The organism is Clostridium sp. MSTE9 (assembly GCF_000277625.1).
GTDB lineage: Bacteria > Bacillota > Clostridia > Oscillospirales > Acutalibacteraceae > Faecalispora > Faecalispora jeddahensis.
Map to the genome: position 1 here is coordinate 1 of NZ_AKFU01000022.1, position 57,671 is coordinate 57,671.

At 53.9% G+C, this 57,671-nt stretch carries 47 protein-coding genes and 1 tRNA gene (1 of these 48 running past the window's edge); 37 read left to right on the plus strand and 11 right to left on the minus strand.

From position 1 onward, the window contains the following. From HMPREF1141_RS04810 to HMPREF1141_RS04835, 6 genes are all read right to left on the minus strand, one after another. The coding region (locus HMPREF1141_RS04810) for a glycosyltransferase family 4 protein (protein WP_009061682.1) at nucleotides 1-860 on the minus strand (860 nt) is incomplete at its 3' end. Between the two features lie 12 nt (nucleotides 861-872). After that, nucleotides 873-1,955: a UDP-N-acetylglucosamine 2-epimerase (non-hydrolyzing) gene (gene wecB / locus HMPREF1141_RS04815; protein WP_009061748.1), complete on the minus strand. Its 1,083-nt coding sequence runs from the start codon at nucleotides 1,953-1,955 to the stop codon at nucleotides 873-875. Further along, a complete protein-coding gene (locus HMPREF1141_RS04820) occupies nucleotides 1,952-3,070 on the minus strand; it encodes a Gfo/Idh/MocA family oxidoreductase (RefSeq protein WP_035316574.1) in 1,119 nt (372 codons plus the stop codon). The genes wecB and HMPREF1141_RS04820 overlap by 4 nt, the downstream gene beginning before the upstream one ends. Nucleotides 3,071-3,170: 100 nt before the next feature. Then, on the minus strand, nucleotides 3,171-4,490 hold the full coding sequence (locus tag HMPREF1141_RS04825) for a nucleotide sugar dehydrogenase (RefSeq protein ID WP_009061699.1): 1,320 nt from the start codon (nucleotides 4,488-4,490) through the stop codon (nucleotides 3,171-3,173). A gap of 90 nt (nucleotides 4,491-4,580) precedes the next feature. Further along, entirely contained in the window at nucleotides 4,581-5,714 is a 1,134-nt protein-coding gene (locus HMPREF1141_RS04830) for a DegT/DnrJ/EryC1/StrS family aminotransferase (protein WP_009061655.1), read from the minus strand. After that, complete coding sequence (locus HMPREF1141_RS04835; RefSeq protein ID WP_009061652.1) at nucleotides 5,701-6,291, minus strand: acyltransferase; 591 nt, start codon at nucleotides 6,289-6,291, stop codon at nucleotides 5,701-5,703. The genes HMPREF1141_RS04830 and HMPREF1141_RS04835 overlap by 14 nt, the downstream gene beginning before the upstream one ends. 661 nt (nucleotides 6,292-6,952) lie before the next feature. On the opposite strand from HMPREF1141_RS04835, the gene HMPREF1141_RS04840 reads away from it, so the two are divergent. Together HMPREF1141_RS04840 and HMPREF1141_RS04845 are read left to right on the plus strand one after the other, a co-directional pair. Then, nucleotides 6,953-8,131 carry a DegT/DnrJ/EryC1/StrS family aminotransferase gene (locus tag HMPREF1141_RS04840; RefSeq protein ID WP_009061637.1) on the plus strand — a complete coding sequence of 393 codons (1,179 nt, stop codon included), beginning with the start codon at nucleotides 6,953-6,955 and terminating at the stop codon, nucleotides 8,129-8,131. A gap of 431 nt (nucleotides 8,132-8,562) precedes the next feature. Beyond that, the gene (locus HMPREF1141_RS04845) at nucleotides 8,563-11,052 is read left to right on the plus strand and encodes a methyl-accepting chemotaxis protein (protein WP_009061650.1); all 2,490 of its coding nucleotides are present in this window, start codon (nucleotides 8,563-8,565) and stop codon (nucleotides 11,050-11,052) included. 6 nt (nucleotides 11,053-11,058) lie between these two features. On the opposite strand, the gene HMPREF1141_RS04850 is transcribed toward HMPREF1141_RS04845, so the two are convergent. Continuing rightward, nucleotides 11,059-11,325 carry a hypothetical protein gene (locus HMPREF1141_RS04850; protein WP_009061745.1) on the minus strand — a complete coding sequence of 89 codons (267 nt, stop codon included), beginning with the start codon at nucleotides 11,323-11,325 and terminating at the stop codon, nucleotides 11,059-11,061. A gap of 44 nt (nucleotides 11,326-11,369) precedes the next feature. Beyond that, nucleotides 11,370-11,933, minus strand: a complete 564-nt coding sequence (locus tag HMPREF1141_RS04855; protein ID WP_009061678.1) for a ferritin family protein — start codon at nucleotides 11,931-11,933, stop codon at nucleotides 11,370-11,372. Nucleotides 11,934-12,246: 313 nt separating this feature from the next. On the opposite strand from HMPREF1141_RS04855, the gene HMPREF1141_RS04860 reads away from it, so the two are divergent. Continuing rightward, nucleotides 12,247-12,459 (plus strand): cold-shock protein, encoded by a 213-nt coding sequence (locus HMPREF1141_RS04860; RefSeq protein ID WP_009061697.1) that lies wholly within the window; start codon nucleotides 12,247-12,249, stop codon nucleotides 12,457-12,459. Nucleotides 12,460-12,761: 302 nt separating this feature from the next. Further along, nucleotides 12,762-13,622 (plus strand): NAD(P)-dependent oxidoreductase, encoded by an 861-nt coding sequence (locus HMPREF1141_RS04865; RefSeq protein WP_009061798.1) that lies wholly within the window; start codon nucleotides 12,762-12,764, stop codon nucleotides 13,620-13,622. An 82-nt stretch (nucleotides 13,623-13,704) separates the two neighbouring features. Here HMPREF1141_RS04865 and HMPREF1141_RS04870 read toward each other — a convergent pair whose 3' ends face one another. Further along, nucleotides 13,705-14,619, minus strand: coding sequence for a sensor domain-containing diguanylate cyclase (locus HMPREF1141_RS04870; RefSeq protein WP_009061770.1), 915 nt, complete (start codon nucleotides 14,617-14,619; stop codon nucleotides 13,705-13,707). Nucleotides 14,620-15,058: 439 nt separating this feature from the next. On the opposite strand from HMPREF1141_RS04870, the gene HMPREF1141_RS04875 reads away from it, so the two are divergent. The 9 genes from HMPREF1141_RS04875 to HMPREF1141_RS04920 all read left to right on the plus strand — a co-directional run bounded on the left by HMPREF1141_RS04875 (nucleotide 15,059) and on the right by HMPREF1141_RS04920 (nucleotide 25,775). Further along, nucleotides 15,059-16,657, plus strand: a complete 1,599-nt coding sequence (locus tag HMPREF1141_RS04875) for a penicillin-binding protein 2 (protein ID WP_009061728.1) — start codon at nucleotides 15,059-15,061, stop codon at nucleotides 16,655-16,657. Between the two features lie 453 nt (nucleotides 16,658-17,110). Further along, the gene (alaS, locus tag HMPREF1141_RS04885; RefSeq protein ID WP_009061660.1) at nucleotides 17,111-19,741 is read left to right on the plus strand and encodes an alanine--tRNA ligase; all 2,631 of its coding nucleotides are present in this window, start codon (nucleotides 17,111-17,113) and stop codon (nucleotides 19,739-19,741) included. Nucleotides 19,742-19,989: 248 nt separating this feature from the next. Next, on the plus strand, nucleotides 19,990-20,331 hold the full coding sequence (locus HMPREF1141_RS04890; protein WP_009061664.1) for a histidine triad nucleotide-binding protein: 342 nt from the start codon (nucleotides 19,990-19,992) through the stop codon (nucleotides 20,329-20,331). A 65-nt stretch (nucleotides 20,332-20,396) separates the two neighbouring features. Next, complete coding sequence (locus tag HMPREF1141_RS04895; RefSeq protein WP_242824559.1) at nucleotides 20,397-20,918, plus strand: phosphoribosyltransferase family protein; 522 nt, start codon at nucleotides 20,397-20,399, stop codon at nucleotides 20,916-20,918. A gap of 28 nt (nucleotides 20,919-20,946) precedes the next feature. Beyond that, a complete protein-coding gene (locus HMPREF1141_RS04900) occupies nucleotides 20,947-23,175 on the plus strand; it encodes a ComEC/Rec2 family competence protein (RefSeq protein WP_009061693.1) in 2,229 nt (742 codons plus the stop codon). Then, complete coding sequence (holA, locus tag HMPREF1141_RS04905) at nucleotides 23,175-24,227, plus strand: DNA polymerase III subunit delta (protein WP_009061735.1); 1,053 nt, start codon at nucleotides 23,175-23,177, stop codon at nucleotides 24,225-24,227. Before HMPREF1141_RS04900 ends, holA begins: the two co-directional genes overlap by 1 nt. Next, a complete protein-coding gene (locus HMPREF1141_RS04910; RefSeq protein WP_009061712.1) occupies nucleotides 24,224-24,832 on the plus strand; it encodes a DUF4093 domain-containing protein in 609 nt (202 codons plus the stop codon). Before holA ends, HMPREF1141_RS04910 begins: the two co-directional genes overlap by 4 nt. Before the next feature lie 95 nt (nucleotides 24,833-24,927). Beyond that, a tRNA-Leu gene (locus HMPREF1141_RS04915) sits at nucleotides 24,928-25,012 on the plus strand. 244 nt (nucleotides 25,013-25,256) lie between these two features. Beyond that, on the plus strand, nucleotides 25,257-25,775 hold the full coding sequence (locus HMPREF1141_RS04920) for a nitroreductase family protein (protein ID WP_009061673.1): 519 nt from the start codon (nucleotides 25,257-25,259) through the stop codon (nucleotides 25,773-25,775). Nucleotides 25,776-25,917: 142 nt separating this feature from the next. Here HMPREF1141_RS04920 and HMPREF1141_RS04925 read toward each other — a convergent pair whose 3' ends face one another. Next, nucleotides 25,918-26,979 (minus strand): NAD(P)-dependent alcohol dehydrogenase, encoded by a 1,062-nt coding sequence (locus tag HMPREF1141_RS04925; protein WP_009061708.1) that lies wholly within the window; start codon nucleotides 26,977-26,979, stop codon nucleotides 25,918-25,920. A gap of 667 nt (nucleotides 26,980-27,646) precedes the next feature. Between HMPREF1141_RS04925 and HMPREF1141_RS04930 the strand changes: the two genes are divergently transcribed. The 12 genes from HMPREF1141_RS04930 to HMPREF1141_RS04975 all read left to right on the plus strand — a co-directional run bounded on the left by HMPREF1141_RS04930 (nucleotide 27,647) and on the right by HMPREF1141_RS04975 (nucleotide 35,514). Then, nucleotides 27,647-27,880 carry an AbrB/MazE/SpoVT family DNA-binding domain-containing protein gene (locus HMPREF1141_RS04930; RefSeq protein WP_009061760.1) on the plus strand — a complete coding sequence of 78 codons (234 nt, stop codon included), beginning with the start codon at nucleotides 27,647-27,649 and terminating at the stop codon, nucleotides 27,878-27,880. Beyond that, the gene (locus tag HMPREF1141_RS04935) at nucleotides 27,864-28,493 is read left to right on the plus strand and encodes an L-2-amino-thiazoline-4-carboxylic acid hydrolase (RefSeq protein ID WP_009061753.1); all 630 of its coding nucleotides are present in this window, start codon (nucleotides 27,864-27,866) and stop codon (nucleotides 28,491-28,493) included. The genes HMPREF1141_RS04930 and HMPREF1141_RS04935 overlap by 17 nt, the downstream gene beginning before the upstream one ends. Nucleotides 28,494-28,617: 124 nt before the next feature. Next, nucleotides 28,618-29,562: a hypothetical protein gene (locus HMPREF1141_RS04940; protein ID WP_009061768.1), complete on the plus strand. Its 945-nt coding sequence runs from the start codon at nucleotides 28,618-28,620 to the stop codon at nucleotides 29,560-29,562. Nucleotides 29,563-29,784: 222 nt separating this feature from the next. Continuing rightward, on the plus strand, nucleotides 29,785-29,967 hold the full coding sequence (locus tag HMPREF1141_RS04945; protein WP_009061773.1) for a hypothetical protein: 183 nt from the start codon (nucleotides 29,785-29,787) through the stop codon (nucleotides 29,965-29,967). Between the two features lie 208 nt (nucleotides 29,968-30,175). Next, complete coding sequence (locus HMPREF1141_RS17485) at nucleotides 30,176-30,352, plus strand: hypothetical protein (protein WP_009061761.1); 177 nt, start codon at nucleotides 30,176-30,178, stop codon at nucleotides 30,350-30,352. Nucleotides 30,353-30,480: 128 nt separating this feature from the next. Further along, the gene (locus HMPREF1141_RS17670) at nucleotides 30,481-30,744 is read left to right on the plus strand and encodes a ribbon-helix-helix domain-containing protein (protein WP_242824560.1); all 264 of its coding nucleotides are present in this window, start codon (nucleotides 30,481-30,483) and stop codon (nucleotides 30,742-30,744) included. A 77-nt stretch (nucleotides 30,745-30,821) separates the two neighbouring features. Continuing rightward, the gene (locus HMPREF1141_RS04950; RefSeq protein ID WP_009061775.1) at nucleotides 30,822-31,001 is read left to right on the plus strand and encodes a CopG family transcriptional regulator; all 180 of its coding nucleotides are present in this window, start codon (nucleotides 30,822-30,824) and stop codon (nucleotides 30,999-31,001) included. 147 nt (nucleotides 31,002-31,148) lie between these two features. Continuing rightward, on the plus strand, nucleotides 31,149-31,469 hold the full coding sequence (locus HMPREF1141_RS04955) for a hypothetical protein (RefSeq protein ID WP_009061671.1): 321 nt from the start codon (nucleotides 31,149-31,151) through the stop codon (nucleotides 31,467-31,469). A gap of 30 nt (nucleotides 31,470-31,499) precedes the next feature. Then, a complete protein-coding gene (locus HMPREF1141_RS04960) occupies nucleotides 31,500-32,120 on the plus strand; it encodes a sugar O-acetyltransferase (RefSeq protein WP_009061800.1) in 621 nt (206 codons plus the stop codon). 452 nt (nucleotides 32,121-32,572) lie between these two features. Next, nucleotides 32,573-33,004, plus strand: coding sequence for a hypothetical protein (locus HMPREF1141_RS04965; protein WP_009061750.1), 432 nt, complete (start codon nucleotides 32,573-32,575; stop codon nucleotides 33,002-33,004). After that, nucleotides 32,979-34,652 carry a methyl-accepting chemotaxis protein gene (locus HMPREF1141_RS04970; protein ID WP_009061781.1) on the plus strand — a complete coding sequence of 558 codons (1,674 nt, stop codon included), beginning with the start codon at nucleotides 32,979-32,981 and terminating at the stop codon, nucleotides 34,650-34,652. The genes HMPREF1141_RS04965 and HMPREF1141_RS04970 overlap by 26 nt, the downstream gene beginning before the upstream one ends. A 235-nt stretch (nucleotides 34,653-34,887) precedes the next feature. Beyond that, on the plus strand, nucleotides 34,888-35,514 hold the full coding sequence (locus tag HMPREF1141_RS04975) for a flavodoxin family protein (protein WP_035316578.1): 627 nt from the start codon (nucleotides 34,888-34,890) through the stop codon (nucleotides 35,512-35,514). Between the two features lie 95 nt (nucleotides 35,515-35,609). On the opposite strand, the gene HMPREF1141_RS04980 is transcribed toward HMPREF1141_RS04975, so the two are convergent. Further along, nucleotides 35,610-36,566 (minus strand): LysR family transcriptional regulator, encoded by a 957-nt coding sequence (locus HMPREF1141_RS04980; RefSeq protein WP_009061740.1) that lies wholly within the window; start codon nucleotides 36,564-36,566, stop codon nucleotides 35,610-35,612. A 212-nt stretch (nucleotides 36,567-36,778) separates the two neighbouring features. Between HMPREF1141_RS04980 and HMPREF1141_RS04985 the strand changes: the two genes are divergently transcribed. The 12 genes from HMPREF1141_RS04985 to HMPREF1141_RS05040 all read left to right on the plus strand — a co-directional run. Beyond that, complete coding sequence (locus tag HMPREF1141_RS04985) at nucleotides 36,779-38,218, plus strand: amidohydrolase (protein ID WP_009061737.1); 1,440 nt, start codon at nucleotides 36,779-36,781, stop codon at nucleotides 38,216-38,218. A 155-nt stretch (nucleotides 38,219-38,373) separates the two neighbouring features. Next, nucleotides 38,374-39,672 carry an MFS transporter gene (locus HMPREF1141_RS04990; protein WP_009061782.1) on the plus strand — a complete coding sequence of 433 codons (1,299 nt, stop codon included), beginning with the start codon at nucleotides 38,374-38,376 and terminating at the stop codon, nucleotides 39,670-39,672. A 382-nt stretch (nucleotides 39,673-40,054) separates the two neighbouring features. After that, on the plus strand, nucleotides 40,055-41,890 hold the full coding sequence (locus tag HMPREF1141_RS04995; RefSeq protein ID WP_009061774.1) for an NAD(P)-binding protein: 1,836 nt from the start codon (nucleotides 40,055-40,057) through the stop codon (nucleotides 41,888-41,890). Further along, nucleotides 41,884-43,650, plus strand: coding sequence for a [FeFe] hydrogenase, group A (locus tag HMPREF1141_RS05000; protein ID WP_009061668.1), 1,767 nt, complete (start codon nucleotides 41,884-41,886; stop codon nucleotides 43,648-43,650). Before HMPREF1141_RS04995 ends, HMPREF1141_RS05000 begins: the two co-directional genes overlap by 7 nt. 723 nt (nucleotides 43,651-44,373) lie before the next feature. Continuing rightward, nucleotides 44,374-45,498, plus strand: coding sequence for an iron-containing alcohol dehydrogenase family protein (locus tag HMPREF1141_RS05005; RefSeq protein WP_009061666.1), 1,125 nt, complete (start codon nucleotides 44,374-44,376; stop codon nucleotides 45,496-45,498). A gap of 353 nt (nucleotides 45,499-45,851) precedes the next feature. Continuing rightward, the gene (locus HMPREF1141_RS05010; RefSeq protein ID WP_242824561.1) at nucleotides 45,852-48,992 is read left to right on the plus strand and encodes an EAL domain-containing protein; all 3,141 of its coding nucleotides are present in this window, start codon (nucleotides 45,852-45,854) and stop codon (nucleotides 48,990-48,992) included. Nucleotides 48,993-48,996: 4 nt separating this feature from the next. After that, nucleotides 48,997-52,098, plus strand: a complete 3,102-nt coding sequence (locus HMPREF1141_RS05015; protein WP_009061691.1) for an EAL domain-containing protein — start codon at nucleotides 48,997-48,999, stop codon at nucleotides 52,096-52,098. Nucleotides 52,099-52,707: 609 nt separating this feature from the next. After that, entirely contained in the window at nucleotides 52,708-53,514 is an 807-nt protein-coding gene (locus HMPREF1141_RS05020) for a hypothetical protein (protein ID WP_196795026.1), read from the plus strand. 487 nt (nucleotides 53,515-54,001) lie between these two features. Then, on the plus strand, nucleotides 54,002-55,135 hold the full coding sequence (gene potA, locus HMPREF1141_RS05025; RefSeq protein ID WP_009061639.1) for a spermidine/putrescine ABC transporter ATP-binding protein: 1,134 nt from the start codon (nucleotides 54,002-54,004) through the stop codon (nucleotides 55,133-55,135). Then, nucleotides 55,136-55,960, plus strand: a complete 825-nt coding sequence (locus HMPREF1141_RS05030) for an ABC transporter permease (RefSeq protein ID WP_009061647.1) — start codon at nucleotides 55,136-55,138, stop codon at nucleotides 55,958-55,960. After that, complete coding sequence (locus tag HMPREF1141_RS05035) at nucleotides 55,957-56,769, plus strand: ABC transporter permease (RefSeq protein ID WP_009061662.1); 813 nt, start codon at nucleotides 55,957-55,959, stop codon at nucleotides 56,767-56,769. The genes HMPREF1141_RS05030 and HMPREF1141_RS05035 overlap by 4 nt, the downstream gene beginning before the upstream one ends. A gap of 4 nt (nucleotides 56,770-56,773) precedes the next feature. Further along, nucleotides 56,774-57,671, plus strand: partial view of a spermidine/putrescine ABC transporter substrate-binding protein gene (locus HMPREF1141_RS05040; protein ID WP_009061689.1) — the 5' portion only. Its footprint extends 296 nt past the window's final position; only the first 898 of its 1,194 coding nucleotides appear in the window; its start codon is at nucleotides 56,774-56,776; the stop codon falls past the right edge of the window.

The window sequence follows — 57,671 nt, forward strand, 5'->3', positions numbered from 1 at the left end:
TCGACGACGTCGTTCAGCTCAAGATCGTTGATCTTCTGAATCAGCCGCTCGCGTTCCGGGCCCTGGCCCACCAGCAGCAGCTTGATCTTTTTATCCCGCAGCAGCTCTCCGGCCTCCACGTAGCTGTCCAGCGCGTTGGCAACGCCGTGCGCGCCGGTATAGCCGATCAGGAAATAGCCCTCTTCGTGGTATTGGCTGAGTTTTTCCGCGTACACCGGTGTTCTGGCTTCGGCGGTTTCCCAGTCCTCTTTCACGATCCCGTTCGGGATACACACGAATTTTTCCGGCTTCATGCCGTGTTGGATCATATGCTCCTGCGCGTTCGGCAGAATGGAGACAATGGTGTCGCAGTGCTTGTAGCAGTAGTTTTCCGCCGCCTGCATCAGCATGATATACGGGTGGTATTTGGGGATTCCGCCCAGCTCCATCGGGCTGAGCGGCCACAGGTCGTGCACCTCATAGATCAGCTTTGCGCCGTGCTTATCCGCCATTTTGCGCAGCGGATAAATCTCGAGCGGATAGGTGGAGGACGCGATCACAGCGTCGGGCCGGCCGGTTTCTGTAATGGCGCTTTCAAAGTTCGAAAGCCCCCGGATGAACGACAGCATATTTTTGATGCGTCCCATCCCGTTGCCGTGGTATTCGGGCCCGGCGATCCAGAAATAACGGATGCCGTCGATCATTTCCACCCAGTACGGGCGCCCTTTGGGGTCGGGATTATCGCCGCGCAGATGTGAAAAGGAGGACAAAACGATCGTGACCTGATGTCCCTGCCGCGCCCAGCGCTTGGCCATGAAATACGGGCGGTACTCCATGCTCTTGCCGGTGCCGGCATAGTGATTGGACAAAATGATGTTCATGCCGCCGCCCCCCTAGTTGTTTTGTGAAAGCAGTGCCGCCGCGATTTTCTGGCTGGCAGCGCCGTCGCCGAACGGCATCAGCCCGCGTGCCGCGGGGTCCGGAATGGTATGCAGGGCCTTGTCGAGAATATCTTCTGTCTCGAGCTTCGAGAGAATGTTCCAGTTGCCGACCAGGGTTTCGACCCATTCGGTCTCCTGCCGCAGGGTCACGCAGGGAACCTCCATAAACCAGGCTTCTTTTTGCAGTCCGCCTGAATCGGTCAGCACCTGCTTTGCGCCGCTGGTTAACAGCAGCATTTCAAGGTAGCCCACCGGGTCAATCAGGCGGATGTTGCGAAAGCCCTCTTTCGAGATGGCCTCTTCCGCCAGAGAGCGGGTGCGGGGGTGGATCGGCAGAACCACGGGTTCGGGCAGCTGCTCAAACGCGCGGAAGATGCGCACAACGGCAGGCAGACCGCCGTCGGTGGTCTCTGCCCGGTGGAGCGTTGCCAGCCGGTAGCCCTTCGGGGCAATGCAAAGCTGTTCATAAATTGCTGTTTTTTCCGGGTTGGCCTTGGCCAGCTTCAGAAAATGCAGCACAGAATCGAGCATCACGTCGCCGGTAATGGAAACGCCCGCCTCAATTCCCTCTTTTTTCAGATTGTCCTCCGCTGTCTGCGTGGGGCAGAACAGCCAGGTAGAAATGTGGTCGGTCAGCACGCGGTTTTGTTCCTCGGGCATGCGGCGGTTATACGAGCGCAGGCCCGCCTCCACGTGCGCCACGGGGATGTGCAGCTTCGAGGCCGCGAGCGCCCCGGCCAGCGTGGAGTTCGTGTCGCCGTAGACGAGCAGGATATCCGGACGCTCGCTGAGCAGCACCTCTTCAATGCGCATCAGCATTTCACCGGTCTGTTTGCCGTGTGTGCCGGAGCCAACCCCCAGGTTATACTTGGGGCGGGGGATAGAAAGCTCCTCAAAAAACACGTCGGACATATTGTGGTCGTAGTGCTGCCCGGTGTGTACGATGATCTCGTCGCACGCGGGCGCCAGCGCGGCAGATACCACAGAGGCTTTGATGAACTGCGGTCTTGCGCCGACAATCGTTACGATCTTCACTGGGCGGCCTCCTCTGAATGATAGCGCACGTCGCTGTCGTCCATATCCAGGGTAGAGAATTCCAGATCGTCAAAGCGAACGGCCTGGCCGGTTTTCTGGGATTTGTACGCCGCAAGGATGATCTTAAGCGCCTTGATGCCCTCGGTTCCGCTTACGAGCGGCTGCGTGCCGGTCTGAATCGCGCGGATATAATCCGCGTACAGCGAGTTGTGGCCGTGGCCATATACGTCGGTCGGGTCAGTGCCGGCCAAAGCCGCCACGCGTTCATCCTGTTCGGCGGGCTGAGAGAAATTCCAGGTCTCTACGCGGTTGACCGCAAGGCCGCCGATGACGGCAGCACCGGTCTCGCCGAAGATAGAGAGGGTCTCTTCCAGATTCTTGGGGTATACGCACGCGGTACCCTCTACCATGCCGATGGCGCCGTTCTTGAAGCGAATGAGAATGGCGCCGAAATCCTCGGCCGCTATGTCGCGCAGGTAGTTGCCGGTCATCGCCATGATGGTTTCCGGCTCGCCGCCAAGGTTCCACTGCAGCAGGTCGATGTTGTGGATGCACTGGTTCATCAGTGTGCCGCCGTCCTGCTCCCAGGTTCCGCGCCAGGGAGCCTGCTCGTAGTAAGGCATGGAGCGGTTCCACAGAATGCGGGCGGTGCCGTTTACCAGCTTGCCGAAGCGGTTGTCCTCAATCGCGCGGTGCAGCTCCTGAATCGGGGCGTTAAAGCGGTTCTGGTGGCAGACGCCCAGCTTCAAACCGCGGGAATTTGCCTCCTGAATCATCAGCTGCGCGTCGTGAGTAGAAAGCGCCATGGGTTTTTCCACCAGAACGTGCTTGCCGCGGCGCAGGCAATCGAGCGCGATTTCGGCGTGGTAGCCGCTTTCGGTCGCGATGGAGCAGCAGTCGATTTCAAGCTCCTCCAGCGCTTTTTTGTAGTCGGTGTATACAGCGGGGCGCTTGCCGGTTTTTTCCTGCAGGCTGGCCGCCTTCTCTTCCGCCCGCTCTTCGATCAGGTCGCAGACGGCGACGAGTTCCATCAGTCCGGCGTTTTCCGCAGCGGCGGCAACGTGGTTTTTCGAGATTCTTCCGCAGCCGATCAGTAGGAAATTCAGTTTTTTCATTTCGTTCCCATCCTTCATCTTGCATCCATCATTTTGGTTTTTCACGCAGGAAGGAGCGCTGGCCCGGCCGGCGCTCCTGTACTTGCTTCGTCAAATCACATTACAGAAGCTCAATATTGCTTCTGTCCGCTACATCTTTCATCGCGTTTCTCGTATCGAAAATCGCCTTCGAGAGGGACTGAATTCTGTTGTAGTCAAAGCACTCGTGCGCGGTGCAGATGATGACGATATCGGCATTTTTCAACTCGTCGTCGGTCAGAGCGGTCAGGCCCTTATGCACGTTGCCCTTGTGCTTGTATTCCGGAATATAGGGGTCAAAGAAGACGGCGTCCGCTCCCTGCTCCAGCAGGTGATCGATCACGTTCAGCGCGGGGGACTCGCGGTAGTCGTCGATGTCGTTTTTGTAGGCAACACCCAGTATCAGCACACGCGCGCCGTTCATCGCGGTCTTGTTGCGGTTGAGCACCTTCATCGCGCGGTCTACCACGTATTCGGGCATCGCGGTGTTGATCTCGCCGGAGGTTTCGATCAGCCGGGTGTGGTAATCATACTCGCGGGCCTTCCAGGTCAGGTAGAAGGGGTCGAGCGGAATGCAGTGACCGCCGAGGCCCGGGCCGGGATAAAACGCCTGGAAGCCGTAGGGCTTCGTTTTCGCGGCGTCGATGACGTCCCATACGTTGATGCCCATGCGGTTGCAGATGATCGCCATTTCGTTGGCAAGACCGATGTTGATGTTGCGATAGGTGTTCTCAAGCAGCTTTTCCATTTCCGCCACGGCGGGGGAAGCCACCTCGTATACGCCGCCCTCGAGCACGTTGCGGTATAAAGCCGCGGCGACCTCGGTGCTGTCTTTGCCTACGCCGCCCACGACCTTGGGGGTGTTCTTGGTTTTATACTGCTTGTTGCCGGGATCGACACGTTCGGGGGAGAACGCGAGGAAGAAATCCTCGCCGCAGACAAGACCGCTTTCCTCCAAAATGGGCTTCAAAAGCTCCTCTGTGGTGCCGGGGTATGTGGTGGATTCGAGAATCACCAGCATGCCGGCGTGCAGATATTTCGCAACAGACTCCGTGGAGCCTTTCACATAGCTGATGTCGGGCTGCTGGTATTTGTCCAGCGGAGTGGGCACGCAGATGGCAACGCAGTCTACGCTGCTGATAAAGGAGAAATCGCTGGTGGCGGAAAGCCTGCCGCTTTTTACCACATCCTCCAGGGCGCTGTCCACCACGTCGCCAATGTAATTGTGCGCGCGGTTGACCTGCTCCACCTTCTGCTCCTGAACGTCGAAGCCGATGGTTTTGTAGCCGGCCTTGGCGATTTCCACAGCCAGGGGCAGACCGACATAGCCCAGCCCGATAATGCCTACTGTGGCGGTTTTGCCTTCTATTTTGGAAAGAAGCTCCGTCTTGCGATTTGACATAGTTTGTTACCTACCTTTTTGTTTGCATTTCTTTCACTTTATAGTAACCAGGCGGAACACTCCGCCGAAGCGTACCAGAGTACGGCGGAGTTATTCCGCCAGACCGTTCAGCGCCTCCGCCACATAGGTGACGATCTCGGGGGTGATGTAGCCGTGCATGGGCAGGCTGAACACCCGCTTGCTCAGGCTTTCGCTGACCGGGAAATCACCCTCCTTGTAGCCAAGATCCTTGTAAACCTCCTGCAGGTGCAGGGGCTTCGGATAATACACCATGGTGGGAATGCCTTTTCCTTCCAGACCCTTCATCAGGCGGTCGCGCTCCTCGGAGGACTTGGCCTTAAGGGTATAGTACCCAAAACTGGACTCGAGCTTTTCCGGGGTAACGGGAACGTCGAATTTGTCTTTCAGCAGGGAATTGTACAGTGCTGCCGCTTTGCCGCGGGTCTCGTTTTCTTGATCAAAAGCGTGCAGCTTCGGCAGCAGAATCGCGGCCTGAATGGTGTCGAGTCGGGCGTTAAGGCCGACGCGAACGTTATCGTATTTAAAGTCTCCCTTTCCGTGTACGCGGATGGAAACGAGCAGGTCATACAGCTCTTTATCGTCGGTGAAGATCGCGCCGCCGTCGCCGTAGCAGCCAAGGGCCTTTGCCGGGAAGAAGCTGGTGGCCGAAGCGTCGCCGAACGAGCAGGCCTTGCGGCCGTTGTTGACTCCGCCGAAGCCCTGAGCGGCGTCCTCCATCATGAGCAGCCCGAATTCGCGGCAGATGGGCAAAATCTCGTCGTAGTCGGCGGTCTGTCCGAACAGGTCGACCGGAATCACGGCCTTCGGATTCAGCTTGCCCTCCGCTTTGACGCGCTCGATCTGCTTGCGCAGGGAGGCGGGATCCAGGTTGAAGGTGTCTTCCTTCACATCGCAGAACACGGGGGTAGCACCCACAAGGCTCGCTACTTCGGCGGTTGCCATAAAGGTAAAGGCCGGTACGAACACCGCGTCGCCGGGGCCTACACCCCAGGCCATCAGCGGCATTTGCAGCGCGTCGGTTCCATTCGAGACGGAAACGCAGTATTTGCGGCCTACATACTTGCAGAGCTCCTGCTCCAATTCTTCTACCTGCGGGCCGGAAATAAAGTGGCATTCCTCCAGAACCTTGGCGATTCCCGCGTCGATTTCCGGTTTGAGGTTACGGTACTGGGCCGACAAATCGTTGAATTCAATTTTCTGCATGATTTTTTTCCTCCTTCAGGCCTTCCGGCGTCTGTGTGTACTGCCTGCCGCATTTGTGGCAGTGCAGGGCTTCATCCAGCGTTTCGCCGCATTCGCAGGCCCAGCCGCGCTGGTGCGCGGGGCTTCCCATCATAATAGCGTGCGCGGGTACGTCTTTCGTCACCACGCTGCCTGCGGCAATAAACGCATGTGCACCGATGCTGTGCCCGCACACGATCGTCGCGTTGGCGCCGATGCTGGCGCCCTCACCCACCGGAGTACGGACATAAAACTCAGAGCCCCGCTGGGGATATTTGCAGCGGGGACGCGGTACATTGGTAAACACCATGGAGGGACCGCAGAACACGTAATCGCCGAGTTCCACGCCCTCATAGATGGAAACGTTATTTTGAATTTTGCAGTGATCGCCGATGGTTACACCCGGCGCCACAAAGACATTCTGCCCCAGAGTGCAGCCCTTGCCGATCCGGCAGCCGGAGGAGATATGGCTGAAATGCCAAACCCTGCTTCCCTCGCCGATCTGACAGCCGTCATCTGCGAAAGCGCTTTCGTGTACATAAAAATTTTTCTCGCTCACTGTGAGTAACCGCCATTCTTCGGCAGCAAAATAGGAATAGACCGGTTTTGTTCCGCGCACCGCTGCCGAATCTGGCGCACGGTATCAGTTCCACTGATCTCCGGCATCATATTGGTTTATTCTATCATAGCTCTTGAAATCAGCCTTCTGAAACGCATTGCAGGTGTTGCAGCCATTCGGCCGATGATTCCATGTTCCCTCAGGCGGGGGAAGCTTTGCTTTTGCTTACGCCGCAAGATTTCTGATATCAGAAACCATCCGACCAGCGAACGAAAAATCCGCCCGGATAGCCAAAACTACCAGGCTGATGATCCCGTTCTCTCTTACGCATTGAAAGCTTTGCTTTTGTGAATGCCTTGATATGATATCATGAATCAAAAGCCGGTTTGCAAAGAACGCCCCTGCAATCGGAATCATCCAGCTGATGATTCAATACTGTCTCAGGCACACAATGCCTTACTCCGGTTTATTATATCGCTATTATTTACCAGAGTCAATCGTTTCAATCCGCAATCCGCCGATTCGTATTGACAAGAATTTCCGATCGTATTATCATAAACAGTACTTTCGTACATCAGTATGCCGCATACCGGATGTTTTGCGTAATTCAATCCTGCTCGGCCGATCCGGTCAGTGCCAAAAGCAGGGGAAAGGGATAGTTATGAGCAAGTTTGTTAGCCGCGACACGTTTATTCCCTATAATGTTCCCGACATTACAGAAGCCGAAATTGATGAAGTGGTTGCCACGCTGAAATCCGGCTGGCTTGCCAAAGGCCCCCGCACCATGCAGTTTGAAAAGCAGTTTGCCGAGTATCTGGGCGCAAAATATGCCGTTGCAATGAACTCCTGTACGGCCGCTTTGCATATGGCGCTGGCGGCGCAGGGCATTGGCCCGGGGGATGAGGTCATCACCACCCCGATGACCTATGTGGCCTCTGCGAATACGGTCGTTCACCTGGGTGCGACTCCTGTTCTGGCGGATATCGATTACCGCACAACCTGTATCGACCCGGACGAAATCGAAAAGAAGATCACGCCGAGAACAAAGGCGATTGTACCCGTCCATTACAGCGGCCAGGTATGCGATCTTGACCGCATCTATGAAATTGCGGACAAGCACAATCTGTTCGTTTCCGAAGATGCCGCTCACGCGCTCTGGAGCCGCTACAAGGGCAGGCTGATCGGCAATTCCCTGCAGGGAGCCGCGTCTTACAGCTTTTATGCCACGAAGAACCTGTGCACCGGCGACGGCGGCATGCTGGTTACCGACGACGAGGAAACTGCGGTCAAGGCCCGCATGCTCTCAAACAGCGGCATGAGCCAGAACGCCTGGAACCGTTATGCAAAGGGCGGCACGTGGAAATACGACATCGCTGAATTCGGTTATAAAAATAATATGTTCGACATTCAGGCCGCTTTGGGTCTGGTTCAGCTTCGCCGTCTGGAGGAAATGCAGGAGGCCCGCCTGAAAATCGCTGCCCGTTTCCAGGAGGCGTTCGGTGCGATGGATGCGATCGAGGAGCCGTTTGTTCCCGAGTACACCACCCACTGCTGGCACCTGTATGTGATCCGCATTGTGCCTGAGGTGCTCACGATCGACCGCGATCAGTTTATCACGGAGCTGAACGAGCGCAATGTCGGCACCAGCGTACACTTTATTCCGGTGCACAACATGTCGGCGTATACCAAGCGCTTCGGCTATAAACCCGAGGATTTCCCGGAGACGCAGAAGCATTTTGAGCGCTGCATTTCTCTGCCGCTGTATCCCGGCCTGACGGATGAGCAGGTGCAGTATATCATCGACGCAGTGGCGGATATCGCTGCGAAGTACCACAAATAAGCATTTTAAGGCAGGATTCTGCCGGCGAACGATACAATAGAATCAAACCCCAAAAGGGAGAGGAACCAGAAATGGCTTCTCTCCCTTTTTGCGTTAGTTTTAACACAGTTAACAGAATTCTTATGTTCTTAAAAGCAAATAAAACGCGCCAGAAAATTTGACAAGAGAGCAACTATCCGTTATGACAAAAAATTTCCGGTATCCGGCTGGAATATTTGGTACCCTTTTTGGGATGATTTAATCCCGTTTTAACCCGCGCAGAAATGAAAGCGTTTTTCAACAAGAATGCTTCCTTTTCTTCCCTGTATTTCCTCGATTTTCCGGTTTTTGCCGCACGGGCCCCGCATCGGTTGATTCCTTTTCAGGAATCCGGTACGATGAAGCCGTAAGTTCGGTTTGGCCCTGGGGCCGGTCGGAAAAGGGAGGAAAAGATGCAGAAATTATCGCAGCTGTTTCAAAAAATCAAAGCGCTGATTTTTCAAAAAACAAACCCCAATAACCGTTTTGACGTGCGGAATCTGTTCAGGACCAAGCGGCTGGCCGTGCGTATGCCCTTACAGGCCGTGGCGCTGATTGCGCTGGTGGTGGCGGCGATCATGACGGTGCTGAGCCTGAATCTTTCCGGAATCATGGTAGGCAACACCAAGAAGGACGTCAAATACCTTGCGCAGCAGAACGCCAATCTGGCGGCGGCCTATCTGGACACCATGCAGACCCGTTCCAGCGCGCTGGCGCTCGCGATGTCTGAGATGGGGCAGCTTCACCTGACCAAGGAGCAGCTGCGCCCTTTCCTGAATGATATGCTGACCGGGATTCTGGAGGATGAACGGATTTTTTCCGTTTATGTTGCGTGGGAGCCAGACGTGTATTTTGACAAAACGCCGTACGGGCTTTCGTCCTATGCCTTCCGCAGCGGCAGCGATGTGGCGATGACGGTGAAAAACGATTATGACCAGTATCACGATAAAAGCTATTACGCAACCGTAAAGGAAACGCGCAAGCCTTTTATTACGGAGCCGTATGAGGTAGAGCTTTCCACTGGGATTTCCGCTGGAAAAAAAGCGTGGATCATCAGCATCAGCAACCCGATCCTCGATCCTTCCGGCGTGTTTGTCGGCGTGGCGAACTGCGATGTGCTGCTGGATACGCTGAACCAGATCCCGTTTGATCTGGGCGGCTACCAAACGTCGTACAGCTTTTTGCTGACACGGGAGGGCACCTATATTGCGCACTCCCAAAAAAGTGAGCTGCTCGGCACGCAGTATGGGCAGGCGGACAAGGCCGGGGAAAAAAGCGCCGGCCATGTGCGTGACCTTGCGGCGCAGGGAATGGAAGAATTTTTGTCCGGTACGGATGAATCCACGGGAAAAGATTCCTATCGAATCCAGATTCCGCTCTCCGTAGCCGGCATAGAGCAGCCTCTTTCGAGTGCGTTTGTAGTGCAGACGGGGGAAGCGCTGAGCCAGGCCCGGCAGCTGACGCTGATTATTTTGGGGATCGCATGTATCGGGGTGATCCTGCTCGGGGTTAGTATCGCGTTTCTGCTGCGGCGTGCGCTTGCGCCTCTGCAGAATGTGATGCAGCTTGCGCTGGAAATGAGGAACGGGAACCTGAACGCGGATATTCCGATCAGCGCGCAGGATGAATTCGGCGAGTTGGCGAATACCTTCCGTCAGACCTGCCTTGTGCTGAGTACCTATGTGCAGGAGATTTCCCGCGTTTTGGGGCAGATCAGCGCCGGTGACCTGCGGGTGGAGATTCAGAATGAGTACGCGGGGGATTTTGCTCCCATCCGCCGTGCCCTGCTCGAGATTTCGGAATCCCTGAACCGAACGTTTTACCGCGTGGGCCATTCTGCTGAGCAGGTGGATTCCGGTTCCGCGCAGATTTTCGAGGCCTCTCAGTCGCTCGCGCAGGGGGCGGGGGAGCAGGCCGAGGCGATCGAACGGCTTTCCGCGGCGGTCAGGCAGGTGTCGGCGCAGGCGGAAGAAAACGCGGACGGCGTGCGCAGCGCGGCACAGCACGTTGCGTCGACGGACGAACAGGCCTCCAAGGGGACGGAGCGGATGTCCGAACTGACGGCTGCCATGGGGGAGATCAGCGCTTCTTCGGCGCAAATCAAGCAGATCACCCGCATGATCGAGGAAATCGCGTTCCAGACGAATATTCTGGCGCTGAACGCTTCCATAGAAGCAGCGCACGCGGGAGCGGCCGGCCGGGGCTTTTCCGTTGTGGCGCAGGAGGTTCGCAACCTTGCGGCAAAGTCCGCTGAAGCCGCGCGGGAGGCGGAGGCGCTGATCCAAAAATCCTCCAGCCAGGTGCAAAGGGGCTCTGATATTGCGGGCCAGACGGCGGGAATCTTGAGCGTGATCGAGGAGCAGGCCCGGCAGATGAAGGGGATTATGGATCAGATCGATTCTTCCGCGGCAGAGCAGGCGATTGCCATCGCGCAGATCACCCGCGACCTGGAATCGGTGTCTGTCGGGGTGCAGAGCAGCGCGGCTTCCGCGGAAGAGGGGTCTTCGGCCAGCCAGGCTTTGTCGGGGCAGGCGGCTGCGCTGCACAGGGAGCTTGCCCGGTTCCGTTTTTCCTCTGTGGAGCAGACGCACTGGAAAACAGAAGAAACGTGCCTGCCCTTGATAGACGCGAAAATGCCCGACAATCTCCCTGTACAGGAGATGCCGGGCAAAGAGGAACCGACGGAAGAATACACAGAGGAAAGCGAGATTATTCCCCAAAGTGATGAGCCAAATCTGGAAATAACCTATTCCGATGAGGCAGAAGCCGAAACAGCGGATGCCGAACCCGTAGAAGCGGAGGCTGCATTGGATTGGCAGTCGGAGAATCTAGAAACGGCGGATGAGGAAGCTCTCCCAGAAAAACCGGAGACGGAAGAACCGGAGACAGAAGAGGCTTCTTAACCGCTTTCACAGCACCGTTAAAAACCGGCAGGCAGAAAAAGCGCCGCTTTCCGCCTGCGGATGGTTCAGGCAAGCAGGCTGCGGCGCAGAGCTCTCGTTTTGATCAAAATCTTTTGAAAACTGCCCCACCAGCATGCGGGACGGCAAAGTGTCCATATTCTGTCTGGCCTGTGCGCGCAGCTGATACGCGGCAAAAAAGCACAGCACAGAAATGACGGCCAGCACAACCGCCAGCACACCGAGCAATGTCTCTGTCCTTTTCTTTTGCGGCATGACACCATTCCCTCCGGCGGGAGAAATCCCGCAATGGATATGGATCAAGTGTTGCCGGAATCTGTAAAATCATTCAGCAGGGGCCCGGCTTTACCCGGGTCTGACAAAAAACTGGTCAAAATCTGGATGTGCCGCTGTTCATCGAGTATGATGCGGGCGAACAGACGCTGGATCTGGTCGTTTGTGATCTGGCAGATGAGAAGCTTATAATGCGAAATCGCGTCAAGCTCCCCCTCAATGTCTGATTTTAGGATGGCTTCGAGCGTACACTGGTAATCCGGGAACATGCCGCTCCAGTAGTGGTTTGTCACACACGACTGCAAAAACGGCCGGCCTCCCAGATCAAAAATCAGCTTTCCCAAAAGCTGCAGGTGAATTTGCTCCACTTGCGCTATTTTTTGGTAAGCGAGGTATATTTGCGGATATTTTTCCAAATAATAGCGATGTACCAGGTACTGGTTCACGGCAGTCATTTCAGATCCCCGCCCGGCATAGCCGTCGGAAATCAGCGTGGCATACCGGCGGTTCGGACTCTGTACTTCTACCTGCGGATACGGCAGGTTCACCTGATAAGGAAAAAGCGCCGCCTGAAGAACGTCGTCTGGCATGGTGATCCCCTTCCTGCATTTGGTGGCTTCTTGCTGTTACATGGTATGAGAAGAAGAAGGGTTTTAGAGCAGTCTGAAGAATTTTTTCGGGGCAGAATCCAACCCGAAAGCCGCGTATAAAGAAAAGCGGACGTGGAAAACTGTTTGACAAAGCAGTCACTTCATGTTATACTAATCTTGCATTCTAAATGATGTACGAAAATGAGCTCACATCTTGATGTAAGTCATTGTCCGTTAATGATTTATGCAAGATGTAGGCTTTTTCTTTTTTACAGTTTTGGATACAACATTTTTCTAAGGAGGTGCTTTTCTTATGGAGAAAGGTACAGTCAAATGGTTCAACGCAGAAAAGGGTTATGGTTTTATCGCCAACGACAATGGTGGAGATGACGTGTTCGTTCATTTTTCCGCTATCGCCGGTCAGGGATATAAATCACTGAGTGAAGGTCAGAAGGTCACTTTTGAAGTGGAAACCGACGCTCGCAATGGCAAGCTGAAGGCTGCCAATGTTGAGATCGCTCAGTAATTTTTTCTGAAACGAACGAAAAGCCGTCCCGTGTGGGGCGGCTTTTTCTCATGAACCGGGCCTTTTCTTTTCGGAGACGTCGGTTGATGAAATTTCCAAAATAAAACATTTCTCTATTTCCTCTTGATTTATGCTATAATAACCTCACGCCGCAGACAAAAGCAAAGCTTTTGGCGGCTGAGAGAGCATGGAATCATCTGCAGGGTGGTCACGAGAATGTAGAGCAGACGCTTATAAGCTGGTTTGCTGATTGATGATATCGTTATCTTAATCATTGAATGTGATCGGAAAGAAGGCTGACAATGAAGAAAATCGGATGGATTGGTGTGGGCATTATGGGCAAATCCATGGTCCGCAATTTGATGAAGGCGGGCTTTGAACTGCATATTTATGCCCGTACAAAAGCCAAAGTGGAGGATGTTATTCATGAGGGGGCCATCTTTCACGAAACCATACGGGACTGCGTCGAGGGATGCGAGGCGGTTATCACCATGGTGGGGTTTCCCAGGGATGTTGAGGAAGTCTACTTTGCGGAAAACAATATTTTAAGCAGCGCCGGCGTCGGCGCATATCTGATCGATATGACGACTACCAGCCCTGCTTTGGCAAAAAGACTGAGTGAGGCGGGTACCGCAAGGGGGTATCATATAATAGACGCTCCGGTCACCGGCGGTGACCGCGGCGCCCGCAGCGGAACCCTTTCTATTATGGTTGGCGGCGAACAGAAAGATTATGAAGCGTGCTTGCCGCTGTTTCAGGCGATGGGCGAAAACATCCGCTACCACGGGAAGGCCGGATGCGGCCAGCACGCCAAGCTGGCGAATCAAATTATCATTGCGGGTACGCTTTCTGGTATCTGCGAAGCGCTGGCCTATGCGAAGGCACAGGGGCTTGATTTGCAGACGGTGTTTGATTCTGTTTCCACCGGGTCTGCCGCAAGCAGGCAGCTTAGCTCCCTCGCCCCTAAAATGATGGACGGCGATTATGCTCCCGGGTTCTTTTTAAAGCATTTTGTCAAGGATATGAAGCTTGCTTTGGAAGAAGCTGATGCCGTGGGCCTTGACCTTGCTGTTCTGCGGCAGACTCTTTCCAATTCGAAAGAGCTGGAAGATGCCGGATACGGCGATTTGGGCACGCAGGCTTTGATCAAGCATTATGAATAATAAAAAGAGGCAGGACGGCAATCCGTCCTGCCTCTTTTTATTGACTGGAATTGTATATTGCACTGTGATTTTTAAAGCCGGATCACCCAATCTTCTCTGAAATTTCGCTGCGCACGCAGTTTCGAACCAGCTTTGCCCGGTACAGAAAGTCATCCGCCCTGGCAAGGTAGGCGTCCGTATCCACCCCGAATTCTCTGTGATACACCGCCGCCCCAAAGCTTGCGGTCAGCTCGATCCGCTGAGAGTTGTGGTAAACCTCCAGATATTCCACCTGCCGGCGAAGATGCTCCAAATGCGCCAGAGCATCCTCAAGGTCTGTATTCGGCAGGCAGATGACAAACTCATCCCCGCCGAACCGCCCCAGAAAATCGTGCGGGCGCAGATTTGATGAAAGGCACTCCGTGAACCGCTTGAGTACCACATCGCCGCCGATGTGGCCATAGGTGTCGTTGATGTTTTTAAAATAGTCGATATCCGCAATCACAAGGGTCAGCGGCAGGTTTTCCCACCGGGCCCTGTTCATTTCAGCGCTCAGCAGCTCCACAAAGCTTCTGCGGTTGAGTGCCCCGGTCAGAAAATCGTGCATCGCCAGGAACTCGTTTTCCTCCTGGCTTCTGCGCAGGTTGGCCTCAGCCTGCTTGTAGGTTGTCATGTCGCGGATGGAAAGCACGGCGAGCCGCACACCATCCTTGTCCTGAAAAAGTGCGGAGGTGTAGTCGGCAACGAATTTGCTGCCGTCGCCTTTGATAAAGGTCAGCTCCTTTCGGGTTTTTCCCAGTCTTTCGCGCTCCTGTATCGCAAGCGCCAGCTTGGGGTCGCCCAGGTCAACGATCCCGGCTCGTCCCGCGCGGCACAGCTCTTCCTCTGTTCTCAAAAACAGGCGGCAGGCCGCCGGATTGGCCCGGTAGATTTTTCCCCTTGGGCTTGTGATCAGAATCGCGTCCTGACTGTTTTCGAAAATGAGCCGATAATGATCTTCATTGATTTGAAATCCCATCTTGTTTTCCTCCTTCGAATCCTGAAGGCGTTGGCTGGATCTGCATCAGCATTTCGAAAACCGGCGGCGTTTGTTCCGCTTTGGTCCGAAATTCTGATCTGCACGCAGGGTGGGGTTTCCACGCTTTATGCGAGGTTCTGAAACTGCCATTCAGTTTCTTTTACTATGAATATATATCAATCAATTGACGATGTAAAGCGGTGAATCGCATAGAAAGCCCAAATAACAAAAATAAATTTTATTTTTCTTTTTCTGCAATTCTGGATGTTTTTTCTATCCCGGAAAACAGAGGGATCTGGTTCCCCGGTAGGTTTGCAGTAACTGAAACGTACAAGCTCGAAAAATGGGATTTTAAGCGGGATATGGTGTTTTTCGTACCGCTTTGCGCTGATTAAAGCTTCCTGTTTCTGGATATGCTAAGAAACGGGAGGGATTCGGGATGAGCAAGCGCGTTGCAGCGTTTTTTTCCATTTTTATGGTCTGCATGTTTCTGCTTCTGATGAACCTGTATCACATTGCTACGGGCAGTCAGCTTGCCGAAACCGCCGACCGCCAAAGCAGCTACCGTTTGACGGTAGCATCAGGCCGAGGCACCATTTACGATACAAAACTCAATCCGCTTACAGGAACTGAAAAGGGATATACGGCTGTGATCAACCCTACGCCGGAGTCAGCCTCCGCACTGGCGGAGGTTCTTCCCCGCGCGCGGATGGAAGAAGTTTATACGCTTTTGACAAAAGGAAAGCCGTTTCTGCTGGGGCTGCCAAAAGCCGTTTCGGCAGATGGGATCGACACCTTTGAAACGAACCGCCGCTATGGCACGAGCGAACAGATCGCCGCCAATGTGATTGGCTATCTGGATGGGAGCGGCATGGGCGTAGCGGGAATTGAAAAGGCGTATCAGGAATTTTTGTCCAGCGATCCGGGAGAAGTCGCAGTCAGCTACCGGGTGGATGCGGTCAACCGGATTCTGCCGGGAGAGAATAAAGAGGTGACCGATACCTCAAACAAAAATAAAAAGGGTGTCGTGTTGACGCTGGATGCCGAAATTCAGGCGCTGGCGGAGCAGTCGGCAAAAAAATACCTGAAAAAGGGCGCTGTCGTCGTTACAGAGGTGCCGAGCGGGAAAATCCGCGCGATGGTCAGCCTGCCGGATTTTTCGCCGAACGATCTGCAGTCGGCGCTGGATAATCCGGATTCCCCGCTTTTGAACCGCGCGATTTCCGCTTACAGCGTCGGTTCCGTGTTTAAGGTGGTTTCCGCAGCCGCGGCGCTCGAGAGCGGCGTTTCGCCGAGCACTACCTTTACCTGTACCGGGGGAATTGAAGTAGGCGGGGGCGTGTACCACTGCTATAACGGCAAGGCGCACGGCACGCTGGATATGCAGGGCGCGATCGCGCAGTCGTGCAATACCTACTTTGTAAAGCTGATGCAGCAGGTGCCGAACGAGACCTTTCTCAGCATGGCAAAGTCGCTCGGCTTTGGCCAGAGCCTGACCTTAGCGCCGGGCTATGTCTCTGCGGCGGGGAGCCTGCCGGAGAAAGACGAGCTCCTGGTGCCGCGCGCGCTGGCGAATTTTTCGTTTGGGCAGGGCGTTCTGACCGCGACGCCGGTGCAGATTGCCGGGCTGATGAACGCGGTGGCCTCTGGCGGACTATACACGCCGCCCAGCCTTGTGCAGGGGCTGGTGGATGAAAATCTGCAGTATGTAGAGGCGGCGAAACAGGCGGAATCCGTGCGGGTGATGTCGCAGGACACGGCGGCGCAGCTGCGGCAGTTTATGGGCGTGGCGGTAGAGGACGGCACGGCGAAAAAGGGCAAGCCGGTGCTTGGCGGGGCCGGGGTGAAAACGGGAACAGCCCAGACAGGGCAGTTTGAAGGCAGCAAAGAGATCGTGCAGGGCTGGTATACGGGGTTCTTCCCGCTCGAGAGCCCGCGCTACAGCATTGTGGTGCTTTCCGAGAACGCACAGGGAGCCAGCGACGGAGCCCCGGTTTTTCAGGAAATTGCGAACGCTCTGATCTCAAAAACCAATTGACAACGGCTGGAATTCGGGAGTATAATAAAAACGATTTTGATAGAAAAAAGGCGTATATGGGAAAGAAGCTGTTTTCGTGTTTCGCAGCAGAGAGAGGGTTCCGCCGGCACAGTGCCGGTTTGGCTGAAAGACCCTTGCGAGCAGCGGGCAGCAGGCCCCTCCCGCAGCCGCCGGGTGAAGAATCCGGACGTTTCCCGCGTTAAGGGGCTTGAGTGGCGCGGTTTGCGCAATTTGGGTGGTACCACGGGCTTTCTCCGTCCCATTTCGGGCGGTGGAGGTCTGTTTTTTTGTGCTTCCATGGTTTGCCGCGCACCCATTTTAATTGCAGTCAATTCACTTGAAAGGTGACTTTCTTTATGGAAAAACAGGGACTTCTTCCGCCGCCGTGGGCAGAGGGAAAAAGTCAATGGCTGTTTCAAGTGGAATTACGATCAGACAGGAGAGTTAAGAATCATGCAGTGGACAGGATTGAACGAGATTCGCGAAAAGTATCTGTCTTTTTTTGAATCGAAAGGACATTTGCGGCTGAAGAGCTTTTCTTTGGTGCCGAGCGGAGACAACAGCCTTTTGCTGATCAACTCCGGCATGGCGCCCATGAAAAAGTATTTTACGGGTGAGGTGACGCCCCCCAGAAAACGCGTGACCACCTGCCAGAAGTGCATCCGCACGCCCGATATCGAGCGCGTCGGCATTACCGCGCGCCACGGCACCTATTTTGAGATGCTCGGCAATTTCTCGTTCGGCGATTACTTTAAGCACGAGGCCACGGCCTGGGCGTGGGAGTTCTGTACCAAGGTGATGGCCCTGCCCGAGGACCGCGTATGGGTCACGATTTATCAGGACGACGACGAAGCGTTCGAGATCTGGACGAAAGAGGTCGGCGTTTCTCCCGACCGCATCGTGCGCCTTGGCAAAGAGGATAACTTCTGGGAGCACGGCTCCGGCCCCTGCGGCCCCTGCTCCGAGCTGCATTTTGACCGTGGCGAGCAGTACGGCTGCGGTTCGCCCACCTGCGGCCCCGGCTGCGACTGCGACCGCTATGTGGAGTTCTGGAACCTGGTGTTCACTCAGTTCGACAGCGACGGAAAGGGTACCTACACCCCTCTGGATCACCCGAATATCGATACCGGCATGGGTCTTGAGCGCCTGGCCTGTATCATGCAGGGCGTGGACAACCTGTTCCTGGTAGATACCGTGCAGAATATTATGAAACATGTCAGCCGTATCGCAGACATTCATTACGGCGACGATTCCAAGAACGATATTTCCCTGCGCGTGATCACCGATCACATCCGCAGTACCACCTTCATGATCGGCGACGGCGTGATGCCCTCCAACGAGGGCCGTGGCTATGTGCTGCGCCGCCTGCTGCGCCGTGCGGCGCGTCACGGCAAACTGATCGGCATCAACCGCCCGTTCCTGTTTGAAGTAGCGGAGACCGTGATTGCCGAAAACAAAAATGCATACCCCGAGCTGGCGGAAAAGCGCGACATGATCGTGAAGCTGATTCACGTGGAAGAAGAGAGCTTTGCCCGTACGATTGATCAGGGCCTGCAGCTTTTGAATCACCTGATGCAGGGGATGGAAGGAAAGGTGTTCTCCGGCGAGGACGCATTCCGCCTGAACGATACCTACGGCTTCCCGCTCGATTTGACGAAGGAAATCGTCGCGGAGCAGGGCATGACCGTCGATGAGGAAACCTTCCGCCGCCTGATGACCGAGCAGAAGCAGCGCGCCCGCGCGGCCCGCAAGAACGCGGGTGCAGACGCCTGGGCAGGCGGTGCGAACGGCACGGAAGAGCTTCCCGCCACCGCATTTGTAGGGTACGAAACACTGCTGAGCGAGGCCGAGGTGCTGGCCGTGATCAAAGACGGCGAGCGCGTGGATTCTGCCGAGGTGGGCGACGAGGTCACTCTGGTGCTGAGTCAAAGCCCGTTCTATGCCGAAAGCGGCGGACAGGTGGGCGACACCGGCGTGATCACCGCGGAGGACACCGAATTTGCGGTGACCGACACCACAAAGAACCACAGCGGCATTTTTCTGCACCGCGGCAAAATCACCGCCGGACGCATTTCGGAGGGCGATACCGTCACCGCGAAGGTGGATGGCGAGCGCCGTGCGGCGATCATGCGCAATCATACGGCGGCCCACCTGCTGCAGGCGGCGCTGCGCCGTGTGCTGGGTGCTCACGTGGAGCAGGCCGGTCAGCTCGTCAATGACGAGCATGTGCGCTTTGACTTTACGCATTTCTCCGCGATGACGCCGGAGGAGCTGCAGCAGACCGAAGCGCTGGTCAACCAGGCGATCCTTGAGGGGATTTCTGTGGAGTGCCGCGAAATGCCGATCGAGGAAGCAAAGAAGCTCGGCGCAATGGCGCTGTTCGGCGAAAAGTACGGCGATGTTGTCCGCATGGTCAGCGCCGGGGAGTTCTCCCGTGAGCTGTGCGGCGGCACGCATATCGACAATACCGCGAAGCTTGGGCTGTTCCGCATTGTTTCCGAAAGCTCCGTTGCGGCGGGCGTCCGCCGGATTGAGGGTGTTACCGGAACCGGCGTTCTGGCGCTGCTCTCCCGTCAAACAGAGCTGATGCAGGAGACTGCCGCGGCGCTCAAGGTGAACAATGTATCCGATCTGGTGCAGCGTGCAAAGCAGGTCGCGGTTGAGCTCAAGGAAAAAGACCGCGAGATCGAAAGCCTGACCGGAAAGCTCGCGTCCGTTCGCATCAGCGGCATGCTGGCAAGCGCTCAGCCGGTGGGCGGCGTTCGCGTGATGACCGCGGTTCTGCCCGGCACGGGTGCGGATGCGCTTCGCGCCATGTGCGACCAGATCAAGAGCCAGCAGGCGGATGTTGTCGCGATTCTGGCAGGCGTGACCGACGGCAAGGCGACCATCGCCGCGACGGCGGGAACCGAAGCGCAGAAGCTCGGCGTACACGCAGGCAAGCTCGTTGGCCAGGTGGCAAAGCTGGCAGGCGGCAACGGCGGCGGCAAGCCCGACTTGGCGATGGCTGGCGCGAAGGACCCCTCAAAGCTTGAAGAAGCGCTCTCCGCGGCGAATGAAATCATCGCCGCGATGCTCAAATAAGTCGAACCGTTGAGAAATGGCACAGCCGCAGAATGGGTTTCCAATGTTGTTTTCCACGCTGCTGTGTGCTCGCAGGGTAACAATATGCTGCAAAGTTCAGTATGATACGATAAGGAGGCTCCTTCCTTTGCGGTGCCTGCTGTCTGCAATTTTCGGGCGGCCTGTGTATTTCACTCTTTCCAAAGACGGGAAAAATCAACATCTATTTCAAAATAAGATCGCATATGTTTCAATGTTAGGAGGAATTTTTGGTGGATTGTGTATTCTGCAAAATCGCAAATGGCGAAATTCCCAGCAAAAAAGTGTATGAGGACGATAAGATCCTCGTGTTCCACGACCTGGACCCTCAGGCCCCGGTGCATGTTCTCATTATCCCGAAGCAGCATATTTCCTCCACGTGGGAAATCACGAAGGAGAACAGCGGGATCATCGCCTATGTTTTTGAAAAGGCGCCGCAGCTTGCAAAGCAGCTCGGGCTTGACGGCGGCTTCCGCCTGGTCAACAACTGCGGCAACGACGGCGGCCAGACCGTGCAGCATCTGCATTTTCATCTGCTGGGCGGCCGGTTTATGGCGTGGCCTCCGGGCTGATTCGCATCCCTTTGAATTTATCAGAAGAAAGGTCTGTATCTAGAATTATGGCAGAAACATATCAAATGACAATCGCCGGGTGCGAGAGACAGCTCCCCATTTGCCCGATCGACGAGCATCTCGACATCGCGGGTTTCGTGATGTTCGGCGATGTCGAGATCACCGAGCGTGCGGCAGAAGAGCTGCTGGCCCGCTGCCCCGAGCACGATGTGGTCATCACGGCAGAGACAAAGGGAATCCCCCTGTGCTACGAAATGGCGCGCAGAGGCTGCCGCCGCTATGTGGTGGCGCGCAAAAGCGTAAAGGCGTATATGCGCAACTGCATCCACGTCGAGGTGAAATCCATCACGACAGATCACGTGCAGGACTTGTATCTTTCGGAGGACGATTATAAAGACCTTGCCGGAAAGCGCATTCTGATCGTCGACGACGTGATCAGCACCGGCGAATCTTTGGCCGCGATCGAGAAGCTGGTTCATGAATTCGGCGGCAACGTGGTAGGCCGCGCCTGTGTTCTGGCCGAGGGCGACGCCGCAAAGCGCGACGATATTATCTTCCTCGAGCCGCTTCCCCTGTTCTTGAAGTAATCCAAAAAGCGTATCGGGAGGGGTTTTCATGCGTCCCTTCGCACTCATCGGCTTTAGCTACCTGCTGGCCCAAACGGCGGCGGTGTATTTGGGTGCGGCGGGCGCCCTTCTAATGGGCTGCACGTGCACGCTGGTCTTCTGTGTGCTGGCATGTGTGCGGAAAACCCGATCCCTTCATACCGTTCAGATGGCGCTGCTCTCGGCAGCGGCGGCGTTCGGCTTGTTTTACGCGTATGCTCAGGCAGTGGTGCTGCCCGCTCAGCAGATGAACGGGCGCGACGCTGTACTGACGGGTACGGTCTGCGAGCTGCCCGTCAGCGCCTATGGACGGTATTATTATGTCATCCGGGTGCAGAGCATTTTCGCAGACGGTGCGCCGTATGTGGAAAAAATCCGCCTTTCCACCCAGAACGCATTGAACGTAGAGCCCTACGACACCATTGAGGGCAAAGCGCATTTTTATACGCCCAGGGGTGGGGAGGGGTTCGATTCTCCATCCTACTACGCCTCAAAGGGCATCACGCTGTTTGCATACCTGTACGAGTATGAGCCGGTCAAAATCACTCCCGCACAGCACAGGCCGCCGTACTTTGCGGCGCTTTCGCTGCGGCGCAGTATGACCGGCGCGCTGTACCGCCTGCTGCCCGCGCGGCAGGCCGGGCTTTCCGCCGGGGTGCTGCTGGGCGATACCTCCGGCATCGACGAGCAGGTGAAGTCGGATTTTCAGACGACAGGCGTGACGCATATCCTCTCGGTTTCGGGTCTGCATATGACGACCATGGCGCAGTTTTTTCTTCTGCTGCTCGGGCTTCTGCGGCTCCCGCGCAGGGCCGGTGCCGCGGCCGCGATGGCCGGGGTATTCGGCTTTATGGCGGTGACGGGCATTGTACCCTCAGTGCTGCGCAGCGGCATTATGAGCCTGATTTACCTGTTCGGCATCGTGGTGCGCCGCCAGGCGGATTCCCTGAATTCACTGGGAATTGCCGCGCTGCTGATCTGTACGGCAAACCCTTATGCCGCGGCGGATCTGGGGCTGCTTCTGTCCTTTTCCGCCACGCTCGGCATGATTTTATGTGCCGGGCCTCTCAGTACCCGCCTGCGCGCCTTGTATGAAACAGTTCCCGTCGGGCGTGCTCTGCTCGACGGCGTCAATTCCGCCGTGTGCACCACCGTCACGGCCACAGTGTTTACGCTGCCCATTCTGATTTTGTCGTTCGGCACGGTGTCGCTGATTTCGCCGGTGTCGAATGTGCTGCAGATTCTGCCGTCCACACTGCTGATGGTGTGTTCGGCGCTGGGCGCAGGAATCTATGTGGTGGGCCTGCCGTTTCTGGCGATGCCCTTCGCGTTTGGCACGGGAGTGCTTTCGAATTACATGATCGGCTGCGCGCGCCTGCTGGCGCAAATTCCTTATGCGAGCATTTCGGCGTCTTACGGTTTTGTACATTTGTGGCTTGCGGGTTCTCTGCTTCTTGCGGCAATCCTGATCGTCCGGCCTCCGTCCGGTGCAGCAAAGCGGTCGGCGGCGCTGCTCAGCGTGATTCTGCTGCTGTGCGGCGTGTTTTCCTACCAGCTTTCCATGCGGTCGGTCACGCGGGTCGCAGTGCTTCAGGAGGGCGACGGGCTCTGCGTCGTGCTCACCCACCAGGGGCACGGCGCGGTGATCGGCTGCGGCGGATTTACATCGTCTACCGCGCGGAATTACCTGCGCGGACAGGGCGTGCGGCAGCTCGATTATCTGCAAATGGTGGGGGATTCCAAGGAAGAAGCCCTGCTTGCGTCGGAGCTGATTTCGTCTTTTCAACCGAAACAGGTGCTGTTGTGGAAAAACGGGCAGGACAACGAGTTCCTGCAAAAACAGCTGGAAAACGCGGAGCAGGTCTATTATTATGATACCAGAGCACAGACCGAGCTGTGGGACATGGCTCAGATAGAGCAATATGCCGATGGCCTGCAGGGCTATACGGGCATTTCGGTCAATGGCATCACGTTTCTGCTCGCGTCCGCAGAGTGCCGCGCCGATGCCTTGCCTGCGGAGTGGCGGCAGACCGATTTTGTGATTGCCGACGATCTGCCGCGCCGGATGGAAATGCTGTCGCCGTTTGTCACGGTGATGTCGATGTCGGAGGAAACCGCGCAGGCTAGTGTTATTCGGCTCGGCGACGTTGGACTTGTGTCGGCGTCTACCGGGGATGCCGGCCATGTGCTGATCGATACCCGACCGGGAGGAAAGATTGTATTGAGGAGGAACGTCTGATGCCGGAACTTACGGAAGCCCAGTGGAAAAAAGTCGCCGATCGTCTGGAGCTGGACGGCCTGTACTTTCTATATGGGGAAGAAAAATATCTGATTGCAGCCTATCTGAAACGGCTGCTGAAGAAAGCTTCAGAACAGCCCTTTGCGGATTTTAACGTGCAGCGCTTTTCTGGCGACGGCCTTTTGGCCGACAAGGTAGCCGACGCGGCGGAAGCTCTGCCGATGATGGCGGAAAAAAAGTACGTTGTCATTACCGATCTGGATGTGGAAAAGCTGCCCGCGCGCGAGCTAAGTAAGCTGTACGAGCTGGTGGAAAACTTACCCGAAACCACGGTGCTGCTCGTGTTTCAGCTGACGCTTGAGATGGATATGAAAAAATCCGCTGCGTGGAAAAAATGGCTCACTGCGGTCAAAAAGCAGGGCACGGTGGTCGAGGTGCGCCCGCGCGATGGGGCCGAGCTCGAGCGCTTGCTGTGCGCCTACGCGGAAAAACGCGGCTGCGAGCTTTCGCGGCAGGACGCGGCTTTTTTGATCTCTCAGTGCGGCAAAGAGCTGCAAACGCTGTTCCACGAGCTGGACAAGCTCTGCGCCTACATAGGCAAGGGTGCGATCACCCGCGCGGCGATCGACCGCGTTGCGGTGAAAAACTTGGAGACGACAGTGTTCCTGCTCTCGAAAGCGCTGGTGTCTGCGCAGTACGATAAGGCGTATTCTCTGCTCGATCTGCTGTACCAGCAGCGGGAAGAGCCGGTGGCGGTACTGGCGGTGCTGTCGTCGGCCTATGTGGATTTATACCGCGTGCGCGCATGCGTGCAGGGCGGCCACAGCTCCGCGGAGCTTGCAAATTATTTTCCGTATAAGGGAAAGGAATTCCGCCTGAAAAATGCGGAGCGTGACATGAAAGGCCTTTCTTTGGAAAAACTGAGAGAGAGCCTTGAAGTACTGCTGGAAACCGACATCGGGCTGAAAAGCTCGCGTACCGGGGACCGTATTTTAATGGAAAAGCTGATTGCCCGGCTGCTGCTGATTGCCGAGAAGGAGCGAATAACTTGATCAAAATCAAAGAAGCTGTGATCGTGGAGGGAAAGTATGATAAAATCAAGCTTTCTTCGATCATCGACGGCCTGATTATCGAAACGCGCGGCTTTCGCATTTTTAAAGATGAGCGGCAGATGGCGCTGATCCGCCGCATGGCGGAAACGCGCGGCCTGTTGATTCTGACCGACAGCGATTCCGCGGGCTTTCTCATCCGCCACCACCTGATGAGCGCGATCCCCGAAAAGTACATCAAGCATGCCTATATTCCGGATGTTCTGGGCAAAGAACGCCGCAAGGTAAAAGGCTCTAAAGAGGGCAAGCTGGGGGTGGAAGGGGTCTCGAAGCAGCAGATTTTAGAGGCGCTCGATCGCGCGGGCGTTCTTTGTGAAGAGGAATCTGTTTCTCAGTGGGAAGCTCCCGCGGCGGTGCGAAAGATCGAAAAAGCCGATCTGTTCCGCGACGGCCTGACCGGCGGGGAAAACAGCGCGCAGAACCGCAGACTGCTGCTCGAGCACTTGAGTCTGCCGGAGCATCTTGCGACAAACGCGTTGCTGAAAGTGCTCAACAGCATGATGACTTACGAGGAATACGGCGTTCTTGTCGAAAAACTTTTGAAATAAAGCGAATTTTAGTTGACAAGTCTTTCTCCGGAATGATATAATACTGTTCGTCGAGTCGGCTCCGCGCCTGCTCGGTACTATCATTTTGCAGAAATGCGGCTGTGCTGGAACTGGCAGACAGGCACGTTTGAGGGGCGTGTGAGTTATCTCGTATGGGTTCAAGTCCCATTAGCCGCACCAAAGAGGAAAACCCACGTAGTTACCGGATGATTCCGGTGATTGCGCGGGTTTTCTTTTTGCGGTTTTAGATCTGAATTTACGTTCACACGACACTTGTACGACACCTGTACCGTTTTCCTTGTTTTATATCTCTCAACTCTAAATAGTGTGTTTTTATTACTATATCAGTTTTTTCTGCTCTATTGTACTATACTAATTTTGTACTATAATTGTATTACAGGTGTAAGAAAGTGAGGAAAAATTTATGTTGGATCTGTTGCTTACAAGAAGAAGCTGCCGAAAATTTGAAGACAAGGCTGTGGAAGCGGAGAAAAAAGAAAAGCTTCTTCAGGCAGCACAGCTGGGGCCCACCGGGAAGAATACCCGCCCATGGGAGTTTGTAGTGGTCGAAAAGAAAGAGACGCTTCAAAAGCTTGGCGACTGCCGGCAGCCGAATCAGCCGTTTTTACCGAAGACACCCCTGGCGATTGTGGTATTGGGCAATACACAGAAAACCGATACCTGGATAGAAGACGCCTCGATCGCCGCTGTCATTATGCAGCTGGAAGCAGAGAAATTAGGGCTTGGCTCCTGCTGGGTGCAGATTCGGTTAAGAGAATCCAATCAGGGAATGAGCAGTGAAGAGTATGTGCGTAAACTCCTTGGGATTCCGGAGCATATGGCAGTGCTTTCTATTATTGCAGTGGGATATCCGAGTGGGACAATGCCTGCACATCAATTAGACGAAGTGGATCAGGCAAAAATTCATACAGAAACTTATTAAGCACGTCCAAATCAGTAAAAAGTGCTATCAACAATGACGATGTGATTTCACGTGTCCGTTTTGCGACAAATGGAAAAGAAGAAGCGAATCAATTTATCATTGATTCGCTTCTTCTTTTTGTATTACAGCTCTAAACTGGGGATTACCATTTAATATGAATCACCGGCTTGATCAAATCACTGGGTTTCTCGGCCATCAGCTTGAATGCATCCTCAATCTTCTCAAAGCCTTCAAAGGTATGAGTGATCAATAAGGAGGTATCGACTCTGCCGTACTGAATCATCTTGAGCAGTTTTTCAATACGAAGCGCACCGCCGGGGCAGAATCCGCCGCGGATGTCTACATTCTTCATGCCAAGCCCCCACAAATAGGCCGGGAACGCCAAAACGTCGGTGACATCGTAGTAATTGACATTCGATACGGTTCCGCCTGCTTTTACCATGGCGATTGCCTGGGCAAGGCTGTCTTTGTTTCCGCCGGCAATGATGACAGAATCCACATCGCCGTTTGTCAGCGTCACAATTTGCTCCACAATATCGCCTTTTTTGTAGCTGATGATATCGGTAGCTCCATATTTTTTTGCGATTTCAATACAATTGGGCCGCGTTCCTACCGCAAGGATTCTTCCTGCCCCGGCAAGCTTCGCCCCGGCAATTGCCATCAGCCCAACCGGGCCGATTCCAATGACGACAACGGTATCTCCAAAGGTCACTCTTGCGTTTTCGACGCTGTGGAAGCCTGTGGACATCATATCCACTACCATGACCGCCTGGTCTTCCGTCACACCTTCCGGTAAAAATGCCATGTTGGCGTCGGCATGATTCACATGGAAAAACTCTGCAAACGAGCCATCCTTTGTCGTTGTGTATTTGAAGCTATGCAAAGGGCCTGTGTCGTGCTGATGATATCTGCCCTGTGTTCCCGGCTGCATCCAGTCCGGTGTTGTTGTCGCAACAACGACCTTGTCGCCCGGCTTGAAACGCGTTACCAGTTCACCGACCTCGACAATTTCGCCTACCGCCTCATGGCCGAGAATCATGTTGTCCTTGCCCTCGGCTCCTGCGCCGCCATGAGAAGTGTGTACATCTGACGTGCAGGGCGCCAGTGTTGTTGGCCGGACAATTGCGTCCAAAGGACCGCAAACCGGCCTTTCTTTTTCGATCCAGCCGACTTCGTTAATTTTTAAAACACCAAAACCCTTCATCTTATAACCTCCTTATCTGAATCAAGAAATTCTGTTGATGGCCTATTGTGTCCATTTTATCACCAGGCTGATCGGCAGGTGACGCAATGAACGCTTCGGTACGGCAGAGCCGTATCTGATGATTGTGTTGATTATATCATGAGACTTCTTTGAATACAAATACAAATAAAAATATAATTAGAATCATTATTATTTATATCCGGAAATAGGATCACATCATTTTTACCTGACTTTCTGTCGCTGCTGGAATAATGAAAAATGCTCAGGCCGAGCCATTGAGTGCAGGCCGCTTTGTTTAGGACAGTCAATGGTGCAGAATAGGCGGTCAGGCTGCAGCCGGAGCGGCATAATAAAATAGCGGTTTTGCAGGCTCTGCGAGTTGAGCGAAGAGAGTAGTTCAGACTTTGAGGTGATTACAAAAAGCAGCTTGCTGTTCCGTTTCTCGAAATCCCGATTGATCAGGAAGCCGGTTAAGGCACAATCGATATTCCGGAATCCCATCCTTCGCAGGAAAGCAGAATTCTTCGGCGAAGATAAAAAAGCAGTCCCGCATCGTTACCGGAAGCATTCGGTAACGATGCGGGGCTTTTTTGATGGAAGCCTTGACATTTTCTTTTATCCGTCATACTATTCATATTAGTATGTATTATATGACGAGGTGATAGGAATGGAAATCCCAAAAGGCCACTATATTTTTGGTACCGTAAAGGTGGGGGAACGCGGGCAGATCATTATTCCGAAGGACGCGCGCGAGGTGTTCGGGATTCAGGCCGGCGATACCCTGATCGTTCTGGGTGACGAAAAGTGGGGCATCGCTGTGACCAAAGCGGATGTCCTGCAAAAGCACGCCGGCGAAATATTTGAGAAGATAGAGGAGACCTCGAATGATGAAAGCGTTTGAGTCAACGAATCTTCCGTTTTTGCGGGAAGATTGCAAACAGGAATTCGCCGATCCCATGGGAACCCGCATTTATGGCAGGGCGGAGGAGCTGTATCACGAGCTGGTGGCGCGGGCGGATGATAAAGGGAATCCCGCGATCGCGGAGCACCTGCGCGGCAAGCTGTTCCCGGCAATGGCCTACTACAAAGCGCTGCTGGCGGAGGGCATCCCCCAGAGCGACGCGCTGGCCGCCGTCCGGCGCGAAACGCAGAAAGCCGCGCTGATCAAGAAAGAGAGCAGCGCCCAGATGGCGCGCATCCCGTTTGCGTTTCTTCTGTACCGCATGGGCGTAAAATCGCACATGAGCAAGAATTTCCCGGCAGAGGGCTGGGAAACGGAATGGGTGAGCAACAGCGGAAAAGAAATCCACTTTAATCTGCACCGATGTCTGTACTGGGACTCCTGTCGGCAGCATGGCTGCCCTGAGCTCTGCACGGTTTACTGCGAGAACGATACCACGGCTTTCTCGGGGCTGCTGCCGAAAATCCGGTTTGAGCGCAGCGGAACCCTGGGGGAAGGCGCTGCGTGCTGCGACTTTCATTTCCTCAACGGAAAATACGCTGCGCGCGATTGATCGGCCGAATCCGCCGGTTGGCGCCGTGTTCCTTGTCTTTGCGTGCCGTTCTTAACTTTTTGAATCACAGCACATACCATATGGTAGAGGAGGGCGATCAAAACTAAATAAAAAGGTGATAGTGATGGCCAGTACAGTATTGCAGCTCCAAAAAAACAGTGTCGCAAGCATTTTAGACAGCGGCAATTTTATCTTTGATCAAGTGATCAGCTCGGCCGGGAATCTCGGTTATGATCCGGTGACAGGCGTTGTCACGATTCCTGAAAACGGCCTGTATATCGTCGACTGGTGGGTGTCGATCCAGTCCACCTCCGGCTCGCCGGGTACTACTGTTCAGCTGATCTCGGACAAAGGCCAGGTATTTGACAGCAACTCGCCCAATAAAACAGGCAATATGGGCGGGATCGCCGTTCTGGATATCGACGACGCCCCGGTTACTTTTTCGCTGGTGAATATGTCGAGTGCGACTCTCTTTTTCTCCGGTATGATCTCATCGAAAGCCAATCTGCGGATTTCTGCCGTCGACAGCGGCGGCGGCGCGGCGGACAGCAGCCGCTGCTTCGCGCTGGATCAGTTCGCGCATGTTCTGGAACAGATCGTAACGCTCTACCCGGGCGCATCGGTCAGCCTGTTTTCCAACAGGCTTGCGACGATCACCGGGCCGATCAATTCCCTGTATCGATCGCCTGACGCCGGGAGCATTCCCATGCTGCTGCTGGGGGATGAGCCGGTCGCTTTCAGTATCGATAAAATAACGGTTCTCTATTTCCCGGACAGCGTTTACGACAGCTCCATTACCTATTTGACTCCTCCCGATCCGTTCCCGCAGAACTGCGATACGGATCAGATCAAGAACATTCATGATTATGTTGCGGTGGGCGACAGCATATCGTTTACGACCGGCCCCACCACAAGCGCTTCCGGCGATATTACGATCAACGAGTACGGCATTCTTGTTTTTGCGGACGCGACCTCTATGATGCTTGTCGTGACCCCGCAGATTTTCTCGATCCAGAAGGTAACCGGCGCGGCGCGCGCAGATCATTCGATCTCCATTTCAGCGCAATGAGCGTCAGCAGAAAAGAACCGTATCAGGTGTTTCTATGCGTATTTGTTCAGTAAGCGAAGTCTTAGGCTTCGCTTATTTTTCTATTTCGCACCGATTACATCAGGCACAAAGCAAGAGGATACCCTGCATCAGGGCATCCTCTGATTTTATGTCTGGATATTATTGACAACTTGGAACACAAGATGTATAATTATCTTGCGTTCCAAGTTAGGAGGTGGTCATTTGGGGGAACGTAAGAAGCCGGGGCCTCATCCAGAGAAGCCTTTGGAGCATGACCTGAAAGTCAGGGTTGATAATGAAACTTTGGATAAAGTGGAATTTTGTATGAAAGAACTGAAGATGACCCGTTCAGAGGTTTTGCGAAAAGGTATTGATACTTTGTATGACCAGCTCCAGAAAAAATGAAAGGAAGCGGCGCTCACTCTCCAAAGCAAATCGCCACTTCCCCAAAACCGACAGATGCCATAAGGCAAATGCAGCGTAAATAGTATAGCATGCGCCGCAGCTCCTTTCAAGCGCTGTCGGGAACATCATGAAAGGAAGCGATACAATTTTATTTGACTTTTGATATACAAAAGTGTTATACTTTTGTATATCAAAAGGAGGTGAACATTTGGCGAACCCGAAAATGGGGCGTCCCACTGATAATCCGAAAGACAAAACGCTCTTTATCCGTTTAGATAACGAAAGCAGTGAAGCGTTAGAAGCCTATTGCGAACAAGAACGGGTGACAAAAGCGGAAGCTGCTCGGCGTGGGATTAAGAAGTTAAAGGATGACCTCAAAAAATGAAAGGAAGCGGCGCTCACTCATCAAAGTAAAATCGCCACTTCCCCAAAACCGACAGATGCCGTAAGGCAAATGCAGCGTAAATAGTATAACATGCGCCGCAGCTCCTTTCAAGCACTGTCGGGAACATCATGAAAGGAAGCGATGCAATTTTATTTGACTTTTTTGGTTGCATAACTTGTAATGGCATTGTCGCCACAAAAGGAGGTGGGCCTATCAGCGAACCCAAAAAGATGGGGCGGCCAACGGACAATCCAAAAGATACGATGTTCCGGGTTCGGCTGGATGATAAGAGTGTACAAGAACTGGAGGAATCCGCCGAATCGCTGAAAATCAGCAAGTCGGATGTCGTGCGAAAAGGGATTGAACTTGTGTATAAAAGCCTCAAAAAATGAAAGGAAGCGGCGTAATTTCACTTGACTTTTCGTTGCTACAGGAATGTGATTGTTGTAGCTACAGGAAGGAGGTGCGTATGTCGCAAAAGAAAATCGGACGTCCGGTATCGCCCGATTCCAAGCATACAATGTTCCGTGTCCGCCTTGATAATACATCAATGGCAAAACTTGAAGAATGTGCGAAAGAGTTGAAAATAACACGGTCAGATGTTGTGCGCAAAGGAATTGAAAAGATACATGACGACCTCAAAAAATGAAGGGAAGCGGCGCCTCTCCAACTAAGAAACACGCCACTTCCCACACAACCGACAGATGCCATAAGGCAAATGCAGTGTAAATAGTATAGCATGCGCCGCACTTCCTTTCAAGCACTGTGGGAAAACATCATAAAAAGGAGCATGTTTATGATCATTCGGCAGCTAAAAGAAAATCAATATGAAACCCTCCGCAACTCCTTACTGAAAAATGCGCAGGCCGAACCGCTCAGCGCAAGCTATGTTGTCAGCATGACGGTGGATGGTGTAGAATATGCGGTAAGACTGCAGCCGGAGCGGCATCACAAAATAGCGGTTCTGCAGGCCCTGCGGATTACCCGGCGGGAAGACGGCCCAGGCTTTGAGCTGATCACCAAAAGCAGTCTGCTTTCCTCATTGATGGAACTCCTGATTCACCAAAGAGCGGGGGAAAGCCCGCTGACTCTTGTGGAAAACATTCACCTGTCGTGAAATTCAAATTGGGAAAGGAGCACAAGCGAAATGCTGAGCATGAAAGAGCGAATGATCCGGGGAATGACGTACCGCGGCGATGAAGAGCTGTGGGAAGACATGCGCAGGGTCAGAAGATTGCTGCGGACATACAACAACACCGGGGAGGATGAATTCGAGTACCGCACGCAGCTTCTGAAAGAAATGCTTGGGTCGATTGGGGAACATATTTACATCGAGCCAAACTTTCGCTGTGATTACGGCAGTCAAATCACCATCGGGAACCACTTTTACGCCAACTTTGACTGCGTGATCTTAGACGTTTGCCCCGTGACGATCGGCGATCACGTTTTGCTCGGGCCGCAGGTCGGCATCTATACACCCTCGCACCCCATCGATGCAGAGGTGAGGGCAGACATGCTGGAATACGGCAGCCCCGTCACCATCGGGGACGATGTGTGGATCGGCGGGCACGCGGTGATCAACGGCGGCGTCGAGATCGGCAGCGGCAGTATTATCGGGTCTGGGTCCGTAGTCACAAAATCGATCCCCGCCGGTGTGATCGCCGTCGGGAATCCCTGCCGGGTGATCCGGGAAATCACGCAAGAGGACGCGGCCTATTGGCAGAAACAAAGAGCAGAACTCGAGCAGGCGGCAGGTCTGCCGCGTTAACACAATACAGGGGAGCCCCCATCTCTGCCGAAGAAATCCGGCGGCGATGGGGGCTTTTTTGATCTCCTTTTCTATCTTAGTTGAGTGCCCCGCGGCAGGGCGTTTCACACCGCCTTGCACCCCTCATAAACGCATCAAGGTGATGTATTTTCACCCCGTTTGCAAGGCAATTTTTACCAAAAGGGTGGAAAGAAAAACATTTTGATAATAATGACTATTATTCTTTTATTTTAGCTGTTTAAGTTTGGCCCTTTTTGCGTTCTGCTTCTGATTGACACTGGAAATGCCCTCCCTGTATAATAAAGCTGTTAATATTTGGAATGTCGATTTTTGTCGAAGAAGAAATTTCAGCTTTGCCAGAAAAGTATTTTTGAACGCTTTATTGCGCACCCGGCGGTGAAACTGTCTGCCTGTATATCTCATAAAAAACACCTTTGAAAGGGAAGATTTGTATGATCAAATCAATGAAAACGTCAAGACACATGCCGCAAAGCCCCGGTACCCCCGGTAAGCTGCCGATGTTTCGCAAAATCGGGTTCCAGCTGGCTTTGTTTGCGACCTGTGCCATTCTTATCGTGGGCAGTGTGTCGGTGCTCTACATGTCGGCCAGCAATCGAAACGTCATCAATCAGATCGATACCGAAAGAAGCCAGATGGCGCTTACCACCATGAATTCCATGATAAAGGACTACGAAACACAGTCCGCCGCGGCCGCCGAACACCTTGCCGCCAATGCAGAGGTGATCCATGCGATGCAGCTTGGCGATGCCGCCGCTGTAAAAACGGCGGTGAGTCAGTCCATGAAACAAATGGCCACAGATGTGGACTTTGTAACGGTTGTCAACGGCCAGGGGGGGCGTGATCGCGTGCACCCTCGACGATAAAACGGGCGATTCGGTAACGGGCCAGGCCAACGTTGCAAAGGCGCTTAAGGGAGAAACCGCGACGGTTACCGAAACCGGCGCCGATATCAAGCTCGCCATTCGCACCGGCTCGCCCGTCAAGGATTCTTCGGGTAAGATCATCGGCGCGATCTCAACCGGGTACTCTTTGGTGAACACCGAGTTTGTAGACAAAATGAAAAGCATGACCGGCAGCGAGTTCACTATTTTTGTGGGGGACGAGCGTGTCAATACCACGATCATCAGCAACGGCCAGCGCGCCGTCGGCACAAAGCTGGATCAGAAAATCGCCAAAACCGTACTCGACGAAAAGTCGCAGTATTTCGGCTCGGCCGATATTCTGGGCGTTCCCCACGCGACCGCCTATCAGCCGATTGTGGATTCCAACAATCAGGCGATCGGTATTTATTTTGCCGGCCTTTCTCTGGAGGAATCCAATGCGGCAATGCGTAACGCCACGGTGATTTCCGTTGTGCTGGAGCTTCTGCTGGTATTGCTGGCGATCACGCTTCTGCTGCTGTTCGTCAGGCGCACCATTTCGCGTCCGCTGGACGAAATGGCACAGGTCGCGACGCAGCTCGCGCAGGGGAACCTGAACATTGCGCTGGAATACCGCGCGAAGAATGAGCTGGGGATTCTGGCGGACGCTCTGCGGTCGACCGTTTCGTCTCTGCAAAGCTATATTCAGGATATTTCGGAAAAGCTCCATCAGATGGCGCAGCGGGATATGCGCGTGCAAATGGATTTGGAATATGTGGGTGACTTCGCGCCGATCCAGACCGCGCTGGTTCAGATTTCCAGCTCGCTGAATCAAACGCTTTCGCTCATTGATGTCGCGTCGCAGCAGGTCAATACCGGGGCCGAGCAGGTGTCTGCGGCGGCGCAGGCCCTGGCCGCGGGCGCCTCCGAGCAGGCGGCCACCGTGCAGGAGCTGACGGCCTCGATCGCGACCGTCGATCAGCAGGCGGAGGCCAACGTGCAGAATGTGCGGCAGGCCACGGAATATGTGGCGCAGGCCGCCGCGGGGATCCTGCAGAGCAATGAAGAGATGCAGAAGCTGACCCGCGCGATGGATGAGATCCGCGAGTCGTCCGAGCAGATTTCAAGCATTACCAAGGTGATCGAAGATATCGCGCTCCAGACGAATATCCTCGCCCTGAACGCGGCGATCGAGGCCGCGCGGGCCGGTACGGCAGGCAAGGGCTTTGCCGTGGTGGCGGATGAGGTGCGCAACCTGGCGGCCAAATCGGCGGAGGCTGCCAAGCAGACGGCCGTTCTGCTTCAGAATGCCGGGGGCACCGTCAAAGAGGGCGGCGAGATCGCGGCGAATACCTCGCGCGTGCTTTCCCAGGCGGGCGAGCAGGCGAAAATGATCAGCGTTTCCATTGAGCAGGTCGAGCGCGGCTCTGTGGAGCAGGCCGGCGCGATCGAGCAGATCACGCTGGGGCTGTCGCAGGTATCTTCCGTGGTTCAGAACAACGCGGCCACGGCGGAAGAAAGCTCCGCTTCCAGCGAAGAGCTGGCGGCGCAGGCCCAGGCCCTGCAGCAGGAGGTTTCCAAGTTCATTCTGGAAAAACCGCCGGCGGCCGATACAAGCCGTTTGGATGGAATGGAAGAACGCTTTTTCTAAACAAAGCTCCCGGCCGCGGCACCGTAAGGTGGATGCGGCCGGGTTCGTTTTTACAGCAGTTTTTATGATGCTGTCAATTGCCGGGATCACTCCGAATCGTGGCAGATGGATCATACGATATCGCTTCCGTTTTCCTCTGGGCCGGAGGGGTGCAGTATTTTGTGTGCCCCCTATTGACTTAGAGCGCACTATCAGTGCTATACTGTTCACAGAAGAAAGAAAGGAGCGAGAGATGATGAAAGTCATAGCGATCAACGGCAGTCCCAATCAGGACGGAAATACAGGTCACGCCCTGCAAATCATGAAAAAAGAGCTGGAGCGGCAGGGGATAGAGGTTGAAGTGATCTGGGTCGGGCGCCTGAACATTCATGGCTGTATTGCCTGCGGCTACTGTTCCACTTCCGAACAGAACCGGTGTGTTTATCAGAACGACATCGTAAATGAAACCGCCGCAAAGATGCGTGAGGCAGATGGCTTTATTCTGGCCTCTCCCACCTATTACGCCGGAATTGCGGGAACCATGAAGTCCTTTCTGGACAGGGTGTTTTTCACAAGCTCGGAATATTTCAAATATAAAGTGGCGACCTCTGTGGCGGTTGTGCGGCGTGCCGGCGGGGTAGATGTGGTACATCAGCTGAATAACTATCTGAATCTGGCGGAGACGGTCACACCGCCGTCCCAGTACTGGACGGTGGGATACGGGATGGAGCCGGGAGAGGTGCTCCGGGATGAAGAGGGCATCCAGACCATCCGCAAAAATGCCCGATGTATGGCATGGCTGCTTAAGGTCATTGAAGCTGGCAAAGAGCATGTACCTTTCCCGGAGGAGGAAGATCGTGCGATGACCAATTTCATCCGGTGACAGCGGCAAAAACGGAACCGTGCACCTGTGTATGAAATGATAAAAAAAGAAGAGCTCCGATCGAAATTGTTTCGATCGGAGCTCTTCTTTTTTCATCAGCAGGCGGGCTGAAATTCCGGGCTGAGCATCAGCTCGTCGATCAACAGCGAGCGAAACTCGGGAATAAATCTGCTTGCAGGGTACAGCGGCGAAGTGCAAAGGCAGAGTTCAACGACGCAGCCGGGGAGAGGGATGATAACGGTATCCTGATTTCGCTGGGATGGGGCCCGCGATATGCCCAGCGCAAATGCATCCGTGCTGAGAAGAATGCCGTCTTTTTGATCGCGGTCGGTAACCAGAATCATATTGATCGCGCTGTTTGGAAGAAATGTGCGGGTTTCCTGCATGACTATGGTCAGAAGATTCGTGCCGTCTTGTTTTTTCACATAATCCACACAGGGATAGTTCGCCAATGCCTGAAAATCAAAATCCTTTCCCGGATTATCCGGATCGCAATGCTCCAATAAGGGATGCCCTCTGCGCAGAAGGACATTGACGGGCAGGGCGCCTAAAACATCCAGTTGAATCTTTTTTTGGTCGCGAAGCTCGTGAAGATGATATTTGATCGAGAAGTTTGCCATCATCACCTCAAGATCGATCTGACCGGTGCGGAGCAAATCGACGGAGTGGTCAAGGTCACAGTTCTGCATGGTCATGTGCAGGTCTTTTTGATCGTAATAGCGGCTGCAAAGCTTGGCAAAGGCATTGGTGCAAAAGGAAGAAGAGGAAAGCACCCCGATATGAAAGCACTCTTTCTCCTTGGGGACGTTCAGCTGCATCAATTCATCGTAGCTGCTCAGAATGCTTCGGGCATGCACCATAAACATTTCCCCCTGATCGGTCAGCCGAATGCCATCCTGGGTTCGAAGAAACAGTTTGATCCCCAGCTCTTTTTCAAGGGAGAGGATGGTACTGCTCAGATTGGATTGGGTCAGGAACAGGAGCCGGGCCGCTTTTGAAATCGAACCGATTTTAGCCGCTTCCACCACATAACGCAACTGGTTGAACGTCATATAACCACCCCCGTAATTTGCCGAATCTGACTTTAATGCATTATATCATAAAAGCACCTATAAGTAAAATCAAATCCCCAGATATGCGTTTTCAGAGCTGCAAAGTCCGGCGTTTCTATGGTAAACCTGATACAGGAAAAAGGGGATTTTCCCTTCTCTTTTTGCGCATTTTGCGTGTAAAGACAATGCAACCTGAAAAAGGAGGTTATTTTGTGGAAAAAAAGCAAGTGTATGAATTCCTTGAGGAAAACCGGGCGGTGTTCAACGATGTGAGCGACCATGTCTGGGACTACGCCGAGACCGCTTTCCAGGAATTCCAGTCGATGGACTGCATCTGCGAAGCGCTGGAACGCTTCGGTTTCCGTGTTGAAAAAGGTGTGGCAGAGATTCCCACCGCGTTCATTGGCACTTGGGGGTCGGGTCACCCGGTGATCGGCTTCCTCGGTGAGTTCGACGCTCTTTCGGGAATGAGCCAGGAGGCCGGCGCCGCCGAACAGAAGCCCGTTTGCGAAGGGGGCAACGGTCACGGCTGCGGTCACAATCTGCTCGGCGCGGGCTCTTTAGGGGCCGCCGTCGCCTTGAAGGAATATCTGGAGAAAAACGGGAAGCAGGGTACCGTCAAGTATTTCGGCTGCCCGGGAGAAGAGGGTGGCTCCGGAAAAGCCTTTATGGCTCGCGGCGGCGTCTTTGACGGTTTGGATGCCGCGCTTACCTGGCATCCTGGCAATTTCAACGGTGTTGCGAACGTCAATTTTCTTGCCAATTACCAGATTCTTTACAAATTCAAGGGGCGCGCGTCCCATGCCGCGGCCGCGCCGCAGAATGGCCGCAGCGCGCTGGATGCGTTGGAGCTGATGAATGTGGGCGTGCAGTTCCTGCGTGAGCACGTTCCGCAGGAAACCCGCATCCACTACGCCATTACAAATGCCGGCGGATTCTCCCCCAATATCGTGCAGCCCAGGGCCGAGGCACTCTATCTGATCCGTGCGCCGAAACTGGAACAGGTGGAAGAGATTTATCAGCGCGTCAATCAAATCGCCAGAGGAATGGCTATGGCTACGGAGACCGAGGTGGAAATCGAATTCATCAAGTCCTGCGCCAACATGATTCCCAATAAGGCTCTGAACTCGGTGCTTTACCAAAACCTTCTCTCGGCGCCGCCCATCGTTTACAGCGACGAAGATCTGGCTCTTGGCAAGGCGCTGGACGCCACACTGGCCAACATGCCCAATCTATCCAGCGTTGGTGTGACGGAAGCGGAGGCGGAGGCCTTTGAGGAAGAAATGGCCGGGCAGGCACTTTTTACACAGGTGCTTCCTTTTAATGCCCAGCGGGAAATCAAGGTGCTTCCCAGTTCCAGCGATGTGGGCGACGTCAGCTGGAATGTGCCCACGGCGCAAATCTCCGCCACGTGCAGGACTTTGAAATCGCCGGCGCACACGTGGCAGACGGTGGCGATCGGCCGCAGCGAGGCTGCTCACAAGGGACTTATCTATGCCGCCCAGGTGCTGGCCGGAGCCGCCATCGACCTCATTGAGGACGACAGTCTGCTCAAAGCCGCTCAGGAGGAATTTGTCCGCCGGATGAAAGGGAAGAAATATATCTCGCCCATCCCCGCCGATGTGAAACCCCGCGCCATCAGCGAGCTGTAAGCTTTTCCGCCGCCGGAGCAGTCCTGAACCAAGTTTCTTTCTGGCAGCGGGTTTTGCGGTGAGCGCGTAGCCGGCACCATATTTTTAGAGCTTGAGTTTTTTTACAGAAAGGTTGAAAGCCACGTTCGTTTTCCAAAATAAAAGGAGGGTCAGCCATGGAAGTTGTGGAAACTGTTGATCGAGGCGCTGAATTGACGTTGGATCAGAAAAAACAGCGCAATTTCAAGAACTATTATTTTTATGTTGAACTGCTTTTCTATGTTTTACAGGGTATTTATGTTGCGGGTCTTCAGGTCTATGTCGTTCATTACACTACGAATGTGTTCAAGCTGGATTATGCGGCGATTTCCACTGTTATCGCGCTCTCTGGAATCCCTACCTATTTGAAGATGTTCACCGGCCTTTTGTCCGACAGAGTGCCTGTGGGGAAATTCGGCAGAAGAAAACCGTATTTAATCATGGGCGGCGTCCTGTTCATCCCCGCCTTTATCGTTCTCTCTACCATCACTACATATTCTGCAATCTGGCTTGGCGCCCTCATCCTCTGCAGTACCTGTTTTGTGATTGTTGACGGTACGGCGGACGCTTTGACCGTAGACATTACGCCGGATGAGCATACCAGCAAAATGCAGGGTTTTGCCAACGGCGGCAGATATGTGGGAATGGCGATAGGCGTTGCGCTTGCCAGTGCGTTGCCGAGTATCGTCGGCTGGCGTGTCGTCGCTATTTTCCTGGGTGTTGCCGCGGCGGGTCAGGCGTTTTCCACTCTCCTGTTCAAAGAACTCCCCGAAACCAAGGAGAAAGAAAAGCTGATCCCCATCAAAACGGCTATCAAAATAGGGTTTGGAAACAGGGGCGCATGGCTGGGCTTGCTGTTTGCGGTCTTTTTTATGGGCGCTATGGGAATGGCGATCATGATCGGCCCTGTGGTGATGAAGAATACCAATTCGGCGGTTTTTGGAATGGCCACGATGACGCAATACATCGCGGTTGCGGCCGGTGCTTTTGTCGTAGGGCAGCTTGTAGAGAAAATCGGCGGCCTCACCAACAGGAATCTTGCCATTCTGTTTGTTGCTATCTGGGTTTTGATGTGTCCCTGGCTGCTGGTGAATGGGAACTGGGACAACACCTTTATGGTTATTTTTGCCCAAGCTGCGATGGGATTCGCCAGAGGAGCCGTTTCTGTTATTACCTACGCTGTCCTGATGCGGCTTTGCTCCGAATCGATCGAAGGCTTTATGTTCTCGATCTTTACCAGTGTCATGAACCTCGGCCTGCATATGGTGTCGCCCAAGATCATCGCTTACTTTGGCGAAACGCTGGGGATGGGCATGGTACCCGCCATGTTTACCATGATGCCGATGATGCTGATCGGCATGCTGTTGATTCCGACCATCAACAAGAGTGTGGAGGAAAGAAGAGCCAAAGAGGCGGCAGTCTCTCAAGCGGTTTAAACCCTGCCGCGCGGGTGCCTTACCTGTTCTCCCGAGCGGGAAAGAGCACTTTTTGATAGATTTGTTTTGTGTGGTTTGATCAGCGTGGATTGATCGTGTGGGAAACCCGGCAGATGAGCCAATGGCTCGTCCGCCGGGTTTCGTCTGTATTTTTTAATGTACTTGGTCTATGTGGGTAATCGCCTTGGATTGCTCTTCTGTATAACGCCGGGAATACTCCCGAAAGCAAGTTGAGGAGATAGGTTTGCAGCAATTTTAACAAAATTTGAATAATTGCCAAATTTGTTTGATAAATATTTACCGAAAAATCATTTACACTCCCCTGAAATTATATTATAATTGTTGCAGTTTCGTATTTTCTGAATTGGGAGTGGTCAGAAACATGAGCAGACTTGAAATTATTACACCGAATAGAGCACAAACCACTGTCGAAAAGCTTTACCGCGATCTGGAACGCCGGATCATTGCCAGCCCTCCAAACCTGTGTCCCGTCGATCTGGCGGCATCCTTTCTAAAAATCTGCAGGGCGCAGACGTGCGGAAAATGCGTGCCGTGCCGCATTGGACTTGCACAGCTGGAACACCTGCTGGAGGATGTGCTGGATCAGAAGGCTACAATGGAAACCATAGATTTGATTGAGCGGACGGCCTCCATTATTGTGCAGTCGGCAGACTGTGCGATCGGCTACGAGGCGGCCGACATGGTGCTCAAAGGGGTCCGGGGCTTCCGCGAGGATTACGTGGAGCACGTTGTGACGGGCCGATGTACGTGCAGCCTGAATCAGCCGGTTCCCTGCGTTGCGCTGTGTCCTGCCGGGGTGGACATCCCGGGGTATATTGCCCTGGTGCACGCGGGCAGGTATGCCGACGCGGTTCAGCTCATCCGAAAGGACAATCCGTTCCCGACGGCCTGCGCGTTTGTCTGCGAGCACCCCTGCGAGGCGCGCTGCAGAAGGAACATGATCGACGCTTCCATCAATATCCGCGGGATCAAACGCTATGCCGTCGACCACGCGGGCAAGGTTTCCGCGCCGGTTTGCGCGCCTGCAACCGGCAAACAGGTGGCGGTCATTGGGGCTGGGCCGGGCGGACTGAGCACCGCTTATTATCTGTCCCTGATGGGTCACAGCGTCACCGTTTACGAAAAGCAGCCGCATCTGGGCGGAATGCTGCGGTATGGCATCCCGAGCTATCGCCTGCCGCGTGAGCGGCTCTGGGACGATATTGAGGCGATTCTCTCTACCGGGGTTCAGGTGAAAACCGGAGTCAACGTCGGCAAGGATATCGAAATTTCCGACCTGACGGGAACATATGATGCGGTTTACATCGCGATCGGCGCGCATTCAGACAGAAAGATCGGCATTCCGGGCGAAAACAGCCGCGGTGTCCTCTCCGCGGTGGATATGCTGCGCGCAATCGGCAACAATGTGAAATCCGGCTTTGCCGGGAAAACCGTGGTGGTGATCGGCGGAGGAAACGTTGCGATGGATGCGGCCCGCTCTGCCGTGCGTCTTGGCGCGGAGAAGGTCGCGATCGTTTATCGCCGCCGTGAGGAGGACATGACCGCTCTGCCGGAAGAGGTGCAGGGTGCCGCAAATGAGGGTTGCCGGATTTTGTGTCTGCAGGCGCCCTCCCGGATTGAAGCCACCGAAGACGGCGACGTCGCCGCGCTGTGGGTCCGCCCCCAGATCATCGGCAACATGGATTCCGCCGGGCGCCCGAAACCGGTGGACGCGGATATGGAAGAACGCCGGATTCCCTGTGATCTGATCGTATCGGCCATCGGCCAGAGCGTGGAGTATGGGCCGTTTGCGGAATATGGCGTGCCGGTCAGCAGGGGAAGCATCATCGCGCAAAGCTGCGCCCGGGTAGACAATATTCCGAATCTGTTTGCCGGCGGCGACTGCGTCAGCGGGCCCGCAACGGTGATCAAGGCCGTGGCCGCCGGTAAAGTGGCTGCCGCCAATATCGATAACTTCTTGGGATATCATCACGAGATCACGACGGATGTGGTCATTCCCCCCGCCAATATGGACGACAGAACCCCCTGCGGCAGGGTAAACCTGACGGAGCGGGAATCGGATGAGCGAAAGAACGACTTTGATCTGATGGAAAGCGGCATGACCGATCAGGAAGCCGCACAGGAATCCTCGCGGTGCCTGCGCTGTGATCACTTCGGCTATGGCGTGTTCAAAGGGGGGAGGGCTTACAGATGGTAACGGTTACGATCAATCACAAGGCGTATGAGGTGGAGGAAGGCTCCACGATTCTGGATGCGGCGGCCTCCGTTGGAATCCATATTCCCACGCTCTGCTACCTGAAGGGCATCAACGAAATCGGGGCCTGCCGGGTGTGCGTGGTCGAGCTGGCCGGAAAGGATAAGCTTGTGGCCTCGTGCAATAACCGGGTGGAAGAGGGAATGGTGGTTTACACCAACAGCCCGCGCGTCCGTGAAGCCCGCCGGGGAATTGTCGAGCTGATTCTTTCACAGCACGACTGCTACTGTTCCACCTGCGTGCGCAGCGGCAACTGCGGCCTGCAGCGGATCGCAAACGATCTCGGCATTCTCGACCTGCCGTATCAGCGCGAGCTGCCGGTTTCAGAGTGGAACAAACGCTTCCCGCTGATCCGCGATTTTTCCAAGTGCATCAAGTGTATGCGCTGCATTCAGATCTGTGATGAGATTCAGGGCATGCATATCTGGGATGTGGCAAATACCGGCTCCCGTACAACGGTAGACGTTACCTGGAACCGGAAGATAGAGGATTCCGACTGTGCGCTCTGCGGTCAGTGCATCACACACTGTCCGGTAGGCGCGCTGCGCGAGCGCGATGATACTGAAAAAGCGTTTGCCGCGCTGGCGGACCCGGATAAAATCACGGTGGTTCAGATTGCGCCCTCCGTGCGCGCGGCGTGGGGAGAGCCGTTCGGTCTGCCGCGTGAGCAGGCGACGGTGAAGCGACTTGTTGCGGCGCTGCGCAAAATGGGATTCCGTTATATTTTCGATACGAATTTCGCCGCCGACCTCACCATCATGGAAGAAGGCAGCGAGCTGCTGGAAAAGCTGGGCCACCCCGAAGCTGCCCGGTTCCCGATGTTTACCTCGTGCTGTCCCGGGTGGGTGCGGTTTATCAAATCGCAGTATCCCGATATGGTTGGCAACCTTTCCAGCGCCAAATCACCCCAGCAGATGTTTGGCGCCGTGGCCAAAAGCTACTATGCGGATTTGCTGAACGTAGACCCGAAACAGATTTATTCCATTTCTGTGATGCCGTGCCTTGCCAAAAAGGACGAATGCGCGCAGAAGGTGCTCAATGATGCCGGAGCGGGGCAGGACGTTGATCTGGTGCTGACGACGCGCGAGATCGACCGCATGATCCGCGCGGAGCATATTCTGGTGTCTGAGCTTCAGGAAGAGGAGTTTGATATGCCGCTCGGCGTCGGTACCGGCGCGGCCGTGATTTTCGGTACCACCGGCGGCGTGATGCAGGCGGCCCTACGCTCAGCATATTACCTGGCGACGGGAGAAAATCCCGACCCCGAAGCGTTCCTTGAGGTTGGCGGTATGCAGGGCTGGAAGGAAGCGAATTTCCGCATTGCCGACCGCACTCTGCGGGTGGCTGTGGTCAACGGGCTCGGGAACGCGAGAAAGCTGATGGAGTCGATCCGCACAGGGAGAACCGCGTATGATTTTGTTGAAGTGATGGCCTGTCCGGGCGGCTGCGCCGGGGGCGGCGGCCAGCCGATTACAGACGGCATGGAATTCGCGCAGATTCGCGGCGAACAGCTCTACGAGCTAGATAAAGGGAATACGCTGCGCTTCTCTCATGAAAATCCGGCGGTGCTCGGGGCTTATCGCGATTATTTTGAAAAGCCGCTGTCGGAGCGTTCCCACAAGCTGCTTCATACCAAGCATAAGAAGTGGGAGTGTCCGCTTTCCCCGTATCTTGATCAGGATCGGTCAAATGAGGTCTATTGATTTGATCGGAATACCACCTTAAAAAGTGATCAAATTCCTCCCCCGCCGCAGGCGGGGGAGGAATTCACTGTACTTGCACAGGTTATTGAAAGTGAGTTGACGATAAAAAAGATTTCGCTTAACGCTGTCAAACGGGATCAGCCGAGAGCTTTGTTTCCGGCCGATCCCGTTTGCGTTTTTTCTCGCATGCAGATACTCTGTCTTTTACCTTGGCAATCTGTGTGTTTCGTCAACCGGCTTTTTAGCAATCGGCTTGACAAGAACTGCCTGCTGTGGTATATCTTTATTGTACAGAATTTCATACAACTTAATAAAAAAGCTGTGAAAAGAACAAGTAGACTCATCTCAACCGAGCGAAGAGAGAAACGGATGATGGGAACGTTTCCCCGGCGGTGAGCTCAAAATCCTCTTGGAGCTGCAGGCTGAAAGGGGCTGGCCCCTCAGTAGGTTCTGACGGAAGCCCGCCGTAGAAATGGGAAACGGCGCAGGATGCCTGTGTTGTGATAAGGCGTGAAGGCAATTCTTTCACGTGAAATTAGGTGGTACCACGATCGATTCGTCCTAATACGGGCGGGTCCTTTTTTTATGCCCGAAAATGATTGGATGATGGGCGATTCGTTTGAAAATGACCTTGTAAAAGTATAGCGGTTTCTTCCCACGCCTGCGGCAGAGAAGAAAACCTTAAAGTGATTATGATTCGAAAAGAAAAGAGGAGCAGGAAAAATGAAAAGCCAGAATATTTATTTGCCGAATTACAGTGTGGGGGAAGACTGCTATCAGGAAATTCCGTTTCTGACAAGAAACTACGGCAATAAGGCGGTCGTGATCGGCGGCAAAACTGCGATGGAAAAAGCGAAGGATGCGCTCATCAAAGGGATCGAGGGTTCCAGGGTAGAGCTTCTCGGATTTTTATGGTACGGCGGCGATTCCACCATGGAAAACGTGGAGAAGCTCCGCCGGGAGGAACTGGTTCAAAAGGCGGATATGCTGTTTGCGGTCGGCGGCGGCCGGGCCTGCGATACGGTAAAAACCCTCGGTGATCTGCTGGATAAGCCCGTGTTTACCTTCCCGACGCTGGCTTCCAACTGTGCGGCCTGCACGAACCTGAGCGTGATCTACAACACAGACGGTTCCTTCCGGCAGTATTACTACCAAAAGCAGCCCGCCTGCCATACGTTTATCAATACCAGAATCATTGCGGAATCCCCGTACGAAATGTTCTGGGCAGGTATTGGCGATGCGCTTTCTAAGGAGTACGAGGTGGTGTTTGCCTGCCGCGGCAAAAAAATGCACCATCTGCCGCTGCTGGGTCTGGGGATTTCAAAAACCTGCACCTCTCCGCTGCTTACCTTCGGCAGCCGGGCGCTGCAGGACTGCAAAAACAAACGGGTTTCGTTCGAGCTGGAGCAGGTCGCTTTGGATATTATCATTTTAACAGGGATCGTTTCAAACTGCACCGTGCACCAGAATCAGCCCGACCCCAAGGATAATTACTATTACAATAGCTCGCTGGCCCACTGCGTGTATTACGGCAGCTCTCTGATTCCCGCCTGTGAAAAGCACCTGCACGGCGAGATTGTTTCCTTCGGCGTACTCTGTCTTTTGACGTATGATAATCAGACAGAAGAGCGGGACAGGATTCTGGATTTTAACCGCAGCATTGGGCTTCCTGTTACCATGGAGCAGATCGGTCTGACCGAAGCGGATCTGCCGGTGGTCACGAAAAAGGCTTCCTCTGTGGTGGAGTGGGAATATGCCCCCGGCAACCCTACGGAAGAGAAGTTCATTCAGGCGGTTCTCGAGGCCGACAGGGCCGGGCGCAAAGCGCTTGCCCGCGGCAGTATCTGAATCTGGTCTGACAGGGCGGAATCTATAAAATTTGTTTCTACAAATAAAAATCGGCAGCGGGCGGTAGGCGATAGCCGGATGTGCCCGTGTCCGGAAGCACCGGAAAGATCAGTACGACAACAAAACAGGTGTCGGCTTTTTCTGACACCTGTTTTTCTGATGTTTCTTTCTAAAACGAAAGCGGAATTTTGCGGATAAGCGCCTGTTTTTATAAATAATATTTATTTTTAACTTTCACTCTCTTCATTCCTGGGCGATTGAACCGATTAAATAATAAAACAAGTTTCTTTATTGTTTTTATCGATGGAATGACAGACCATCCTGTTGTTGGAGGAAAAAAGGTGGAACTCTTTTTGCTGTTACCAGTGTTGCTCATGGCGAGCGGCGGAGCTTCGATTGCATGTGTGCTGTACACGGTTCAGGGCAATTACCGGCCTGTCATCAACAGAATATTTGCAGCCATGGGGGGTTCCGTTTTCCTATGGTCGCTTGGTCTGGCGATTCAGACCGTCGGTTCCTTGCCGGCCATCCGTTTTTGGGGGAGCCGCCTTGCACCCGTTGGTTATATAACGATATTTGCATTTCTGCTGCACTATATCCTGTTTCTAACCGAACCTCCCCCGTTTTTAAAAAGGCCGTGGATTCCCGTACTGATTTATCTGCCGGGCACGGTTTTCCTTTATGGTCTGGCGCTGCGGCCGCTGCTTGGGGCGAGACGGGACCATATGGTCCAAACAGCGCTTGGCTGGGCGACTATTCCCTTAAGCGGCTGGTATACCGCGTTTTGCTGTTATTATATTGTGTACTTCATTATCATTGCGCTGCTGCTGAAAAACTGGGGCTCTAAAACGGCGTCGGCGGAAGTGCGAAATCAGGCGCGTCTGCTTCTGGTTTCTCTGTGGGTCTGTATTGCGCTCGGCACGGTGACGGAAGTGATTCTGCCCCTGCTGGGGATCCATACTCCGAGCATTGCGCCGATTTTTTCCCTGCTGCCTGTTCTGGCGGTGAGCCATTGCGTCAGGCGATATGGCTTTATGCAGCCCGCTGCGGGGAACCCCAACGAAACCATTTTGGACCGCGCGAACCGCACCATGCTGTATCAGATTTTAGGCTTCTTTTTTCTTTTTGGGAGCTTGATGAACCTGCTCAGCCAGCACTTTTTTTATCGAGAGACCATGCTGTCCTCTTCCTTTTTGTTCAGCGGGCTGCTGATGCTGACCGGCGGCTTCATTTTATTTCTCAGCAGGCTTGTGTTCAACGAGCTGTTCAAAGAGCTCCTTTTTGCGGTGCTGTTTTCTTTGCTGATTCCTTTTGTCACCCTGCGATTCGCAGTTTACGGCAGTATTACGATCTGGACGTTCTTTTTTCTGCTGCTGATGGTCGGCCTGCTGTTCAATAAACGGATTCTGCTCATTACCATTCTGCTTTCCGCCGGGCAGACCCAACTGCTGGTCTACTGTGTTACACCGTTTGCGGTGGTAAGGCTCGATTCCGCGGACTATATGGTTCGGCTGGGCCTGATCGCGCTGGCCGGTATCATGAGTTTTTACATCAGCCGGGTATACCGGAACAGGCTTCGGGAAAATGCCGGCCACGCGTACCGCCAGACGCTGATCGCCGAGGTTGCGTACAGCATGATTTCGGTGGATGAGAAAAGCTTCGATGAGAAGATTGAGAGCCTGCTTTCTAAATGCGGCCCGTTCGTTCAGTGTGAATGGGCGTATCTGGCCCTTTGGAATCCCCAAAACAGGGTGATCCAGTACTGTCGTGAGTGGCGGGCGGGCACGGCCGCTTCCATTCCCACCATCTGCAAGGATGGCGCCCCGTTTTTGTGCAGGGAGCTTCTCGATCGAATTCCCGATAGCCGGGTGCTTGTGGTTCCGGACGTCGAACAGCTGCCGCTGGAGGCAGAAATGGTGAAGACCCAGCTGCGGCAGATGGGAATCCGCGGATTTGTTCTGACCTCCATTGTCAGGAACGGGGAAGAGTTTGGCTTTATGAGCTTTACGTCGTCTTCGGTGCATCCGGATTGGGCAAAGGAGCCGCCGCTGTTTTTGTCCCTTGTGGCCGATACGATCACCGATGCGGCCATTAAGCTCGACGATCGCAGAAGGATCGAATGGTCTGCGTTTCACGATACGCTCACAGGGCTGCCGAACCGCCTGTCCTTCAAGCACCAGCTGAATCTGGAAATGGAACGTGCTCAGAAAGAAAATATCAAAATCGCAGTGGCTTTCATCGATCTGGATGCCTTTAAATCGATCAACGATACTCTGGGGCACGATACGGGCGACCTGCTTCTTCGGGAGGTTTCAAAGGCGATTGCCGGCAGCATTGGGGCAGGCGACGTGGTGGCGCGGATCGGCGGGGATGAATTTGTACTGATGCTGAGCCGGGTGGCGGACGAGGAGGAACTGGTTCAGGCAATCCGCAGGGTTTTGGAGGCCATTCAAAGGCCGATCGTTCTGCGCGGCCAGGATTTTTATATGACCGCCAGCATCGGCGTGTCGTTGTATCCGTACGATGGAACAGATGCCGAAACACTGATGAAAAACGCCGACATTGCCATGTACGAGGCGAAAGGGCACGGCAAAAACCAATACGCCTTGTGTCTGCAGGCCTATAAGGACAAAGCGATGGAAAATGCGCGGCTGAGTAACCTGCTTTACCGCGCGATGGAAAAAAAGCAGCTCAGGGTTCACTATCAACCGCAGATCGATCTGCAAACCGGGAAAATTGTTGGGATCGAGGCCCTTCTGCGGTGGGAGCTGCCGGACCGAGGGTCTGTCAGCCCAACCGTTTTTATTCCCTTGGCGGAACAGACGGGGCTGATTCAGTCCATCGGCGCGTGGGTGCTCGAAACCGCCTGCGCCAAGTGTAAGGCGTGGCAGGACATGGGTCTTCCCCCGGTACGCATAGCCGTAAATATCTCTGTACATCAGCTGGAAAACAGAGGATTTGTGCAGCAGGTAGCACAGGTGCTCGAGAAAACAGGGCTTCCCCCAAAGTATCTGGAACTGGAGGTGACCGAGAGCGGGGCCAACAGCGGCAATATCGATATGGTCGTTTTGATGAATCAGCTCAAGCGGCTGGGGGTCTGCCTTTCGATCGACGATTTTGGAACGGAATATTCCTCTCTGGAGCGATTAAAGCTGCTGCCGATCGACCGGATCAAGATGGACATGCAGTTTGTCAGGGGGATCGAGCGAAGCGATAAAGACCGGGCGATCGCGCAGGCCATCATCAGCCTTGGGAAAAGCCTTGAGATGAAGGTGATCGCCGAGGGGGTGGAAACCGAGGAGCAGCTTCGTTTTTTAAGCCGCAGAATGTGCGACGAGGTGCAGGGCTTTTATTATTACAGGCCAATGCCCCCGGAGGAGCTGGAGAAGGTTTTCCGCCGCTGCCCGGATTTTGGCCGCAGAGTGATCCGGCAGGTGGATGAAAAGGAATCGTCCGTGAGGGAGCAGACCGACCGCAGCGGCAATGAGGAGTGATGATTTGATCATAGAAACGTACAGCGTATTGCTTTTAACAACCTGCGGCGCCGCGGTGGCCTGCGGGCTTTACGCCGTTCACGGCAGCGTAACGCGCCTGAACCGGTTGTTTTTGGCGATCTGCGCGACGCTTGCGGTATGGGCGTTTGGCCTTGCACTCACCGGCGCGGCCCGGACGGAAGAAATCTGTTCTGTCGGCCGCCGCATTGCGCCGCTGGGCTGGGGGATCATCGGCAGCCTGACGATGCACGCCGTTCTGCTGCTGACAGGGCGGGAGGGACTGCTGAAAAAACGGTGGTTATTTTTCCTGATTTATCTGCCTGCCGCTGTGTCGGTCTATGCCTACACCGTTCTGCCGCTTTTTGACCGGAATCCTGATACGCTGGTTCATACGGAACACGGCTGGGTGAACATCTCAAAGACGGACGGATGGGACTGGTTTTATTATATTTATATCGTCCTTTACGCCGCTGTGGCTGTAGTTCTGCTGCTGCGGTGGGGGCGGCACTCCACTTCGAACGATGAAAAAAAGCAGGCCAAAATTATCTCTTTTTCCTTTTTCTTTGCCGCTGTGCTGGGGTACATCACAGACGTTCTGCCCGTCTTTTTTCACATCCGTTTTCCGCAGGTGGCAGCCATTTTTGCGCTGGTGATGATTTTTGCGGTTGGCTACTGCATCAACCGGTACCATTTTCTGCAGCCGGTCGCCATCAGCCAGAACGAGATGATCCTTTCCAAATCGGCCCGCACGAACGTTTACCTCTATTTGGGGCTGATGCTGTTTGTCGGTGCGTGTCTGCTGCTGACAGACCGGTCTTTTTATACCGGGCATCAGAACGCCATCCCCGTGCAGGTGGTGAGCGGGCTGCTGGTGCTTCTTGGCATCTTTCTGGCTTCGATTGAACATTTGCGGCTTGAGGACAATGCGAAGGAAATGCTGGTATCTTTGTCCTTTGCGCTGATGATTCCGTTTTACACGCTTTGGTTTGCCGATGAGGGAATCTTTATCGCCTGGTCATTTGTTTTTTTGCTTATGATCATCTGTCTGCTCTTCAACCGCCTTATTATCCTTTCAACCGTGATCGTTACTGCGTTTTTAACGCAGCTGTTTGCGTGGGGCTACACGCCGCCCGAAGTGATTGTGCTGTCCGGAAAATATTATCTGGACCGGATGGGAGTGATTGCCTTTGCCGCTATTTTTGCAATGTACGTCAATAAAATTTATACGACCAGGCTTCAGGAAAACATCAACCATGTTACCATGCAGTCCATCGCGTCAGATATTTCACACAGCTTCGTATCCTCCGGCGAAATGAATATCGATCAAAAGCTGTATGCGGCGCTGGAGGAGTGCGGGCGCTTTATCGAATGTGACCGGGCCTGCCTGGTACTGATGAACATGCAGACAAATACCGTGCGCTATGCGGTGGAGTGGATGTCGGAAGCGGCAGACCTGCCCCGCGGCACATTAAGCGACGCCATACAAAATATTCGCTCAGAGATGTTCCGTCGGTTCCAAGGCGATGAGGCTCTTGTGCTGAAGGATACTCTCTTCCTGCCTACGGAGGCCGCAGAGGTGCGAGCCCAATTGCTTGCACAGGGCATCCGCGCCCTTGTTGCCGTGCCGATCCGGAACAAGGGTGAGCTCATGGGATTCGTCGGGTTTCATGCGGGCCGTCCGTTTTCCATGTGGAATCTGGATTCCATCGCGTTTGTCGAGGTTGTCGGGCTCATCCTTTCCGATGCTGTCATTAAGGCGGATGATGAAAAAGAGCTGAATTACTTGGCGTTTCACGATCAGCTGACCGGTTTGCCGAACCGCACCCTGTTTAAGGAAAGGCTCAGCGAATGGATTCCCCATGCGAAAAGAGACCGCAAAATGATCGGCGTCGTGTTCCTGGATCTGGATGCGTTCAAATCGGTGAACGATACGTTAGGGCACGGCCAGGGGGATCGGCTTTTGATTGAGGTCGCCAAGGCACTGAGCAGCTCGATTCGGGATGGGGATACGGTAGCCCGCTTTGGCGGGGATGAGTTCATTTTGATGCTCAGCCAGATTGCCTCACAGGAGGAGCTGACCGCGATCATGGATCGGTTGATGAAGGTAGTGCAGAAGCCTATCCTATTGGCGGAACAGGAGTTCTTTATTTCGGTGAGTGCCGGTGTGGCTGTTTACCCGCAGGACGGGGATGACCCGGAGGTGCTCCTCAAAAATGCGGACACAGCTATGTACCGCGCCAAAAGTGAGGGGAAGGGCCGTTATGTGTTTTGCTCTCAGGAAATCAAGGATGAAATACAGGCCAAAACGCAGCTTGTGAACCAGCTTTACCATGCGTTGGAAAAAAATCAGCTTCTGCTGCATTATCAGCCGCAGATCGACGTGGCCACGCGCCGGATTGTGGGGATGGAGGCTTTGGCCCGCTGGAATCTGCCGGGTCGGGGGATCGTCAGCCCGACGGAATTTATTCCACTGGCAGAGCAGACCGGACTGATTTATGCGATCGGCGAATGGGTGATGCGCGAGGCCTGCCGGCAGAATCAGCTCTGGCTGGGGATGGGCTGCACGAATCTGCGCATGGCGGTCAACGTCTCAGTGCAGCAGCTCAGGAACCCGAAGTTTATTCCGCTGGTCAAGGAAATCTTGCAGACGATGGAGCTTCCGCCGAACTGTCTGGAGCTGGAGGTTACCGAGAGCGTGGCAAACGGCAATACAGATCACATCATTACGGTGCTCCACCGGTTAAAGGCACTGGGCGTGTCGATCTCCATCGATGATTTCGGCACGGAGTATTCCTCTCTCAGCCGGTTAAAGCTTCTGCCGGTTGACCGGATCAAAATGGATATGCAGTTTGTTCACGGCATTGAAAAAAACAATAAGGACCGGGCAATCTCAAAGGTGATTATCAATCTTGCCAAGAACCTGAAAATGAAGGTGACTGCCGAGGGAGTGGAAACGGAACCTCAGCTGGATTTTCTCAGCCAGCGGATGTGCGACGAGGTGCAGGGCTTCTATTGTTACCGCCCAATGCCCGCAGATGAGGCAGAGGCTCTGCTGCGGGAGACTCTGTGCACACAGAAAGAGAATACATACAGCACGGGACTATGAAAGCAATCCCCGGAAGAGCCTGCCGTAACGGTGGAGTTTTCCGGGGATTGGTTTTTTGACTTTCACGAAAAAGTTTCATCGGTTATGCCGTGCAGATAAAATTCAGAGCAGTTTGATGACTTTCAACAAAAACGCCAATTTTAAGTAGAGGTATGGCAATGGTATCTTTGATGTCGCCAATATGATGTAAACACGGTGGAATGCAATCAAAGGGCGATGAAAGAGCGTACCAAACATAAAGCCACTGGAAGAGATTGCGAAGGGAATCTTCTCCATTATTCGGTATTTTATATCAGGAAAAGCCCTCAGAGCAAATTCCTTATTCCGGAAAAATGAATTGACGCCGCGTCATGGATGAAATTTGCAGGTGACATAATTTTAAGGGGACAACCCCTGAAAATCCGCGCTGAATGGGGGCTTTTGTTGCTTTTGGAAAATTATTCCTGTTATTTTCTACAAATCGCTCTCCAAAAAAAATCAAAATAATAGAATTTTAACTTGAAATCTTCCAAGGATTATGTTAAACTGTAACCAATTTGTTACAGTTGTAATATTTTGTAATGCGGGATGTCTTTCCCGGATGATTTGAAAACAGGGAGGATTTCAGGAATGCAGAAATTATTGGCGGCAGCCGCTGCGTTTGCTTTTTGTCTGTTAACCGTTACCGGTCTGTGCGCACCCGCACAGGCGGCAGAAGTCAAAACCGGCGTCGGCTTGTCCGAGCATGTTCTGAAAGCCTATACCGAAAAGTGGAAATATAATTACGGCTCCTACGGCCAGCTGAGAAACGGAGCACGTTATACGGATTGCTCCGGCCTGATCAAATCCTATTTGTGGTGGACGGGCGATAAGACAAATCCGAATCCCAGCCTGCTGTCTGTTTCCGGCACCGGAAGCGGAATGCTGAAGGATGCCAAGTCGAAGGGAACCATCAATTACAGCGACTGGTCCTCTTTGCCCAGAACCCACGGTCTGATCCTGTACCAGCCGGGCCATGTCGGCGTGTATGTGGGCAACAATGTCGGCGTCGATAATCGCGATGTTGGTTATGACATGAAAAAGGAACCCGTTTTCGGGCGTGCCAGAAACAAATGGACAACATGGTTCAAGCTGACTCAGCTGAGCTACCCCACAACGGGCTTTGTTACATATGACGGAAACGAATATTACTACGAGAACGGCGAGTACGCCATCAAAACGACCCGCACCATCGGGGATAAGATCTACACCATCGGCGCCGACGGAATTATTGCCGCGAGCACTTTGACGCCTGAGGCTCAGGCACGGCAGGCCGCGGCTTTGGCCGAGGCGGCCGCAAAAACGGCGGCCGAAAGCGCGCAGCAAACAGCCGTGAGTGAGCCGGTGCCTGTCGATGTGATGCAGGCTGCTCAAACACTTTTGAGTCCTGTTTCCTGATTTTCGTCAGATCTTTTTGAAAAGCTGCGATCGATTTGACCCGGCGATCTATCGGTGCTATACTGGTGACAGTAAACGCCGATCAAATCTTTTGCAACCATACTGGACATCGTTATTTATTCCGGCAGGGCGGGCTTTCCCCCTGCCGCTTTTTTTATGTAGATTGATGGAAAACAAAAAGCGTGAAAATCAAAGGATATGGAAGAAAAATCAATCAAAACCCGTATGATCTGTATGATATATTCATAAAATATCAAAATTCGGTAAAAAATCAAATCATATCTTGACAAATCGCGTTTTTCACTCTATTATTTTACATGTTGCGTTTGCATCTAAGAAATATCGGCTTCGCTCTGTTGCCGCAGTCAGCAGTGATTGTGAAAAATCCTTTGCGGGGGGGCAACGAATACGGCGAGGCTGGGCTTGCGTTAGAGCCGGAATTTTGGTTTAGCGCAACTTTGACTATTACCGCAAAGGGGATGCACAAATGGAGAATAACACCATTATTTCATTACAGAACATTGATGTGTCGTTTGGCAAAGAGAATGTGCTGAAAAGCTTCAATCTCAACATCCGCGACGGTGAGTTCGTTACGCTGCTGGGGCCTTCGGGCTGCGGCAAAACGACGACTCTGCGTATTATCGGCGGATTTGTAACGCCCGACACAGGCGATGTTTTTTTTAATGGCAAAAAAATCAACGACCTGCCGCCGCATAAACGGGAGGTTAACACCATTTTTCAAAAATACGCCCTGTTCCCGCACCTGAACGTGTTTGAAAATGTTGCGTTCGGCATGCGCGTGCACAAAAAGCCGGAAGCGCAGATCCGCGAAACGGTTGGCCGCATGCTCGAGATGGTGAACCTCGGCGGCTTTGCCCGCCGCAGTGTCAATTCGCTTTCGGGCGGGCAGCAGCAGCGCGTGGCCATCGCGCGGGCGCTGGCCAACGAGCCCAAGGTGCTTTTGCTGGACGAGCCGCTCGGCGCGCTCGACTTGAAGCTGCGCAAAGACATGCAGACAGAGCTCAAGAAAATCCAGCAGCAGCTGGGCATCACGTTCGTGTTTGTCACACATGATCAGGAGGAGGCCCTCTCTATGTCCGACACCGTCGTGGTCATGGACAAAGGCCGCATCCAGCAGATCGGCACGCCGCAGGATATTTACAACGAACCCCAGAACGCCTTTATCGCAGACTTTATCGGCGAGAGCAATATCATCGATGGCGTGATGCACCGCGACTTCCTCGTGGAGTTTGCCGGCCGCAGGTTCGACTGCCTTGATAAGGGCTTCCGCCCCATGGAGCCGGTGGACGTCGTCATCCGCCCCGAGGATATTGAGGTCGTTTCTCCCGTGGCGGGCCATATCTCCGGCGTGGTAACGTCCGTTAACTTTAAGGGCGTCCATTACGAGATTATTGTGGATGTGCAGGATTTTAAATGGATGATCCAGTCCACGGAGTTTCAGGAGGTCGGCAACGAGATCGGCCTGATTCTGCAGCCCGACGATATCCATATTATGAAAAAATCAGAATATTCCGGCATGTTTGGCGATTACAGTACCTTCAGCGACGAGATGGAGGAGGATTCTCAGCCCCCGGAAGAGGGAGAGGAGGCTGAGAGCTGAATGATCAAATCGAAAACGGCGTCCGCGCCTTACCTTGTCTGGATGGGAATTTTCATTATCGTTCCGATGATCCTCGTGGGTTATTTTGCGTTTACCGACCCGCACGGCGCTTTCACCCTGAAAAACCTGACCGAGGTGGGGCAGTATTCCAATGTGTTTCTGCGTTCCATCTGGCTCGGTCTGATCGCTACGGTGATCTCGCTTTTGATGGGCTACCCTTTGGCGTACCTGATTTCGCGTACCGGCCCACATCGGCAGGCCATTCTGATCATGCTGATCATGCTTCCCATGTGGATGAACTTTCTGCTGCGTACCTACGCGTGGATGACCCTGCTCGAAGACAGCGGAATCATCAATACCTTCCTTGTCAGTATCGGGCTCGGCCGGCTGCACCTGATCAACACGGCGGGCGCGGTGGTGCTCGGCATGGTGTACAACTATATTCCGTATATGATTTTGCCGATTTACTCGGTGCTGACCAAAATTGACCAGAGCGTGATCGAAGCGGCGCAGGACCTTGGCGCCGGGCGGCGCAAGGTGTTCCTTAAGGTGACGCTGCCCATGAGCATGCCGGGGGTCATTTCCGGCGTGACGATGGTGTTCGTACCGTCGGTCAGTACGTTTATTATCTCTAAGATGTTGGGCGGCGGCGGGAACCTTTTGATCGGTGACCTGATCGACATGCAGTTCCTCGGCAGTGCCTATAATCCCAACCTCGGCTCTGCGATTTCTCTGGTACTGATGGTGCTGATCCTGATCTGCATGGGCATCATGAACCAGTTTGACGAGGGCGGCAGTGAAGACGGGGAGGGGATGCTGATATGACAAAAACCGTATCCCGCCTGTATATGGCGCTCGTGTACCTGTTTCTGTACGCCCCGATTTTTATTCTGATCATCTTTTCCTTTAACGACTCCTCCACTATGAGCCGTTCGGTGTGGTCGGGCTTTTCGCTGCGCTGGTACCGACAGCTCTTTCAGGATCGCCTGATTATGGAGGCGCTGCAGAACACGCTGATCATCGCGCTGATTTCCTCACTGGGGGCAACGGCGATCGGCACGGCGGCGGCCATCGGCATCAACGGTATGAAGCGCTTTACGCGCAAGGCCGTGATGAACATCACGAATTTCCCGATGGTAAACCCTGAAATCGTCACAGGCGTATCGCTGATGCTGCTGTTTGTATTCTTTGCCCGCGCGATGGGCGGGGTTTCGCTCGGCATGGTATCGCTGATTCTGGCGCACGTCACGTTCTCTCTGCCGTATGTGATTTTGTCTGTGCTGCCGAAGCTTCGGCAGATGGACCCTCACCTATATGAAGCGGCGCAGGATTTGGGCTGCCCGCCTGTCAAATCCTTTTTGAAGGTGGTTCTGCCCGAAATCATCCCCGGCGTTGTCACCGGCATGATCATGGCGTTTACGCTGTCGATCGATGATTTTGTCATCAGCTACTTTACCAGCGGAACGACACAGACACTGCCGATTTATATTTATTCCATGACCAGAAAACGGATCAGCCCCGAAATCAACGCGCTGAGTACGCTGCTGTTCGGCACGATTCTGGTGCTGCTGCTGATCGTCAATGTCCGCCGCTCAAAGGACAAGCAGCAGGAGGCGGAGAGGGAGGAGGCATAGGCTCTTGAAAAAAAGATTGGCGGCTTTCGCGCTTTCCCTTTTCTTTTTATGGCCTGCAGCGCTCCCTGTTTCGGCTCAGGTCAGCGGGGAAGCGGCGCCCAAAACGGGCGTGACCATCAATGTATATAACTGGGGAGAGTATATCTCCAACGGCGTCGACGACAGTATCGACGTCAACAAGGAATTTACCCGCAGAACGGGGATTCAGGTGAACTACACCACTTTTGAGAGCAACGAGAATCTGTATGCAAAGCTGGTCAGCGGCGGCGCAAATTACGATGTGATCATTCCGTCAGATTACATGATCTCGAAGCTAATCAAGGAAAATCTGGTGCAGAAGCTGGACTATCAAAATATTCCGAATAGCAAGTATATCGATCAGGACTTTTTAAAGCCTGTTTACGACCCGACCAATGAGTATTCCGTGCCCTATACCTGGGGCGTCGTCGGCATCTTTTATAACAAAAAGTATGTAAAAGAAGCGGTAGACAGCTGGGATATTCTGTGGGACGAGAAATACGCGGGAAAAATCCTGATGTTCGATAACCCGCGCGACGCGTTCGGCATTGCCCAAAAGCGTCTGGACTTTTCTTTTAACAGCACCGACCCGAATGAGTGGGAGGAAGCGGCCATGCTGCTGAAAAAGCAGAAGCCGCTGGTACAGGCCTACGTGATGGATCAGATTTTCGATAAGATGGCCAGCGGCGAGGCGTGGCTCGCGCCCTATTACGCCGGTGACGCGGCCACTCTGGTGGATTCGAACCCAGACATCGGCTTTGCGATTCCGACCAAGCAGGGAACGAACTTCTTTGTCGATGCCATGTGCATTCCCACCAGCGCACAGAATAAAGCGGCAGCGGAAGCGTACATCAACTTTTTGTGCGATCCTGAAATTGCTGCGG

What these genes read in the sequence shown, in the direction of transcription:
- alaS (WP_009061660.1), top strand. Translation starts at nt 17,111, where the DNA reads ATGCAGTGGACAGGATTGAACGAGATTCGCGAAAAGTATCTGTCTTTT.
- HMPREF1141_RS04930 (WP_009061760.1), top strand. Translation starts at nt 27,647, where the DNA reads ATGGAAATCCCAAAAGGCCACTATATTTTTGGTACCGTAAAGGTGGGG.
- HMPREF1141_RS04895 (WP_242824559.1), top strand. Translation starts at nt 20,397, where the DNA reads ATGACAATCGCCGGGTGCGAGAGACAGCTCCCCATTTGCCCGATCGAC.
- HMPREF1141_RS04875 (WP_009061728.1), top strand. Translation starts at nt 15,059, where the DNA reads ATGAGCAAGCGCGTTGCAGCGTTTTTTTCCATTTTTATGGTCTGCATG.
- HMPREF1141_RS04920 (WP_009061673.1), top strand. Translation starts at nt 25,257, where the DNA reads ATGTTGGATCTGTTGCTTACAAGAAGAAGCTGCCGAAAATTTGAAGAC.
- HMPREF1141_RS04850 (WP_009061745.1), bottom strand. Translation starts at nt 11,325, where the DNA reads ATGCCGCAAAAGAAAAGGACAGAGACATTGCTCGGTGTGCTGGCGGTT.
- HMPREF1141_RS04980 (WP_009061740.1), bottom strand. Translation starts at nt 36,566, where the DNA reads ATGACGTTCAACCAGTTGCGTTATGTGGTGGAAGCGGCTAAAATCGGT.
- HMPREF1141_RS04965 (WP_009061750.1), top strand. Translation starts at nt 32,573, where the DNA reads ATGATCAAATCAATGAAAACGTCAAGACACATGCCGCAAAGCCCCGGT.
- HMPREF1141_RS04960 (WP_009061800.1), top strand. Translation starts at nt 31,500, where the DNA reads ATGCTGAGCATGAAAGAGCGAATGATCCGGGGAATGACGTACCGCGGC.
- HMPREF1141_RS04865 (WP_009061798.1), top strand. Translation starts at nt 12,762, where the DNA reads ATGAAGAAAATCGGATGGATTGGTGTGGGCATTATGGGCAAATCCATG.
- HMPREF1141_RS04855 (WP_009061678.1), bottom strand. Translation starts at nt 11,933, where the DNA reads ATGCCAGACGACGTTCTTCAGGCGGCGCTTTTTCCTTATCAGGTGAAC.
- HMPREF1141_RS04925 (WP_009061708.1), bottom strand. Translation starts at nt 26,979, where the DNA reads ATGAAGGGTTTTGGTGTTTTAAAAATTAACGAAGTCGGCTGGATCGAA.
- HMPREF1141_RS04940 (WP_009061768.1), top strand. Translation starts at nt 28,618, where the DNA reads ATGGCCAGTACAGTATTGCAGCTCCAAAAAAACAGTGTCGCAAGCATT.
- HMPREF1141_RS04845 (WP_009061650.1), top strand. Translation starts at nt 8,563, where the DNA reads ATGCAGAAATTATCGCAGCTGTTTCAAAAAATCAAAGCGCTGATTTTT.
- HMPREF1141_RS05030 (WP_009061647.1), top strand. Translation starts at nt 55,136, where the DNA reads ATGATCAAATCGAAAACGGCGTCCGCGCCTTACCTTGTCTGGATGGGA.
- HMPREF1141_RS04935 (WP_009061753.1), top strand. Translation starts at nt 27,864, where the DNA reads ATGATGAAAGCGTTTGAGTCAACGAATCTTCCGTTTTTGCGGGAAGAT.
- HMPREF1141_RS04870 (WP_009061770.1), bottom strand. Translation starts at nt 14,619, where the DNA reads ATGGGATTTCAAATCAATGAAGATCATTATCGGCTCATTTTCGAAAAC.
- HMPREF1141_RS04950 (WP_009061775.1), top strand. Translation starts at nt 30,822, where the DNA reads ATGTCGCAAAAGAAAATCGGACGTCCGGTATCGCCCGATTCCAAGCAT.
- HMPREF1141_RS04955 (WP_009061671.1), top strand. Translation starts at nt 31,149, where the DNA reads ATGATCATTCGGCAGCTAAAAGAAAATCAATATGAAACCCTCCGCAAC.
- HMPREF1141_RS04995 (WP_009061774.1), top strand. Translation starts at nt 40,055, where the DNA reads ATGAGCAGACTTGAAATTATTACACCGAATAGAGCACAAACCACTGTC.
- HMPREF1141_RS05005 (WP_009061666.1), top strand. Translation starts at nt 44,374, where the DNA reads ATGAAAAGCCAGAATATTTATTTGCCGAATTACAGTGTGGGGGAAGAC.
- HMPREF1141_RS04820 (WP_035316574.1), bottom strand. Translation starts at nt 3,070, where the DNA reads ATGAAAAAACTGAATTTCCTACTGATCGGCTGCGGAAGAATCTCGAAA.
- HMPREF1141_RS17670 (WP_242824560.1), top strand. Translation starts at nt 30,481, where the DNA reads ATGAAAGGAAGCGATGCAATTTTATTTGACTTTTTTGGTTGCATAACT.
- HMPREF1141_RS04900 (WP_009061693.1), top strand. Translation starts at nt 20,947, where the DNA reads ATGCGTCCCTTCGCACTCATCGGCTTTAGCTACCTGCTGGCCCAAACG.
- potA (WP_009061639.1), top strand. Translation starts at nt 54,002, where the DNA reads ATGGAGAATAACACCATTATTTCATTACAGAACATTGATGTGTCGTTT.
- HMPREF1141_RS04840 (WP_009061637.1), top strand. Translation starts at nt 6,953, where the DNA reads ATGAGCAAGTTTGTTAGCCGCGACACGTTTATTCCCTATAATGTTCCC.
- HMPREF1141_RS05035 (WP_009061662.1), top strand. Translation starts at nt 55,957, where the DNA reads ATGACAAAAACCGTATCCCGCCTGTATATGGCGCTCGTGTACCTGTTT.
- HMPREF1141_RS04990 (WP_009061782.1), top strand. Translation starts at nt 38,374, where the DNA reads ATGGAAGTTGTGGAAACTGTTGATCGAGGCGCTGAATTGACGTTGGAT.
- holA (WP_009061735.1), top strand. Translation starts at nt 23,175, where the DNA reads ATGCCGGAACTTACGGAAGCCCAGTGGAAAAAAGTCGCCGATCGTCTG.
- HMPREF1141_RS04830 (WP_009061655.1), bottom strand. Translation starts at nt 5,714, where the DNA reads ATGCAGAAAATTGAATTCAACGATTTGTCGGCCCAGTACCGTAACCTC.
- HMPREF1141_RS04825 (WP_009061699.1), bottom strand. Translation starts at nt 4,490, where the DNA reads ATGTCAAATCGCAAGACGGAGCTTCTTTCCAAAATAGAAGGCAAAACC.
- HMPREF1141_RS04975 (WP_035316578.1), top strand. Translation starts at nt 34,888, where the DNA reads ATGAAAGTCATAGCGATCAACGGCAGTCCCAATCAGGACGGAAATACA.
- HMPREF1141_RS05000 (WP_009061668.1), top strand. Translation starts at nt 41,884, where the DNA reads ATGGTAACGGTTACGATCAATCACAAGGCGTATGAGGTGGAGGAAGGC.
- HMPREF1141_RS05020 (WP_196795026.1), top strand. Translation starts at nt 52,708, where the DNA reads ATGCAGAAATTATTGGCGGCAGCCGCTGCGTTTGCTTTTTGTCTGTTA.
- HMPREF1141_RS04860 (WP_009061697.1), top strand. Translation starts at nt 12,247, where the DNA reads ATGGAGAAAGGTACAGTCAAATGGTTCAACGCAGAAAAGGGTTATGGT.